Source organism: Vallitalea longa, from assembly GCF_027923465.1.
In the GTDB taxonomy this organism is placed as follows: domain Bacteria; phylum Bacillota; class Clostridia; order Lachnospirales; family Vallitaleaceae; genus Vallitalea; species Vallitalea longa.
Genome location: NZ_BRLB01000012.1, coordinates 115,344 through 167,997, shown reverse-complemented (window position 1 = coordinate 167,997; position 52,654 = coordinate 115,344). Strand labels below are relative to the sequence as shown.

At 29.9% G+C, this 52,654-nt stretch carries 42 protein-coding genes, 5 tRNA genes and 1 riboswitch (1 of these 48 running past the window's edge); of the genes, 15 read left to right on the top strand and 32 right to left on the bottom strand.

Features of this window, described 5'->3' with window-relative positions; genetic code table 11:
- From QMG30_RS17305 to QMG30_RS17280, 6 genes are all read right to left on the bottom strand, one after another.
- A partial coding sequence (locus tag QMG30_RS17305; RefSeq protein WP_281817519.1) for a RecQ family ATP-dependent DNA helicase occupies window positions 1–1,041 on the bottom strand: 1,041 nt, incomplete at its 3' end.
- A 92-nt stretch (window positions 1,042–1,133) separates the two neighbouring features.
- Window positions 1,134–1,751 (bottom strand): TadE/TadG family type IV pilus assembly protein, encoded by a 618-nt coding sequence (locus tag QMG30_RS17300; RefSeq protein WP_281817518.1) that lies wholly within the window; start codon window positions 1,749–1,751, stop codon window positions 1,134–1,136.
- Between the two features lie 38 nt (window positions 1,752–1,789).
- A complete protein-coding gene (locus QMG30_RS17295) occupies window positions 1,790–2,395 on the bottom strand; it encodes an A24 family peptidase (RefSeq protein ID WP_281817517.1) in 606 nt (201 codons plus the stop codon).
- 2 nt (window positions 2,396–2,397) lie between these two features.
- Window positions 2,398–3,561 carry a TadE/TadG family type IV pilus assembly protein gene (locus QMG30_RS17290; protein ID WP_281817516.1) on the bottom strand — a complete coding sequence of 388 codons (1,164 nt, stop codon included), beginning with the start codon at window positions 3,559–3,561 and terminating at the stop codon, window positions 2,398–2,400.
- 20 nt (window positions 3,562–3,581) lie between these two features.
- Window positions 3,582–6,821 carry a DUF5702 domain-containing protein gene (locus tag QMG30_RS17285; RefSeq protein ID WP_281817515.1) on the bottom strand — a complete coding sequence of 1,080 codons (3,240 nt, stop codon included), beginning with the start codon at window positions 6,819–6,821 and terminating at the stop codon, window positions 3,582–3,584.
- 425 nt (window positions 6,822–7,246) lie between these two features.
- Window positions 7,247–7,774 (bottom strand): DUF6512 family protein, encoded by a 528-nt coding sequence (locus QMG30_RS17280; RefSeq protein WP_281817513.1) that lies wholly within the window; start codon window positions 7,772–7,774, stop codon window positions 7,247–7,249.
- Between the two features lie 327 nt (window positions 7,775–8,101).
- On the opposite strand from QMG30_RS17280, the gene QMG30_RS17275 reads away from it, so the two are divergent.
- Window positions 8,102–9,355 (top strand): MFS transporter, encoded by a 1,254-nt coding sequence (locus tag QMG30_RS17275; RefSeq protein WP_281817512.1) that lies wholly within the window; start codon window positions 8,102–8,104, stop codon window positions 9,353–9,355.
- A 42-nt stretch (window positions 9,356–9,397) separates the two neighbouring features.
- On the opposite strand, the gene QMG30_RS17270 is transcribed toward QMG30_RS17275, so the two are convergent.
- Window positions 9,398–10,666 (bottom strand): helix-turn-helix domain-containing protein, encoded by a 1,269-nt coding sequence (locus QMG30_RS17270; RefSeq protein WP_281817511.1) that lies wholly within the window; start codon window positions 10,664–10,666, stop codon window positions 9,398–9,400.
- A gap of 209 nt (window positions 10,667–10,875) precedes the next feature.
- On the opposite strand from QMG30_RS17270, the gene QMG30_RS17265 reads away from it, so the two are divergent.
- Entirely contained in the window at window positions 10,876–12,045 is a 1,170-nt protein-coding gene (locus tag QMG30_RS17265; RefSeq protein ID WP_281817510.1) for an MFS transporter, read from the top strand.
- Window positions 12,046–12,284: 239 nt separating this feature from the next.
- On the opposite strand, the gene QMG30_RS17260 is transcribed toward QMG30_RS17265, so the two are convergent.
- From QMG30_RS17260 to QMG30_RS17205, 11 genes are all read right to left on the bottom strand, one after another.
- Window positions 12,285–12,779 (bottom strand): dihydrofolate reductase, encoded by a 495-nt coding sequence (locus QMG30_RS17260; RefSeq protein ID WP_281817509.1) that lies wholly within the window; start codon window positions 12,777–12,779, stop codon window positions 12,285–12,287.
- 58 nt (window positions 12,780–12,837) lie between these two features.
- Window positions 12,838–13,668: a thymidylate synthase gene (gene thyA / locus QMG30_RS17255; RefSeq protein ID WP_281817508.1), complete on the bottom strand. Its 831-nt coding sequence runs from the start codon at window positions 13,666–13,668 to the stop codon at window positions 12,838–12,840.
- Window positions 13,669–13,825: 157 nt separating this feature from the next.
- Window positions 13,826–16,204: a ribonucleoside triphosphate reductase gene (locus QMG30_RS17250; RefSeq protein ID WP_281817506.1), complete on the bottom strand. Its 2,379-nt coding sequence runs from the start codon at window positions 16,202–16,204 to the stop codon at window positions 13,826–13,828.
- A gap of 279 nt (window positions 16,205–16,483) precedes the next feature.
- Entirely contained in the window at window positions 16,484–17,764 is a 1,281-nt protein-coding gene (hflX, locus tag QMG30_RS17245; RefSeq protein WP_281817504.1) for a GTPase HflX, read from the bottom strand.
- 41 nt (window positions 17,765–17,805) lie between these two features.
- Window positions 17,806–19,065: a tetratricopeptide repeat protein gene (locus tag QMG30_RS17240; protein ID WP_281817503.1), complete on the bottom strand. Its 1,260-nt coding sequence runs from the start codon at window positions 19,063–19,065 to the stop codon at window positions 17,806–17,808.
- 199 nt (window positions 19,066–19,264) lie between these two features.
- Window positions 19,265–22,780: a S8 family peptidase gene (locus QMG30_RS25005; protein ID WP_309298653.1), complete on the bottom strand. Its 3,516-nt coding sequence runs from the start codon at window positions 22,778–22,780 to the stop codon at window positions 19,265–19,267.
- A gap of 424 nt (window positions 22,781–23,204) precedes the next feature.
- Window positions 23,205–23,792, bottom strand: a complete 588-nt coding sequence (locus QMG30_RS17225; RefSeq protein WP_281817502.1) for a hypothetical protein — start codon at window positions 23,790–23,792, stop codon at window positions 23,205–23,207.
- 123 nt (window positions 23,793–23,915) lie between these two features.
- Window positions 23,916–24,689: an ABC transporter ATP-binding protein gene (locus QMG30_RS17220; RefSeq protein WP_281817500.1), complete on the bottom strand. Its 774-nt coding sequence runs from the start codon at window positions 24,687–24,689 to the stop codon at window positions 23,916–23,918.
- A gap of 28 nt (window positions 24,690–24,717) precedes the next feature.
- Entirely contained in the window at window positions 24,718–25,755 is a 1,038-nt protein-coding gene (locus QMG30_RS17215) for a FecCD family ABC transporter permease (protein ID WP_281817498.1), read from the bottom strand.
- Between the two features lie 27 nt (window positions 25,756–25,782).
- Window positions 25,783–26,718 carry an ABC transporter substrate-binding protein gene (locus QMG30_RS17210; RefSeq protein ID WP_281817496.1) on the bottom strand — a complete coding sequence of 312 codons (936 nt, stop codon included), beginning with the start codon at window positions 26,716–26,718 and terminating at the stop codon, window positions 25,783–25,785.
- 134 nt (window positions 26,719–26,852) lie between these two features.
- A riboswitch (cobalamin riboswitch) is annotated at window positions 26,853–27,027 on the bottom strand.
- 83 nt (window positions 27,028–27,110) lie between these two features.
- Complete coding sequence (locus QMG30_RS17205; RefSeq protein WP_281817495.1) at window positions 27,111–28,430, bottom strand: replication-associated recombination protein A; 1,320 nt, start codon at window positions 28,428–28,430, stop codon at window positions 27,111–27,113.
- A 244-nt stretch (window positions 28,431–28,674) separates the two neighbouring features.
- Between QMG30_RS17205 and QMG30_RS17200 the strand changes: the two genes are divergently transcribed.
- The 5 genes from QMG30_RS17200 to lysA all read left to right on the top strand — a co-directional run bounded on the left by QMG30_RS17200 (window position 28,675) and on the right by lysA (window position 33,497).
- On the top strand, window positions 28,675–29,433 hold the full coding sequence (locus tag QMG30_RS17200; protein WP_281817494.1) for a carbohydrate-binding protein: 759 nt from the start codon (window positions 28,675–28,677) through the stop codon (window positions 29,431–29,433).
- A gap of 258 nt (window positions 29,434–29,691) precedes the next feature.
- Window positions 29,692–30,501, top strand: coding sequence for a carbohydrate-binding protein (locus QMG30_RS17195; RefSeq protein WP_281817493.1), 810 nt, complete (start codon window positions 29,692–29,694; stop codon window positions 30,499–30,501).
- Between the two features lie 86 nt (window positions 30,502–30,587).
- Window positions 30,588–31,346 (top strand): carbohydrate-binding protein, encoded by a 759-nt coding sequence (locus QMG30_RS17190; RefSeq protein WP_281817491.1) that lies wholly within the window; start codon window positions 30,588–30,590, stop codon window positions 31,344–31,346.
- A 171-nt stretch (window positions 31,347–31,517) separates the two neighbouring features.
- Window positions 31,518–32,195, top strand: a complete 678-nt coding sequence (locus QMG30_RS17185; RefSeq protein ID WP_281817490.1) for a TrmB family transcriptional regulator — start codon at window positions 31,518–31,520, stop codon at window positions 32,193–32,195.
- Window positions 32,196–32,246: 51 nt separating this feature from the next.
- Window positions 32,247–33,497 (top strand): diaminopimelate decarboxylase, encoded by a 1,251-nt coding sequence (lysA, locus tag QMG30_RS17180; protein WP_281817489.1) that lies wholly within the window; start codon window positions 32,247–32,249, stop codon window positions 33,495–33,497.
- 85 nt (window positions 33,498–33,582) lie between these two features.
- Here lysA and QMG30_RS17175 read toward each other — a convergent pair whose 3' ends face one another.
- Both QMG30_RS17175 and QMG30_RS17170 read right to left on the bottom strand, forming a co-directional pair.
- On the bottom strand, window positions 33,583–34,767 hold the full coding sequence (locus QMG30_RS17175; protein WP_281817487.1) for a hypothetical protein: 1,185 nt from the start codon (window positions 34,765–34,767) through the stop codon (window positions 33,583–33,585).
- Window positions 34,760–35,224, bottom strand: a complete 465-nt coding sequence (locus QMG30_RS17170; protein ID WP_281817485.1) for an RNA polymerase sigma factor — start codon at window positions 35,222–35,224, stop codon at window positions 34,760–34,762. Before QMG30_RS17170 ends, QMG30_RS17175 begins: the two co-directional genes overlap by 8 nt.
- Before the next feature lie 444 nt (window positions 35,225–35,668).
- On the opposite strand from QMG30_RS17170, the gene QMG30_RS17165 reads away from it, so the two are divergent.
- Window positions 35,669–36,937, top strand: coding sequence for an MFS transporter (locus QMG30_RS17165; RefSeq protein ID WP_281817482.1), 1,269 nt, complete (start codon window positions 35,669–35,671; stop codon window positions 36,935–36,937).
- Window positions 36,938–37,098: 161 nt separating this feature from the next.
- Here QMG30_RS17165 and QMG30_RS17160 read toward each other — a convergent pair whose 3' ends face one another.
- Window positions 37,099–38,850, bottom strand: a complete 1,752-nt coding sequence (locus tag QMG30_RS17160; RefSeq protein WP_330680771.1) for an ABC transporter ATP-binding protein — start codon at window positions 38,848–38,850, stop codon at window positions 37,099–37,101.
- Between the two features lie 206 nt (window positions 38,851–39,056).
- Between QMG30_RS17160 and QMG30_RS17155 the strand changes: the two genes are divergently transcribed.
- Entirely contained in the window at window positions 39,057–39,614 is a 558-nt protein-coding gene (locus QMG30_RS17155; protein ID WP_281817524.1) for a manganese efflux pump MntP, read from the top strand.
- 109 nt (window positions 39,615–39,723) lie between these two features.
- On the opposite strand, the gene QMG30_RS17150 is transcribed toward QMG30_RS17155, so the two are convergent.
- Together QMG30_RS17150 and QMG30_RS17145 are read right to left on the bottom strand one after the other, a co-directional pair.
- Complete coding sequence (locus QMG30_RS17150; RefSeq protein WP_281817480.1) at window positions 39,724–41,439, bottom strand: FAD-binding oxidoreductase; 1,716 nt, start codon at window positions 41,437–41,439, stop codon at window positions 39,724–39,726.
- Window positions 41,440–41,494: 55 nt separating this feature from the next.
- On the bottom strand, window positions 41,495–43,039 hold the full coding sequence (locus tag QMG30_RS17145; protein WP_281817478.1) for an FGGY-family carbohydrate kinase: 1,545 nt from the start codon (window positions 43,037–43,039) through the stop codon (window positions 41,495–41,497).
- A 388-nt stretch (window positions 43,040–43,427) separates the two neighbouring features.
- Here QMG30_RS17145 and QMG30_RS17140 point away from each other — a divergent pair.
- The 5 genes from QMG30_RS17140 (at window position 43,428) to QMG30_RS17120 (ending at window position 43,929) form a co-directional block, all read left to right on the top strand.
- Window positions 43,428–43,499, top strand: a tRNA-Asn gene (locus QMG30_RS17140).
- Between the two features lie 52 nt (window positions 43,500–43,551).
- Window positions 43,552–43,626: transfer RNA gene (locus tag QMG30_RS17135), tRNA-Pro, on the top strand.
- 6 nt (window positions 43,627–43,632) lie between these two features.
- Window positions 43,633–43,706, top strand: a tRNA-Arg gene (locus QMG30_RS17130).
- A gap of 46 nt (window positions 43,707–43,752) precedes the next feature.
- Window positions 43,753–43,826: transfer RNA gene (locus QMG30_RS17125), tRNA-Lys, on the top strand.
- 18 nt (window positions 43,827–43,844) lie between these two features.
- Window positions 43,845–43,929 (top strand) — tRNA-Leu (locus QMG30_RS17120).
- A gap of 196 nt (window positions 43,930–44,125) precedes the next feature.
- On the opposite strand, the gene QMG30_RS17115 is transcribed toward QMG30_RS17120, so the two are convergent.
- From QMG30_RS17115 to QMG30_RS17090, 6 genes are all read right to left on the bottom strand, one after another.
- Window positions 44,126–44,953: a DUF2785 domain-containing protein gene (locus QMG30_RS17115; RefSeq protein ID WP_281817476.1), complete on the bottom strand. Its 828-nt coding sequence runs from the start codon at window positions 44,951–44,953 to the stop codon at window positions 44,126–44,128.
- 200 nt (window positions 44,954–45,153) lie between these two features.
- Window positions 45,154–45,705: a 2'-5' RNA ligase family protein gene (locus QMG30_RS17110; RefSeq protein WP_281817473.1), complete on the bottom strand. Its 552-nt coding sequence runs from the start codon at window positions 45,703–45,705 to the stop codon at window positions 45,154–45,156.
- Between the two features lie 26 nt (window positions 45,706–45,731).
- The gene (locus QMG30_RS17105) at window positions 45,732–46,034 is read right to left on the bottom strand and encodes a hypothetical protein (protein WP_281817472.1); all 303 of its coding nucleotides are present in this window, start codon (window positions 46,032–46,034) and stop codon (window positions 45,732–45,734) included.
- Between the two features lie 14 nt (window positions 46,035–46,048).
- Window positions 46,049–46,432 (bottom strand): nucleotidyltransferase domain-containing protein, encoded by a 384-nt coding sequence (locus QMG30_RS17100; protein ID WP_281817470.1) that lies wholly within the window; start codon window positions 46,430–46,432, stop codon window positions 46,049–46,051.
- A gap of 273 nt (window positions 46,433–46,705) precedes the next feature.
- Window positions 46,706–46,867, bottom strand: a complete 162-nt coding sequence (locus QMG30_RS17095) for a hypothetical protein (RefSeq protein ID WP_281817468.1) — start codon at window positions 46,865–46,867, stop codon at window positions 46,706–46,708.
- 434 nt (window positions 46,868–47,301) lie between these two features.
- Complete coding sequence (locus QMG30_RS17090; RefSeq protein WP_281817466.1) at window positions 47,302–48,282, bottom strand: hypothetical protein; 981 nt, start codon at window positions 48,280–48,282, stop codon at window positions 47,302–47,304.
- A gap of 444 nt (window positions 48,283–48,726) precedes the next feature.
- On the opposite strand from QMG30_RS17090, the gene QMG30_RS17085 reads away from it, so the two are divergent.
- A complete protein-coding gene (locus QMG30_RS17085) occupies window positions 48,727–49,080 on the top strand; it encodes a hypothetical protein (protein ID WP_281817464.1) in 354 nt (117 codons plus the stop codon).
- Window positions 49,081–49,412: 332 nt separating this feature from the next.
- Here QMG30_RS17085 and QMG30_RS17080 read toward each other — a convergent pair whose 3' ends face one another.
- The 3 genes from QMG30_RS17080 to QMG30_RS17070 form a co-directional block, all read right to left on the bottom strand.
- Window positions 49,413–50,060: an HAD family hydrolase gene (locus QMG30_RS17080; protein ID WP_281817462.1), complete on the bottom strand. Its 648-nt coding sequence runs from the start codon at window positions 50,058–50,060 to the stop codon at window positions 49,413–49,415.
- A gap of 131 nt (window positions 50,061–50,191) precedes the next feature.
- Window positions 50,192–51,733, bottom strand: coding sequence for an FGGY-family carbohydrate kinase (locus QMG30_RS17075; RefSeq protein WP_281817459.1), 1,542 nt, complete (start codon window positions 51,731–51,733; stop codon window positions 50,192–50,194).
- Between the two features lie 45 nt (window positions 51,734–51,778).
- Window positions 51,779–52,654: the 3' portion of an alcohol dehydrogenase catalytic domain-containing protein gene (locus QMG30_RS17070; protein WP_281817457.1), read on the bottom strand. Its footprint extends 210 nt past the window's final position; the window shows 876 of its 1,086 coding nt (coding positions 211–1,086); the start codon falls outside the window, past its right edge; its stop codon occupies window positions 51,779–51,781.

Below are 52,654 nucleotides of genomic sequence, written 5' to 3'. Positions count from 1 at the left end.
CTTATCAATAAGAAATTTCCTAAGTTGTACATCTCCTGCACTAAAAAGCAAAATGCACTTAGACTGTAATGAATCTCTTCCTGCACGTCCTGCTTCCTGATAATATGCCTCAATATTCTCAGGCATGTTATAGTGTATAACGTACCTGACATTAGATTTATCTATTCCCATTCCAAATGCATTAGTTGCTACCATAACATCAATATCATCATATAGAAATCTGTCTTGGTTTTCTTTTCTCTCATTGGCAGTCATTCCACCATGATATAAACCTGCATTAATATTATTTCTTATCAAGAGCCTACATAAATTTTCGGTATCTTTTCTCGTTCCGACATATATAATTCCTGACTCACCTTTATGTTTATTAGCATAATCTATAACGAAATTATTTTTATTTACACCTTTTAGTACTGTGAAATTGAGGTTCTCTCTATCGTAACCATTTCTATAGATACTAGGCTTGACTAACTCTAATCTTTCTATTATATCCTGCTCCACTTTTCTAGTTGCAGTGGCAGTCAATGCTGCTATTACTGGTCTGTTTTCCAGATTATCTATAAAATTATTGATATTCATATAACTAGGTCTGAAATCATGTCCCCATTGTGAAATACAATGAGCTTCATCAACAGCAATAAAAGATATCTTGTTTCTTCTGGCTAACCGGTTTATAGCATCGGTTTCCAATCTCTCAGGTGCGATATATACTATTTTATATTTTCCTTCTTCTATTGCATGCAACCTATATTGAATATCTTCATACGATAATGTACTATTAATAAAAGTAGCATCAATTCCTGTAGCCTTCAAACTATCTACTTGGTCTTTCATCAATGATATCAGAGGAGATATTACCATAGTTATACCTTCAAATATAAGTGCTGGTATCTGATAACATATCGATTTACCACCACCAGTAGGCATAATGATTACAGTATCCTTTTTATCGAGTATACTGTTTATTGCATCTTCCTGACCCTTCTTATAATTATCATATCCGTATAATTTCTTTAGTATTTCTTTTGCTTTGGTTTTCATGACTTAACTAATCATTCCTTTTATTTGTCTCATCTCAATTTGGACATATCGACTATCTATATTATTCTACAACATATTATAACATACCATCATTAGAGATTATTAAAAAATTCTATTATATCATTTACTTTATCATCATACTTATCTTTTACATTGCTTATTGCAGGAACATAATCTGTCATATCATCTATCATATCTATATTTCTAATTAATTCACAAGGTTCATTAACAAGTACTTTCGAATTCACGCACATATTCAGCCCTGAATCATTGATTCTCAATAAATTATTTATTATGACAAATGGTGTATTGAAATCTTTCTCAACAGTAATAGTAATGTATTTCTTCAATACATAATTCTTTAGCTTTATTGCAGTATAAATATCTTCTTCATTCATTATCAAACGCTCTTTGATTTGTTTTTTTATGTAAGCTTCTGCATTATCGTTAAGGCTTCTATCATATGCCAACCTCCAATATATCCCTTCATCTATTCTACTTTCACTGGACAATGCTTTACCTGTATCGAAATCAATTTTTTTAGTATATGCCAACTGATATCTGCCTGATGTTTCATTAACGATAGCTTCTAAACTAGTTACATCATACAGATAGATACCTATGTATATAATACATATGACCGTAAAGAAAATTATCGGGAAAATAAGTGCAGCTTCTACGGTTAAGCTACCTTCTAACTTATTATTCATACTATTCACCTTATCTCTTTTCATACATTTATAGATTATCATATAATGAGTATTACCATAAAAACAGTGAGTATAAACGGAACCATAGGTAATTGGGTTTTTCTATTGACTTTTCCAATGGTCATTAACACCAAACCTATAAGACCAACCAGAACTAAAGAATAAACAAGTACAGTTAATGCCATTTTATATCCTAAGATTAATCCGATTGTTCCAATGACTATAGCATCCCCCATACCTATAGCTTTTCTTGTTATAATTGAAATCAGTAAAACAAAACCTCCAACTCCAAAAAAACCGATCATTGAATGAATCAATTCCACATTAGGATTAAAAAACAGTAATATGACTCCCAGTACATCTGTAATTATCAATATGTCTACTGGTATCTGTTTATCTTTCCAATCACTTATACTCACACTAATCAGAAACCATGATGTCAATAAAACTGCTATAAAATGATTTGAATAGCCATATTGACAATAGATAAAGAAAGAAACTATAGCCATTGCTATACTTATTATCAAGCACTTGATTTTTAGCCGTTTATTGAATTTGATTAAGGTCTTTAAATTAATATCCAGTACATAGCAAGAAGTGAATGTTCCCAGTAACAATCCTAATATAATAATAGCTACTTCCATATTTATTCCAACCTTTCCATTGTTCTTATACAATTTTTACATAAGTGCCTACCTGATTCTTCAGCCTCTTTTTTAGTCATTTCAATAATATCTGAATGAATCTGTGTACATGAAGAATCAACATGATATACCTCTCCACTAGGTGTATGATAGACAAATTTGATTTTACTCATATCTACATTTTTGGAACAGCGTTCACATAATTTGTGTTTGTGCTTACTTCTATCATATATTTCAGGGATAGTAACATTATTAACACAAGTTAGATATTTATGATACACATTACTATTTTTCACACAATAAACTATAGTCTCATCTGTAAGTTCCTCATAGTTTTGTGATGATACTTTTTGTTCTTCCATACATTCATTATGATCGCCACCATTGCCTGTCCACCCTCTTACTTTTACCCTCTGGGTCATTGGTATGTTTCTGATTCCAGGAAAAGGCATTGGTATGTTTATTCTATATTTAACTACTAAATCAATGTCTTGATTATCCAACATGAATTTTGAATGCCTGAAGTTCATACCTTTTTTGCCTCCAACTATATACCATCGTTCGTATTGCTCATCTGTAATATAGTTATCTAGTATTTTTTCAGCAATCTTAGTTCCTACATAGTTATTGGCTACAGATATACCCTCACATAAAGAACCACTGACCATTGTCTTTTTAACACTATTTAAAACGGAATCCAATGAATCAACCATTTCGTATAGACTTCCATAAGCTGTTTCTGCATTGTCTTTCATTATACCTTTGATCTTAGTGATAATACCTAAAAAATTATCTATGTTACTATTCAAATCACTGGTATTGGATGTATGAACAAAAGTAGTATCAAGTTTTTTTTCTTCATATGTATAAGAATTTCCACCTTCAATTGATTTAAATAAATCCTCTAACCGATTATACATATTTTTACCGCTACTTGAATTCCTACTGGCATTTTGATATATTTCCTGTTGTGCTCCTAATATTTTACTTTTATCCAGTATATAAGAATAGGTTGCTAGTTCATTAGCGGTTTCCGATAGACTTTGCTGAATATTTTCATGTATATATATTATCTTCATAATATACATGATAGATAATATAGCCATCAAGAATATGGGTAAAACCAATGCTGCTTCTACAGTTAAAGATCCTTTTACCTTCTTCATATTAATACCTCTTTTCTTTATTAATATGCCATTAAAGTATTGATATTGAATGTATAACCTTTCTTACCTAATCTTTTGGCTTTATTTGGCATAAATGGCAAATCAAAAAACAAATAATTGACTGTTACTTCTGCCGACACATCATAGCCAGATATATAATTAGTTAGATTTAGATTATTATCATTTCTACTTTTTTGAAGATTAAATTGTATCAGATCCAATACCCTATATAGTTTTTTATCATCATCAACACCTATTAATAACATAAGTCTAAGATAATCATTATAAGAAAATGATGGCATCAAGGATTTTATTTTAGAACCCTTACCTTCTACATTTAATACATCATCTAAAGCTGAATTTATATTGTTAGAGGTTTTGTTTCTTACTTTATATGCAATTTGGTTAATCTGTTTTTTGGTTATTTCTTTGTATCTACGCGATGTCTTATCAACAACCTTTTTTAATTCTGATTCAATCACACTATTGACACCACTTAATTCTCCAGTTACTCCATTAATAATTTTTTGTTTTACATTATCTATCTTATCACCAAATTTTTTGATTATCTCTTTTTTAATATTGATTACTTGTGAATAAGAAGCAGTACTGACTCTGTCTTCATATTGAGTATATATAGTATCTATGACATCATTAATGAGACCACTAAATATAGTATTACTATAATCACTAGATTTTGGTCTTTCACTTATTTTTTCTCTAATATTGTTAAATGCATTATTAATAACTGAATCTATTGTATCATCAACTTCATCTATTGAATATTTTAATGTTCTACTAGCATCATTTAGCACTTGTGATAATTTACCTTCTGCATATTCCCTGACATCTTCATCTAATTTATTGGTCAAGGTAGATATATTATTCTTCAAGCCAGTAGATGCTTTATTAATCAACTGCATAGATATATCACATACTTCATCTGATGCTTTATCGATGATTCCATTACTGATACCTTCTATGCTCGTATACCAATCCCCACTTGTTTTAATAAAAGGTATTTCTTCCCCTTTTAATAGATATCTAACATCGACACATGACTCCGCATAACTCCAAGCTGCCATAATCAGTGCTGCTACAATGTATGTTCCTAATCCAAAAGTCCACCATCCTGCAATAGCAGTTGCTATACCCATTACTAAAGTCCTTTTAGTTGAATTGGTTATAATATGGATATAATTCATTACGAATCTCATGCCCAATATAGTATTTGATACATGTTTCAAATTAGTATTTTCATTTAAACTGCCTCTTAATATATACTCAACTTCATTATTCAGGAAGTGATCTTCTTTAGAATAATTGCTTAGTGTTAAAGGCATAGAATTGGTTAGATTATCTGTAGCTGTACTAAAATCTCCTAATATATATTCATTTATGTAAATTTCATCTCTAAGGTCATATGCTGCATTTTTTAATTTATCACCTATTTCTGCAAACACACTTAATGATTTATCTACATAATTACCACTAGATTTATTATAGAAGTCAGCATTTTCATCTGATATTAGATTTATATAGTCCTTGTTTTTACTAATAACAGAGGGTAAATTAGTTTTGTCTATTTTTTCGCTAACATCAGTAGCTTTGTTGTTAAACTCAATATTTTGAGTGTTTTCCTTTACTTCATCCCGTAAATCAACTCTATCGATTTCATTTTTTGATAAAGTTTTCATATCTCCATAATTAAAAACCATATTCATAGTCGAATATTTATTGTTCAAACTGTTTTTTATATCATTTAATATATCTTCCATATTACTTGTATAGTCATGATTTCTCTTTGTGTAGCTATTTTGATTACGAAGCAGATTGCTTGATGATCTTACTTCACCTAAAAATGAATCTATCATATCTTCTTCATAGCTATCAAATCCGTTATAAATTATATCATTTACTAGATTCTTATTTTCGTTTTTCAGTCTTTTGGTATATGGAATAGTATCGTGCAATACTTCAATATTATTTTCTAACTCATCTTTTATAGCATATAGATTGTTGACAAGATTATATTCTTCACCTTTTTCATTTGATATGGCTAATTTACCCTTTAGATCTTGCAATTCATCTTTTATAGCGATAGTGGTGGATTCTATTACTTCATCTTTGTTTTTCTTAATATCATTTTCTAAATTATCTATGGAATCTTTTACTTTATCTCCCTTATCTTCAATCTCCTCTATTACATCAATCGCTTCATTATTTTTATCTAAATAATACTCTAAATCAATAATATGAGATATACAATCATCAATATTATTCTTGTAATCCTCAATATCTTCCAATTCACCTTCAAAAGAATCTCTTAAATCATCTCTTCTATCTTTCCAGTCATCTAATTTTTCATAATCTGTTTCGCTTAAATATTCATCCTCTAATATATCACTAATATATTCATTAGCATTATAGAGATGTTTATATGTATTGACTAAAGAATATTTATTATCGTCTATCCTATTCATACATTTAATGATATCATCAATATTATCATTAATATCAATTACAGTATCTTGTAGAATGCTTCTGACATTACTATTATTTATTTCATTAAAACACATTGACTTGGAATTGCTACTATCAGCCAATATTCCTTTAACAAAATAATCCTCATAACTAATGTAGCCTTTTTCACTAATGTCAAGTCCATCAATCAGTCTTTCAAGTTCTCTATATTTATTATCTATATCAGAAACCTTTTTAGTAATTTTCATTTTCTCCTTTAGTAGATTAGTTGTTTTTGATGCTTTTGAAACTAATTGCAGTTTCTCCAGAAATGGCTCTATCGACATTAATGGAGCTCTGTACTTCATATATTCCAATATTTGTAATTTAGTGTAATCTGTATTCTTATCTATAATACTATTTGATGGTTTTATATTAGTAACATTCAGCTTGTAATCATATAAATTAAAAAATTTTTTACTATTTTCTGGATATAATATTTGATATATTTTGTTCATTTCAGGTAAATTTTGATTGGGTATTAAAGATGCATTGACATAGTTTTCTATCTTATCTGCATAGTCATCTTTTTCTAACATAAATATTCCATATTCATCTGATACTTGTGAATCGTAATTAGATAGAATTGAATTAGTAGCGTTATTCAACGCCCTAAGCGATTGTAACTTTACTACCCTGATTCGTGTATAATCAATAATTGTACATGAAAATACAATCATTATTAACAATATACAACTTAAAAAGACTGTTACTGCCCCATCTGTTTTTCTTTCCATAATACCAACTCCATATATTATTGTAATGAATCATATCAATGAATATTTTAAAAATATCATATTACATTTAGGCAAAACAAAAGAGGCAATGCCTCATAAAAGATTTCAAATAAAATAGAAAGTAGAACTTTCTTATTCAATAAAAAAATAAGCCTTTTGCAAGCTTATAAGTCAAATTAATATTAAATAATTAATTAAAACAGCATTACAAATATTGATATATCCCCCCCAAAGTTTTGAAAAAATCATTTCATTAATAGTAATATATGTCCTAACAAATCTCATACTTAATACTACTATAAATAATTATAAATTATATTAAAGTATTTGTCCACAAAATTTTATATTTTTTGTAACAATATTGAATATATTGATGATTTGTGTTGAATTTGGTTGTATTAGTATATAATCTTAATACTAATATTTTACCTAAATATACCATAAGCATTAGTGATTATATCTTTAAATAAATCTGATTTGATAGGATAAAATGTAAATACAAAAAATGGTACTATCAATATTACTATTAAAGACATATATATTCTTTCGTAGTTAGAATGATTGACTTCTGATTTTAATATTCTATAACTTATTATTTGCGCTGATACAAATCCCACTATACCAGCTATAATATCAGCTGTAGCAAATGTTAATCCAATGCTTGTCAATACATAAAATAAGATTAATGTTGTAACTATCACTGTTAATAACCCCATCATTTTACCATACCAAAAATTTTTACAATATCTAGCTATGAAAAACGCTTCTACAATATATAATGTAAACAAAGAGAAAAAAACAATCTTAACATGTTCCCATATGCTTTCATTTACTGCTGAAATCAACGATAAACTCATTATCCTAGTATTCTGATAAGAATTATGCAATATAGTCCATAAAATCAGAACACCTATTAATCCTACAAACTCCCAGATAAATATTTTTCTAGTCATTTTTTTAACACCTCTTATAAAAATTATATTCTCTTATATTATTTGTAATTATATTAAATCCATACATATAATAATTTATATTTTCATTAATGTTAAGTAAATAAGTTAGCCTATAAAATATTAATACAAGAAAGCTCCTTTTGACATTATTTAAGTTGTATGTCCACTCTCACATGATATTTACAGTATTGACTTTTTATTATATTGGATTTACAATCAAACTTGTAACGTTATAAAACAAATAATGAAATCAAGCCTTGTAAAAATTTTTAGGTAATTATAGAATAGAATTTTACAAAATATAATTTTACATAAAGGACGTATATTATGTTTCTTAATAGAAGTAAGAAAAAGAGTATTACCGACTATAATATTAAAATTAATATATATAATGGTATTGCATTTTCAGTATCAATCAATCTAGTAAAACCTTATTTTGCAAAGTTCGCTGAAAGATTAGGTGGAAATGATTATCACTTTGCATTAATAAACTCTCTACCTGCTTTATTAAGTGTCTTTGCTTTTTTACCAGGTGCACTTATAATTGAATCAGCTAAAAGTAAAACAAAAATTACAGGTAAGTTTTTACTTGCTCAAAAATTAATATATTTGTTAATTGTTATAGTACCATTTCTAGGCACTGTTAATAAGCCATTATTATTTGTATTACTTATTGGTTTTATGAATTTTCCTGGCTCTATAGCTATAATGGGTTATCAATCTTCAATGGGAGATATATTCACACCTCGTAATAGAGGAAGAGCAATGAGTCTAAGAAACAGGTATTCTGATGCTATAAGATTAATAATATCATTTTTATCAGGTCAAGCACTTACTTTAATACCAAAAACACCTGCTCAAACCATTACCATGTACCAAATATTCTTTTTTATCGCCTTCATCTTTGGAATTCTGGAATTAATTATGTTACGTAGATTTAAGAACAGACAAGATAAAGAAGAAATCGTAAAAGAAAAATATTTTACACTGTTCCTTCAAACATTCAAAGATATACCAAAACATAAAAAACTGATTACTTTTATGATATGTTCCCTTATGTTTCATTTCGGATGGCAGATGGGCTGGCCTTTATTCAGTATTTACCAAATAAAAATATTAGGTGCTAATGAATCATGGCTGAGTATAATGACAATAGTAAGTGGAGCCTGTTCAATCATTACATCGACTATATGGGCAAAATTCGCTGATAAAAAGGGAAATAGCTTTGGTCTGGCTTTAGCTACACTTGGCATGTCCATTACTCCAATATTATATGTATTATCAGATACAATGCTACAATTGGTATTCTTCAACATAATTGCAGGGATTTCTACAGCTGGTACGATACTTATTCTTTTGAATCTCCTATTAGAAGTCACTCCAGATAAAAATAGAACCATATATATTGCGATATATAGTATCTTCATTAATATATCTGCAACTATAGCACCACTTTTTAGCGTTTGGTTAAAAGATATGACATCCATATATTTTACATTAATTCTTGTTGCAATACTAAGGCTCACTGGAAGTATAGCTTTCTTTGTTAGAAATACAAAACTAAAAAAATGCAATACTTAAATCCAGATTTTCCATTAAGCTATGCAAAATCAAATAATATATTTATTCTATAAATGAAACCTTATTATACATTTTTAATAGGTTCTTATATATTTTATTAGCTTCCTTATATTTTCTTCTACTTTCCAGATGATTTATCAATCCTAACTTCAAATCTATAGTTAGATCTATTTTATTAACTTCTTCATAATAATCTAATATCTCTTTTGTCCTTATATAAAATATTTCTTCGTCTATATGATATATTCTGAGTTCTAGAAATTCCAACAGATTATAATAAACATCATCTTTATATTCTTCTGTAAGATATTTATTGAATATTTTCTGTACTTCATCCAATCTATTTAATTTATAACATACTTCTGCATAGTTGTACGCTGGAAGTAACGGATGATTGTTGGTGTTTATTCCTTTTCTGCTATAATACATTGATTTTTCATATTCACCTATATTAGCATATAGATACGATAAATTAGTATATATATTCCAATAGATTTTTTTTATATCAAAATATTTTGCTCCGTTGAGTGCTGAAATAAGATATTTTTCACCTTTTATATAATTTTTTAGAAAACAATGACATACCCCTATATAATTGTGACACCACATAACATTTTTATAGTAGCCATTTCTTTCATAAGTTTCTAATGCTTTCTCAAGTCTATAAATCCCTTCTATCTGTCGATAATTGAAACAATAATTGCGACCTAATATATAATTAATCCAAGAAGTTTCTTTAATCTCAATAGCTTTTTCCAGTATTTTAATACCTTCATCATGTCTTACATAATTGTATACTAGATTTCCTGAAACTAACAAAAAAATATATTTTAATTTACTTGTTAGTGAATTATATATTTTGTCAATATTGCTTATTTCATATTTTAGTACGCTGTATTCTTCTTTTAGAACAAAAACTTTATATAATAATTGATAAATCTTATATTCAATGTTATAGGGAGACATTTTTATGGCACCCTCCATTTGTTGTAATTCATCGTATATATTAGTTGCTTCTTCATAATCAAATGTCTCAATCATCAACATCATGGCATAAAATTTCTGTCTTAGATTTCCTATATTCTCTACTTCAGCTATACTATCAATACCTAATTTCCTAAGTAAATCTTCAATTATTTCTCCTCTTAACGTTTTCTTACCGTTTTCAAAATAGCTCAAATGACTCTTAGAACAAATTCCATATGCCAGAGCTTCTTGAGAATATTCCTTTTGTAATCTATTGTACTTAATCCAACCTGATAAAAAATCATATTCTATCTCTTTACCAAACACCTTAACTGTACCTTCCATATATTAATATCTCCTTAAACAAATGATTTAATAATGTATTCACCAACTATAGTGAAAGTATATAATATTTTCCTTATTAATTCAAGTTATCAAGAAGTATTATTCAACATAATTCCTTTGCTCATAGACCGTATAGAAACTATAATTAATATTACATATATAAATGCTAGAACTTTAGAATCAAAAAAAATAATTTGGAGTGATAACAGATGAAATACAAAAATAATATTCTCTTAGTAAGCGGAAATGCAGTATCCAAAATGGGAAATAACATACAAAGAATAGCTCTAAACAGTTGGTTGATATCCGTTAGCCGAAACGCATCTTTATTAGGCTGGATTAGTGCTGTTACTTATATTCCCTTGCTACTATTTAATTTCGTAGCAGGCTATTTGGCAGATAATAAAAATAAAAAGCGTATTATTGTTATAACTGATTTCATTAGTGCTGTGGTTTGTTTGATATTCGCATTATGTGTAGATGTATCTAAAATATACATACCTTTAATATTAGTAGTCAACATAACATTATCAATATGCAACGCTATGTTTTCTCCTTCATTAAGAGCATTGATTCCTGCTATTATATCAAGAGAAACACTAAAAAAAACAAATGCCGTTTTAACTAATCTCTCAGAATTAATTAAAATCATTGCACCTGCACTAACCGCTTATTTATTAACACTAAACTTCATAACAATAAAAACACTATTCATAATTAATAGTGCAAGCTTCTTGTTATCATCTATAAGTGAGATGTTTATAGATTATACTTATAATAAAGCTGACACAAAATCTTCATTCAAAGATTTATTTGTCAACATAAAAGAAGGGTTTTATTACCTAAAATCACATACAACAATATTCAAACTAATTATATTCGCTATGATAACCAATCTATTCTTATCAGGATACGATGTTTTACTACCATATTATAGCAATGTCGTACTAAATGACCCTAAGTTATATGGTATTGCCCTAAGCTTTGAAGCGGCTGGAGCCATTATTGCTTCACTTGCAGTTTATTTATCTAAAAACAAAGAAGTAGACCCTATTGACATAATAAAAACAACAATACCTCAAGCCCTTAGCCTATTAATAGCAGCCATTAGTCATCCATATGCCTTAATGCTATCAGTATTCTTATTCGGATACTTCTTAGCTAAATTCAATGTATTGTTTTTCACTTACCTTCAATTGTACTGTGACGAAAAATATCTAGGAAGGGTATTCGCTGTAAATTTTACACTTGTAGGAATACTAATACCCGTAGGTAATATTGCCTTCGGATATATCTCAGAAATACTTTCAAACTACACCTTCATAATAATAAGCGCAGGTATACTAATATCCTCAATCCTACTTATAAGAAAGAAATAGTATTACTCAACTACCTCTGTCAAGTAACACTATAACTAACTAAACTTATAAAATATTATTAAATTAATGTAAATCTTTTGTACTGCAAACTAATATCATTTCCACATACCCTATGCTCTTCTAAATCTCTTTTTCATGAAAGAGGTATAAAGTGTTACAATCACGCAGACCGACCGCTTTTTGGGTAAGGCAAATGATTGTAACACTTTATACCGACTTATTACCACACATCAATAATATCACATTTCCCTATTTTCATACAAAGTCCACTGATACTCTATTCCCTCATGTACATTAATATCACTTTTCCAAGTAATACCCCAATTCTCAAGCTCATCCATATTATTAATGTACTTGTCAGCAGGAAGTTCACTATATATTCTAGTTACATAAGCTTTCTTACAGCTATTCATAAACAAATTATAAATTTCTGCTCCACCTATTACTAATACATCCTCAGCTTCAAATTGTCTAATATATTCAATAACTTCATCTTTACTATGACAAATCACTGTATTTTCACAACTAAAATTCTTATCTCTTGTTAATATAACATTCTTTCTTCCTTTTAAAGGTTTACCTTTTGGTAACGACTCCAAAGTCTTTCTACCCATAACAACTACTTTATTCATGGTTTTCTCTTTGAAATAAGGTAAATCACCGGGAAGATATGTAAGTAATCCACCTTTATATCCTACTGCCCAATTATTATCCACAGCAACAATTAAATTCATCCACAATCCCCCTCATATTATAAATTTTATCCACATCCTATTAACTGTTATAAACAATTTACACAGCTACTTGAATATTTTTTATCTGCTCACCTTTTTTATAATTCTCTAATTTGAAATCATCAGTAGTAAAATCATAAAAATCTTTTACATCAGGATTTATAATTAACTTAGGCGCATCGTAGCTTTCTCTAGTGATCAATTCTTCAACTAATGGTATATGTCTATCATAAATATGAGCATCTGCAATGACATGAACCAATTCGCCAACTTCTAGACCTGATACCTGAGCAAACATATGAACTAGAACAGCATACTGAACAACATTCCAGTTATTAGCTACTAATACGTCATTAGAACGTTGATTAAGTATAGCATTAAGTTTATTGCCTGTCACATTAAAAGTTACACTATACGCACAAGGATATAAATTCATTTCATGAAGATCTTGATGATTATATATGTTAGTCATAATTCTTCTACTACTAGGATTATTTTTAAGGTCATATAATACACGGTCAACCTGGTCAAATTCTCCCTCACTATATTTGTGTTTAATACCTAACTGATATCCATAAGCTTTACCAATAGAACCATTCTCATCAGCCCAACTATCCCATATCTTACTTTTCAAATCATGTATATTATTGGATTTTCTCTGCCATATCCATAGAATTTCATCTACAGCTGACTTTAGATATGTAGGTCTTAATGTGATAACAGGAAATTCCTTAGCTAAATTATAACGATTAACTATTCCAAATCTCTTGATTGTATGGGCTGGTGTCCCGTCATTCCACCTAGGTCTTACTTCTTGTCCTTGTGAACTATATCCGTTATCTATTATATCTCTACACATATCAATAAATATCTTATCTGCTATACTCATGCAACTTCACGATCCTTTCTTAACTATACAGTCAATTTAATCTTGTTATATCTTACATTATATATCACTACTTGTCCACCATAACATAACTAAAATCTAAAAAATTGGCAGAATCATTATCCTGCCAATCTTTGACTTTATATAGATCAATATATAATTAAGCCTCTAATTTATCATTCTCAGCATACTTCTTAATATCAGATAACCCCATATATATATTAACATTATCCTCATCAATAACAATAAGTGTTGGTGCTGTTCTTATTTTATATTTCATTGCAAGTTCTGCATGTTCTTCAGCATCAATTATCTTAACACTTTTATTCTCTAAATATTGCTTTGCAATATGACAATTAGGACATGTTTTTGTAGTGAACAATAATTTCTCTGCATCATTATCTGTATCACATGTTACTGCAACCTCTTCATGGGTCTTTGAATCAGTATGAACTACTTTTAGCATTGACTCCTCAGGCTTATATTCTTTTCTATCTTTAAATTCCTGTGCTTTACCATCATTCCAATGTTGTACCGGTCTATAATATCCAGTGATTCTACTATAAACTTCTGTTGTTGCTCCACACTCTGGACATGTGTATTTTTCTCCTGCGATATATCCATGTGATTTACACACAGAATATGTAGGTGAAATTGTGTAATAAGGCAAAGTATAATTCTCAGCAATTGTCTTAACTAATTGAGCTGCTGCCTTCCAATCAGGTAGTTTTTCTCCTAAGAATGCATGGAATACAGTTCCTGATGTATATTTGTTCTGGAATTCATCCTGCATATCAAGAGCATCAAACACATCTGCTGTATAGTTAACAGGTAAATGGGTACTGTTGGTATAATAAGGAGTTTCTCCTTCTTTTCCTGATGTTATTATATCACCATATTTCATTATATCATGTTTCGCTAATCTATAACTTGTTGATTCTGCTGGTGTAGCTTCTAAATTATATAAATCACCATATTGTTCTTGATAATCTGAAAGTCTATTTCTCATATGATCTAGTACGTTAAGAGCAAACTTTCTAGCATCTTCTTTAGTTATATCTCCATTAATCCATTTAGCATTGAGAGTAGCTTCATTCATTCCAACTAAACCTATAGTTGAAAAATGGCTCTCAAAGTTACCAAGATACTTCTTAGTATATGGATATAGTCCTTCAACCAATAACTTAGTTATTACTTGCCTTTTAATCTTAAGTGAGCGTGCTGATATATCCATCATCTTATCCAATCTCTGATAGAATTCTTCTTCATTATTAGATAGATAAGCTATTCTTGGCATATTAATAGTAACAACACCAACTGAACCAGTGCTTTCTCCAGAACCGAAATATCCACCTTGTTTCTTTCTAAGTTCTCTTAGATCAAGTCTTAATCTGCAACACATACTTCTTATATCGCTTGGTTCCATATCACTATTTACATAATTACTGAAATATGGAGTTCCATATTTTGCAGTCATTTCAAATAACAATTTATTGTTTTCTGTTTCATCCCAATTAAAATCTTTTGTTATGGAATATGTTGGAATAGGATATTGGAAACCTCTTCCATTGGCATCTCCTTCTATCATAATCTCAATAAATGCCTTGTTAATCATATCCATTTCTTTTTGACACTCACCATATGTAAATTCTTGTTCTTCACCTGAAACTATAGCAGGTAAACCTCCAAGGTCATTAGGTACTATCCAATCAAGTGTAATATTAGAGAATGGAGATTGAGTTCCCCATCTACTTGGAGTATTTACACCAAAAACAAATGATTGAATACATTGTTTTGTTTCTTTATATGTAAGACTATCAACTTTAACGAAAGGAGCTAAATATGTATCGAAAGAAGAGAATGCCTGTGCACCTGCCCACTCATTTTGCATTATTCCTAGGAAATTAACCATTTGATTGCAAAGAGTAGATAAATGACTTGCTGGAGAAGATGTAATTTTTCCTGGAACACCACCAAGACCATCTTGAATTAATTGTTTTAATGACCACCCTGCACAATATCCTGTTAACATAGATAAGTCATGAATATGTATATCTCCACTTCTGTGAGATTTTGCAATTTCTTCATCATATATTTCAGATAACCAGTAATTAGCTGTTATTGCGCCTGAGTTATGTAATATAAGTCCACCTACAGAATATGTTACTGTCGAGTTTTCTTTTACCCTCCAGTCTTCTTCCTTAACATAACTATTGACTATTTCTTTATAGTCAAGTATTGTGGATTTCATATTTCTTATTTTTTCTCTTTGTTTTCTATATAATATATAAGCTTTTGCTACATCTGTATAACCTGTTTGTTCTAGAACTTTCTCCACACTATCTTGTACATCCTCAACTGTGATTTTTGAATCTTTAATTTTATTTTGGAAATCAGATGTAACTCTTAGCACTAAAATATCAAGTATTTCTTCTGTATAATTCTTATCGGTAGCCTTAAATGCTTTTGTAATAGCTTCCTTAATCTTGATGAAATCAAATTTACTTATTTTACCATCTCTTTTAACAACGTCAAACATTGCTAGTCTCCTCTCTCTTGCGAATTAATAATAATATACCATATATGCCCATAGTAGTCAACACGAAAAACACTACATAATGTATCTACTTAATTCAAAAAACACTATATGTAGTATATGCGAATAGGCTATAAATACTATGATATATGTAGTTTTCTGCTATATTTTACAATACTCATTGATAGAAATAAGTCCTTTTTGCCAATTAAAACCACCAATATTGTAAATCGAATTATATCTTGTCACAATATTTGGTGGTTGATTTTTTAGCAATTAAATTTATATTAGTAATTTAGTCTCATTTTTGTTTATTTCCCCATAAGTTTTTGAATCCACATAAGCTTCTATATAAGTACCTTCATTTTTATATTCTTCATTAATTATTTGTCCTGTAGTACGTATCTGATTTAATAGATTTCCATTATCATATGGAATTATTCCTTTTATGAATTTCTTGTCTTGCTGAATTCTTTTTTCTATTACATCTAATAGTTCATCTAATCCGATTCCTTCTTTTACAGAAACCCTTAGTGTTTTATATGCATTATTATCTTGAAGATATTTATTACTTTCTGGCTTATCTATTTTATTGAAAATCGTTATTACAGTTTTACCAGTAGCACCTAACTCTTCTAAGGTTTCATAAACAACTTTTATATGACTTTCGGCCTGAGGATTAGAACTATCGACAACATGAATTAAAATATCTGCTACAACAGCCTCTTCTAATGTAGAATGAAACGCTTTTATAAGATGATGCGGTAACTTTCTAATGAAACCTACAGTATCTGTTAATAAAACTTCTGTTTTGTTAGGCAATACTAATTGCCTAGTTGTAGGATCAAGTGTAGCAAATAATTTATCTTCTGATAAAACCTCTGCATCTGTTACTTTATTCAATAATGTTGATTTTCCTGCATTAGTATACCCAACAATCGCTATCTTGACTTTTCCTTGTTTCTTTCTTCTTTCTCTAATTAGATCTCTGTGATTCTTGACATCTTGCAATTCTTTTTTTAGCTGGGTTATACTATTTCTTATATGCCGTCTATCAGTTTCTAATTTTTTTTCCCCTGGTCCTCTTGTACCTATACCACCACCAAGTCTTGATAAAGTCGTTCCTATACCAGCTAATCTTGACAATCTGTATTGAAGCTGTGCTAATTCAACTTGAATTATACCCTCTCTCGTCTGAGCTCTTTTAGCAAAAATATCTAGAATTAACATGGTTCTATCCATTATCTTTACTTCTAAAGCATCTTCTAGATTCTTTAATTGAGCAGGGGATAATTCGTCGTCACTTATTATTCCGCTGGCATCCAATTCATGGATTAGGCTTTTTATTTCATCTATTTTTCCTTTTCCCAAGTAAGTTCCTGGATGAACACTTTCTCTGTTTTGTATAACTTTTTCTAGAGTTATCGCTCCAGCAGTTGTAGCTAACTCTTGAAGTTCATCAAGTGATTCAATTATATAAGATTCATTTTCCCTGGTAGCTACACCAACTAGAATTACTCTATCCACATATTCCTTTTCAATTTCAAAGTGCTTCTCTGGCATTACTAATTCCTCCTATAGAAACTAAGGGATAGGTTGTTGATCTACCTTTTTAGTTTCTTATCAATTAATTCAATTTCATTTTTTGCATCTACCTGCTTTTCATCAATTTCTAGAACTTTATTGAACATTTCAAGCGCCTCCTCATATTTTTCTAAGTATTCTAAAGACAAACCTTTCTTGAAATAGCTTTGATATATATCAGGTTTTATCTTTATTGCTTGATCATAATATTCTATAGATTTATCATATTCTTCTAATTTTTGATATAAATCACCTATCTCTATGATGATAGTATAATTATTAGGTTTTGACTCCAAATATTCTTTAAAAGCTTCTACAGCTTCTTCATTTTGGTCTAAGTATTCATGAAGATACCCTTTTTGGGCTAGTGCATCTTTATTTCCATAATCAGCTGCTACAGAATAATTAATTAGAGCTTGACCATATTCTTTTTTGTTGAAATATTCATTACCTCTTCCAATATATGCATCTGCATAATTATTCCACTTACTCAAAAGAAAATCATATATCTGTATAGCAGTATCGCTATCACCTTTTTTACTATAAATAAGTGCTTGTGTATTATATGCCTGTGGTATCAAAGGATTAATATCTATAGCTGTATTTACATCAGCTAATGCTTTATCATATTCTTCCTTAATGAAGAAGACAAATGCTCTATTAGCATATGCATAAGCATAGGATGAATCTATTGATAGAGCTTCATCATAACTTTCTAGGGCCTCTTCATATTTACCCCAATCTTTGTATAATATTCCTTTTGCATTATATATTGTTTTATCATTTTTATTTATTTTCAATGCTTTATCTAAAGACTCTATTCCTTCTTCATAATCTCCAATCAATCCATATGCCGTACCTCTAGTTGTATATGTCAATGCTAGTGATTCTTCATCATCAAAATATTTTTTTAGTTCTATTGCTTTATCCAAATCTTCTATTGCCTTTGTTGTTTCTCCAAGAGCAAGATTAATATATCCTCTATTACTATATGCTACAGCATCCTTATCATTAATACTTATCGCTTTATCTATATCTGCTAAAGATTCTTCATGATCTCCCAATTCAAAATAGAGTATGGCTCTATTAGCATATGATGTGGAAAAATCAGGGTATTTCTCTATAGCTTCATTATATTTTTCAAGAGCTTGTTTATACTCCCCCTGTGAATAATATTTGTATCCCTCCTGATTTATCTTAATAGCATCTTTATTAGAACTACATCCAGAAAATACAACTGTTATAGTTATTATCATTACTATCATAAATAACCTTTTCATTCGTCTACTCCAATCCATGCAATTTACTATAATTTCATTGGATTATAGTAAAAGTCGAGTTGTAAAATTAATGGATTATAATACTTGATATCTATTTGGACATAGAATATAAGCATTATAATCCTTATCACTTACTTGTTAAAAAAATTATATCATTCATATTATACCATAATAATTACAAAATATTAATCATTTTTTATCAACTTCCCCTAATAGCTCGAAAAGCCCCAAGAAGATCAAGCTCTCCATACCCCCATTCGCTATTTGGATATTTGATGGATCTTTTTCTCTTAGCTCCCCTAATCAAATAATTTCTTACCTTACCAGTATCCATAGTAGGATCATTCCCCTTAATTATTCCCCATTCCAGTAATAATGCTGCTGCTCCTCCTGTTATTGCAGCACTTATGCTCGTTCCTACCATTGGTCCGTATGTATTATCTGGTAACGGACCAACAACACCAACACCAGGAGCAACCAAATCTGGTTTTAGAACTTCATCCCTTGTCAATCCTCTTCCTGATGATAGATACAAACTACCAGATCTATGATCATATGCTCCTACTGATAAAAGTCCTATACCTGATGATGGGTCTGTAATTGTTGTAAATGGATCTGGCAGTAAGAATTGTGTTTCTTCTTCTACCCACCCTTTTCTAGGTATCCAAACATCTATTCTTCCATTTACTATCAGGTCTCCATAAACGGTAATAGTCCAAATACCTTCTGTAGGTTCTTGCATTCTTACAAATATGACTTCATCTCCGGTTCTACCTTCTGATAATTGGTATTCTACATATATTACTGTCTTTTCAAGTAGGAATTTAATCTCTTCTGTCTTAGCTAAAGTAGCTGGTATTCTATCTATAAATTCTCCCGTAGGTGAAGTAATTGAGATTGAGATTTTATCAGGAGCATTACTCCATATGTTAAAAGTAAATCCAGGCTCGTTAGGGGGTACTTTTATCTCAACATTCTTATATTCATCTTCCTCTTCAAATTGACCTCTATAATGATGTGCCAAATTACTCTCATTTCCAACAGCTACTGTTACAGTATTTCCTATTCTTCTTGCTATAGATGTTAAATAACCTTCTGTAATAGAACTTCCATCATGAGCTCCTTGGTTACTGCCAAGTCCTATAATGATTGATAAAGGCATTTGAAGTCTTGATGATAATTCCCTGATATATTTAGCTGCTAATATGACATCCGTACTTTGATACACACTTTCTACACTATCTTCAATCAAGTAAAAATCCCTCAGACATTTTTTTGCCTTTTTCAATTTTACTACTATCAATGAAGCATCTGGAGCCGCTCCTACAAAATTATTATCTCTATCTTCTCGTCCTGCTGCCATTCCTGCTAAAAATGTCCCATGTCCTGTATTATCTACAGTAGGTACAATTGAAAAAGGATCATCAACTTGTATAGCATTATTTATATCTTCTTCTGTATATTCTGTACCAAATACAAAGCCCTCTGGTGGCGAACCTTCTATGGTCTGGTCCCATATGCTAAGTATTTTTGTAGTATTATCTTCATATCTAAATATTTTATCAGTATAATCAATACCAGAATCTATAATACCTATAATGACTCCTTTACCTCTTAGAGGTACATAAGGTTGGGTGTGGAATGATAATATTCCTGCATCTTCCAATGCACTTATCGCATATGGTCCAAAACAATGTGGTATCTCACTTAGATTAACCTTATCAATAATACCTCTGCAATCATCTCCGATATAAATATGTACAATTGCATACTGATCATCTAATATTTGAATACACTGAGGGTTATATCTTTCGTAGATGTCTTCTATAGATTCATACTCTATTAATAAATCAAAATATTCTTCAGACATTACTGCCTTTTTACATTCCTCTATACTACTTCTATCATCTATTTCTTTATTTATAATATCAGTTTGTTTTATATATTCATTGATCTCTACTGTTGTTATATCTTTAAAAACATTGGCCAAGCAAAGAGTACCGTATCCCCACATATTATTGGGATAATCAAACAAATCTTCATTTCTATTAGCTGACCTCTGTAAATATGATTTTACCTTTTCCCCATATAAATAAGGATCATTACCTTTCACAATTCCCCATTCCATTAATAAAGCAGCTGCCCCCGTTACAAATGGAGTTGCCATACTAGTTCCACTAAGAGAGTCATAACCTCCACCAGGAAAAGTTGAAACAATATTAACTCCTGGAGCAACTAAATCTGGTTTTACAGTAATTGTATTAGATCTTCTTGTATAACCTCTTCCTGAAAATGGTGCAAGACTTCCAGTTGCAGGGTCATAAGCACCTACCGTTATTACTTTATTTGCTGTAGATGGCATAGTTAATGTGGTATCTACAGTGGGTTGTAAAAACTTCGTATCTTTGCCAACGGAACCAGGCAACCACATATCATAATTACCAGATACAATTGTATCTGCCTGCAGGGTTATTTTCCATATTCCATCAGTTATATATCTACCTGCTTGAGGTATCAATTCTATATATATCTGTTGATCCAGATTAAATGGTGACGGCTCTCCATAATACAATAAAACTTTAGTCCTGTCTAGATTAAATTGTTGTTTACCTAATATTGGCGTTACAAAACCAGATGATACACCATTAGGTGCTGTTATCGAAATATTGATAGCATCAGAATATGCTTTCCAAAGTTGTATAGTAATATTCGGTTCACCTGTAAAAATTGCTATCTCTATTTCCTTCTCTTCCCCTTCATTTAATGAACCACTAGTATGAAGAGCGGTACTTCCTTCATTGCCAGAACCAACAGATATAACATTTTTCCATTCACTGGCCATATTATCTATAAATGTTTCAAATAAAGATTTGCCGTCATGTGGTCCATAATTATTACCGAAACTCAGATTAATGGAAACAGGCCTTCCTAATTCTTCTGCTTTATTAATGACATAAACTATTGCTCTCATGATTTCTGTCGTACTAGGAAAAGATTCTTGACCTCTTCTACCTAATTTAACAATAATAAATTCTGCTTCAGGGGCAACCCCTATATATTGCCTATTACTTGCTCTTCCGTTTCCTCCTGCTATACCTGCTACATGTGTTCCATGTCCTAAAAAATCATCAGAAGGAACTATCTCCAATCTTTCAAATTTGTTTGTTTTTGTCAGAGCTTCATTTATTTGTTCCGAAGTATACTCCGTACCTTCACTAAAACCTTTAGGTGGATTGCCCGCTATAGATTGATCCCATATAGATATTATCCGTGTCGTTCCATCCTCATTTCTGAAATCAGGGTGTGAATAGTCTATTCCTGAATCTATTATTCCCAATAATACTCCTTTACCTTTTAATCTTGGAAAAACATTTTGAACAGAAGTTATGCATGCAGCTCTAAGACTAGTTTCTAAATTAAAAAATAAGCTACTTGGTTTTTCAACATATTCAATCTCTGGAAATGATGCGAACATATCAATGTTCTCTTCTTTTATTGTTACAATAGCATAATCCATTGTAAGCTGTTCAATATCTTCTGTAAGTGCAACAATTTCAGGAATATCTATAATCTGCCCATTATATTTAACAATAAGTTCCCACGTATTAGCTTCTTCATTATAACCAACATTAAGGTCCGTCGTATATAATCTCTCATCACTTGTCAAATCAACAGCTAAATTTAATCTATCATCCACTTTTTGATTATTATCCATTATACTCCCCCTCATAAACTCTCTTATTAAAATTTTATGAGAGTATAATAGATTTATTGTATAAAATTTATTTATTCTTATGTTTTTTAATCAACAACATTTGACATGATAATCTTTTTGAATTATACTAATTTTTATATTATATTGCTTCAATGGGGTGAACATATGACCAAATTAAAAAGAATACTGATATTTATATTTATATTTATTTTGTTGGCACTAAATGGTATGGCTATACATTACGCCTTAAATCCAAAAGAAAACAGTGGTGCAATAATAGTAATTTGTATTGCTTCTACCTGCGTGTTATCAGTTTTTATAGAATTCATATTAAGATATTTAAAGAGAAAGAAAAATTGATACTTATATTTAAAGAACATACTAAAGGGACTGTATCTTTACAGCCCCTTCTAATAATTTCAACTTATATTCTAATAATTACTTCATTCCCAGAATTATAGTTAACATTCTTATCTAAAAACATATCAAATGATTTCTCTACTATATCTGCTATTTCCATTAATTCTTCAACATGATAATATTTAAAATACTCCTCGACGTTACATTCTTTCATACTTTTATTCAATTCTTCATCCATTTTATGCTCTTTTAGGTCATTGGCCAATTTAAAACTATCTAGTGTTATTATTGAACTTATGGTAATAAGTTTTAAATAAGCTTTGTTAGTTGAATAGTGAAAAGCCAATTGAATGAAACTTAATCTATCCAACGTCTTATTAATTGTATTCATACAAAATTCTGATAATAATTCCAATGCTTTATCTTGTTTTACTTTATTCAACAATAAATATTTGTACACTGCATTAACAGCTATAGCAAATTCAAGATACGTCTTATAAATACTCGTATGAAACCTATAGTCTTCTTTTTTTAATTCATTATATAATTCTATTATTTCTCTTACGTATTTATCAGCCAAATCATCATTTAGTACTTTTACAAATAGTGGGTATTCTAGACGTAAAACATTTTCAAATCTACTATCTGACATCTTGCATATATCCTTTCTTTCATAAAAATATTAATAATATTTTCTATCAATTATAAACCAATTGATATTCCATATAAATATATTGCCACAATAAACATACATATGCAAGTATATCTTAAATAATTACTTAATTATTACTTTTTTATTTTTTATAATCGGATGATTAATTAGTTCCACATCAATAGAATAAACATCTTTAATAGTATCCTTAGTTATAACTTCCTCTGGATCGCCATATTTATATATATATCCATCTTTTAACATCAATATTTTATCACTATATCTCATAGCTATGTTAAGGTCATGGACAATATTTATTACAGTGATGCCTTTTTTCTTACATAGCTTATGAACTAACTCACTAATCTCATATTGATATCCAATATCCAGATGCGAAATAGGTTCATCCAACAGCATAATATCTGTTTCTTGTGCAATAGCTCTAGCAAGTATTACTCTCTGTAATTCTCCTCCACTCAATTGTGTTATCTTCTTATCTCTTAGACTGCTAACTCCAGTCTCTCTCATAGCGTCATTGACTAATTTTTTATCTTTATCAGTATTTTTTTGGAACCTTGATGTATAAGGAGTTCGTCCCATCATAACAATATCATGTACAGAAAATTCATATTGCATATCGGTAATCTGAGGTACCACTGACAATCTTCTAGCAATTTCTTTTTGCTTAATTACATTTATATCATCGTTCTTGAGATAAACGGTCTTTCTATCAGAAGGCAATATACCAGCTAATAACTTCAACAACGTAGTTTTACCGGAACCATTAGGACCTATTATGCTATAGAACAATCCTTTGTCGAAATTGATAGATAAATCATTCAATATGCTTTTTTGTCCATAATTGAAACTTAGATTTTTTGTGCTAACTACACTCATAATATTCATTCCTTTTGATTATGTTGGTTTATAGAACTTTCTTTTTATTCTGATATAGCAAAAACAAGAAAAATGGAACTCCAAAAATCGATGTTATAATTCCTACCGATAATTCACCAGGGGATATGATAGTTCTTGCAATAGTATCACATAATATCATAAAAATAGCTCCAACAAGCATAGCAAGTGGTATTAATTTCTTGTGATCCGGACCATTAATTATTCTTATTATATGAGGTATTATTAGTCCAACGAAACCTATAATTCCACTAGCTGATACAACCACTGCTACCATGATTGATGAGACCCCCAATATGATTTTTTTCGTTTTATTAACATTGATTCCTAAACTTCCAGCAGCATCGTCACCTAACAACATTAAATTCAATTCTTTTGAAAACACCATCAGTATAATAGAACATATAATCACACAAGGTGCTATAACTGCAACTTCCGACCAACTTGACGTACTGAAACTTCCTAGTGTCCATAAATACACTTTTTCTAGTTTATCTCTATTTAATAACATAAGTAGAGACATTAGAGCAGACAATAAATAGTTAATAGATATACCCGCCAACAATAATGTTGTAGTAGGAAGTTTTTTACCAATTGCAGATATTTTTAGAACTACTATAACTGTAAGCATAGCTCCAACAAAGGCAAATATACTTACTCCTGTAAAAGCAAATATATGTTTATCAAAATTAAATATCAAACCTATTGTTGCCCCAAGAGCTGCTCCTGATGAAATTCCAAGCACAAAAGGGTCAGCCATAGGGTTCTTGAATACTCCTTGAAATGAACATCCCACAACTGAAAGTGCTCCTCCAGTGAATAAGGCTAATATTATTCTTGGCAATCTTAGATTAGTTATTATTTTAATGTGAGAATCCTTAATACCTTCTAAGGACACTAAATCATCTAAAAACGGTATTTTATTTAATAGAATCTTACTACTTTCAATAAAATTAATTTTTACCGAACCAAAACCGCATGCTATAATAACAACTGCTATAAGTATCAGTAAGCTTATAATTATATTGCTTTTTCTATATATCTTCATAATAATAACCTGCTTTGCTTAGTATGTCTATTCTAGTACTTCCGGATGGAAAATTTTAACTAATTCTTCTAATCCAACAACAAGTCTTGGACCTTGTCTGAAAAAAACATTTTCATCTGTTTCATATAATCTACCTTCTTTTACTGCTGTTAGATCTTTGTATCCTTCTAATTGTTCAATTTTACTCTTGGAATCAAATTTATTAGAACATATTACTATTTCTGGATCTTGGTCGACAAGCTGTTCTATACTATAAGACCAACCAGTAGCATCCTTAGCAATATTTTCTGCTCCAGCGCTTTCTATTAGTTTTCCTAGAAAAGTCTCTCCAGTTGCTGTAGAGTTATGCTCACCATAGCCTACAACAAAATATGCTGTTGGTTTTTCTTTTCCTTCTACAGCTTTTGTTAGTTCAGAAACTTTGTCTTTCATATCATCAATTATTTTATCTGATTTATCTTTTACATTAAGTACTTTGCCAAGTGTAGCTATATATTTATATGTGTCGTCAAATCCTCCCGTTAGTGCTAAAGCCAAAACAGTAATTCCCTGCTGTTGTAACTGAGTAATAGTTTCGTCAGATACATGAGCTGATACAAGAACAATATCTGGACCAATTTCTACTATTCTTTCAATATCGGGTTGTGTTAATTCACCTAAAGATTCTATATCTTCCACTTCACTAGGGTAATCACAATAATCTGTTCTACCAACAAGTTTATCTCCTGCTTCTAGGGCAAATATTGTTTCTGTGAATTCTGGTGATAGTGAAATTACAGTTTCTGGTTCTTTTTCGATTGTTATATTATTACCATACTTATCTTCTACGTCCATAGGATATGTAATCGCTTCATTCTCTTGTTTGTCAATTGAAGTATCCGTTTTATTATTACAAGCACCTAAACTAAATACCAATGTCATAATTAACATTAAGGATAATAATATTTTTGATAATTTTTTCATAAAAATTAACCTCCATAGTTATTTTAATAATCGGCTTTTATGCATATGTAGCAAATTATTTATAAACAACAAAAAACTGTGCTGAGGCACAGTTAGATTACAAATAAAATGTATCTACACTCTCCCACCGAAAGCTGAAACATCATAAAAAGGCAGGTCTCCTGGCTTATGGCTTGACTTACTCTCTAGTCTTCTCGGTCTCCCAATGACAAAATTAGATTTCATACCATTTACAGTAGCGGGGGCTGCAGCGGCATCTGACCGCTTTCCCTTTTTAACTCTATGAGTACCTTTTCATATATAAAATTTTCACAACTCATCATATATAACTAATATATTCATAAGTTATCTATATTATATACTTATCATAAGATATGTCAAGATAAATGATCTTATCTGGTTTTAATTTTCTTAAAATGTTCGATTATATTTTTTTCATAACCCTGCATAGTAGGTTCATAATATTTTTTGTCCATTAATTCATCTGGCAAATACTGTTGGTCAACATAATGATTATCATAATCATGAGCATATTTATAATCAATTCCATGTCCTAATTTTTTGGCACCACTATAATGACTATCTTGCAGATGAGGTGGAATCGCATCAATTTGTATTCTCTTGACATCTGCTAGTGCTTTATCTATGGCGAGATATGCAGCATTACTTTTGGGAGCACAAGCTACATAAGTAGCTGCTTGTGATAGTATTATTCTTCCTTCAGGCATCCCAATAAAGTTAACAGCTTCAGCCGCAGCTACAGCAACCTGTAAAGCCTGTGGATCAGCATTTCCTACATCTTCAGAAGCACATATCACTATTCTTCTAGCTATAAATTTGGGATCTTCTCCTGCATAAATCATTCTAGCCAAATAATATACAGCAGCATCTGGATCCGAACCTCTCATACTCTTGATGAATGCTGATATAGTATCATAGTGATTATCACCATTTTTATCATAATTGATAACCCTTTTCTGAATACATTCAGCAGCAACTTCTATAGTAATATCAATTATACCTTTCTCATCTGGTTCAGTAGTCAATATTCCTAATTCTACTGCATTAAGAGCTGCTCTAGCATCTCCATTGGCTCTGTCAGACAAGAATTCCAAAGCATCTTCTTCTATCACAGCATTAAAGTTTCCTAGTCCTTTCTCTTTATCTGTTATGGCTCTCATAATTAGTTTACTTATATCTTCTTTATCAAGAGGTTTCAATTCAAATACTCTAGATCTTGATACCAGAGCACTATTCACCTCAAAATACGGATTTTCTGTAGTTGCACCTATAAGTGTAATAGTGCCATCTTCAACATATGGAAGAAGTGCATCTTGCTGAGCTTTATTGAATCTATGGATTTCATCAATAAATAATATCGTCTTGCCTAAAGTCATTCCAATCCTATTTTTCGCTTCATTAACTACTTTTTCAATATCCTTCTTACCGGATATTGTAGCATTTAATTGTACGAATTCAGCTTTTGTGGTATTTGCTATTACTTTTGCTAATGTAGTTTTACCTGTTCCAGGTGGTCCGTAAAATATTAGTGAACCTAGTTTGTCTGCTTTTATAGCTCTATATAATAATTTACCTTTACCAATTATATGTTCCTGACCAACAACTTCTTCTATTGATGTTGGACGTAACCTAGCTGCTAAAGGGGATTCTGTCTCTAATGTTTTTTCTCTCATCATATCAAATAAATCCATATCTATCTCCTCTGTCATAATAGTAATTCTAAGTTTTCTAATGATCTTATTATTATTAACTAATTATTTATTAATTATATCATACATAACTATAGTTACGCTATAATTCATTATCCTATTTAATCAAACTAATCAGAAATAATTATCCTTTTGTTTAAATTATGTATATTAAGTATTCAATTTGTTGATTGACTTTAAAATATATTGTAATATACTATATATTATCAGAAAAGGAGGAATTTTCATGAAAAATAAGCATTTCAAAAATTTAGTAACTTTTATTATTTGTTTTATTTTTATGCTTAACATTACTGATTTTAGTATTTCAGCTCAAACACCTAATGTTCAATTATATTCTACCATAATAGGAACAGGGCAACATTATGATCATGGTCGTGCTGTTTACACATATTATACAACTGGGTATATATATGTTAATAATTTAAACAGCAACAAAAAAGTGTCAGTACACTATACTTATGATGGTATTAACTGGTTAGATCAACCTGCTACTTATTTAAAAACTTTAAAAAATGGGTCAGAAGTTTGGAGTTATAGAACACCCGATCACCCTTACGCGGCAATGTCGAGAGATTGTACTTATAATTGTAGATTTGCTATTAAGTATGAGGTTAATGGTAACACATATTGGGATAATAATAATGGACAAGATTATTTTATTCAATATAGCAATAATCGTTACAATGCTCCTTACATATTATCTAAAAGCGTTGTTACGTTACACTATCCTTTAGGTACTTACAGCGGCCGTAATTATCTTTACTTAAAAGATTTAGGTCCCGATAAGTCAGTTAAGGTACGTTATACAGCTGACAATTGGTTGACCTATAAAGAAATCAATGCCTCTCATTTTATAAGCTATGATAATAATGTTGAAGAATGGTATTTTGATTTAGATAAAAAATATGAGTTTGCTATTGGTTACACAGTTAACGGTATTACTTATTGGGACAACAATTTCGAATCGAATTATAAGAAATAAGATACCAATTAATTTATTATATTGTTTTTTATCATATACCATAATTATTATCAAAATCAAATAAATTGTATACTTATTTTTTTAGATTTACATGTATAGTTATACTAATACTGTAAAAATTATCACCCATTTAACATATAATTTATTAACTATTTTTTATAATGTTATAATATTTTATTATTAATTAATATTCTGTTTATTAATTGACATAAATTTATTTAGCTATTATAATATATTTTGAAAAAGGAGGAATTTATTATGGAAAAAAAGTTTTTTAGAAATTTAGTAACTTTTATTATTTGTTTTGTTTTTGTACTTAACATTAGTTGTTTCAGTATTTCAGCTAAAACAACATCAGTTAAATCAACCAATGTACAATTGTATTCTGCAAAAATATTACCAACTTACGGTCATATTGGTAATATGGTAGGTTATTATGCAACAGGCAAGATCTATATTAAGAATTTAGGTACTAACAAAAATGTGACAGTACACTATACTTATAACGGAATCAATTGGTTGGATCAACCTGCTACTTATCAAAAAACGTTAGAAGATGGATCTGAATTATGGACTTTCAAAACACCTGAACAACCTTATGTACCAATACATCAAGTTAAATATAATTGTAAATTCGCTATAAAATATGATGTTAACGGTAATACATATTGGGACAATAATAATGGAGATAATTATTTTCTCCAAGAAACTACTATGATTTACAATGCTCCTTTTGTCTTATCAAAAAGTGTTGTTATGTTAGACAAAGATATACCAACTAAACACTCTTTATGGGGCTACATTTTCTTAAAAGATTTAGCTTATGATAAAAAAGTTATAGTACGTTATACTACTGATGATTGGAAGACTTATCATGATCTTAACGCCCATTATCACTGGAAATACGATAATGATATAGAAATATGGTCATTTGATACTTACCATGATAAAAGTCCTTTCCCTGAGAATTCTAGTGGTGAGTACGCTATAGGATATACAGCCAATGGTGTAACCTACTGGGATAATAACTTCGGTGACAATTACAGTTTCTCACCAATGCCAAACTAATATATCAATATTTGCTATTTAGTTTAACGTTAAACATGCTTATCATTCACATTAATTATCTACATATTAAAAAAGGAGATCTATAAATGAAAAACAATCATTTTAGAAATTTAATAACCTTAACTATTTGTTTTATATTAACATTTAATGTTAATAGTTTTAGTATTCTAGCACAGACACAGACGCCTAATGTAGAACTATACTCTGCGAAAATAGCACAAAAGGGATTTAATAGTGATTATACTTCAAAGGGATATATTTATGTAAAAGACTTAGGCAATGATAAAGACATTACCGTACATTATACAATTGATGGTGATACTTGGGTTGACCAAAAAGCTTCATATCTGAAAAATCTATCAGCTGAAGATGAAATATGGTCTTTCAATATAGATATACCAAAGAATCAATCAAATAATTGTACATTCGCTATAAAATATGAAGTTGATGGTAATACATATTGGGACAACAACAATACGAAAAATTATTATCTTGAATATAGTTACTCCAATAATAATGCCCCTTATGCATTATCAAAAAGCACTGTAATGTTAGATACCGCTAAACACAAATATTATTATGGATTACAAGGTTATATGTTCTTGAAAGATTTAGCTTACGCTAAAGACGTAAAAGTACATTATACCAAAGATAATTGGAAAACTTACAAATCGATTGATGCTACTTACATAAAAGATCTAGACAATATAGAATTATGGACATTCTTCATATCGTGTTATGACTACATTGAAGGAGAATACGCTATCAGCTATACTGTAAATGGTAAAACTTATTGGGATAATAATTTTGGTAATAATTATAGTCTCACTAAAAACTATGAATAGTCTTTTTCAATATTTATATCTTAATAATTTTTTAAACTATATTAACGTAAATTCATATATTACATATTTTTCAGAGCTTTGTTATTAAACAAAGCTCTAGTTTTTTTCTTGACAATTACATACATATGTTTTATAGTAGTTCTATAAAGGAATACTATTGAGGTGAACAATGTGAATCTAATTAATGCGTTAAAAAGCATTGGCTTTACTCAGCAAGAATCTATTATATACATTACTTTGTGTAAACATGGAGAATTATCTGGATATGAAGCGGCAAAACTTTCGGGTATATCTCGTTCTAATGCCTATGCAGCATTATCCAGTTTAGTAGATAAAGGTAATGCACATATTATTGAAGGTACATCAGCAAAATACATTGCTATATCTAAAAAAGAACTTATAATGAATGCTTCAAGAGATTTCAACCAAAACATTAAAATCATAAAGGATGAGTTAGAATTTAACCAAGTCACTAACAATCCATATATTACTATAGTAGATTCAAAAAATATCATCAATAAAATAAAAAATATGATACTTCAATGCGAATTCAGATTATATTTTTGTGCAGATAAAAAAATTCTTGATTTATTTGCCAATGAAATAGAAGATGCTTATAATAAAAATAAAAAAATAGTAATTTTATCACCAGAAGTCCCTACATTCAATCATAATAAATATTATAAATCCTTTAATTATGAATCATTCAAACTTATTATAGATACTGAAGAAGTCATTACAGGCACTTTGAGCCAAGCATTATATTCTCGTAATAGAACTTTGGTCAGATTAATAAGAGAAGCTATTATGAATGAGATTAAATTAATAGATATAAACAATGAAAAATAGTTTTATTTACTAGATCATTACAATTTATTTTCTTAGGAAGGAGCAACAGTTATGCTAACAACACATAACAAAGTTTCAAACAAAAATAATTTTTTTGGTAATACTACCCCCATTGACTTAATAAAAGAATATGGAAGTCCTTTATACGTCTACAACGAAAATATAATGCGAGAAAGATGCAGAGAACTTAAGAATCTCTTAACTTATCCTAATTTCTCGGTTAATTTCTCCGTAAAAGCGAATAGCAATCTTTCTTTACTAAAGATTGCTCTTGAAGAAGGACTTAATGCAGATGCAATGTCTCCAGGTGAAATTTTTGTTGAATTAAAAGCTGGATTCTCATCTGAACAAATTTTATATATCAGCAATAATGTATCAAAAGAAGAAATGCAATATGCAATTGATAGAGACATTCTTGTAAGCGTAGATTCTCTTTCGCAACTAGAATCATACGGTCAAATTAATAATGGCGGTAAAATATGTATAAGATTCAACCCAGGTGTAGGTGCTGGACACCACGAAAAAGTCATTACAGGTGGTAAAAAAACTAAATTCGGAGTTGACCCTAGTTTAATACCTGAAATAAAAGATATCCTATCAAAATACAATCTTAATCTTGTAGGTATCAATCAACATATAGGCTCATTATTTATGGAAGGCGATAAATATATTGAAGGTGTTGAATCATTACTTACTATAGCTGAAAATTTTGATGATCTTGAATTTGTTGACATGGGTGGCGGATTCGGTATACCTTATAAAAAACTTGAAGACGAAAAAAGGCTAGATCTCGAAAGTCTAGGAAAAAAATTAGACAAAGTGTTATTTGATTGGACCGCTAGATATGGAAAGCAAATAACCTTCAAAATAGAACCTGGTCGTTATATTGTTGCTGAATGTGGTAATCTACTTGGCTCTGTTTATTCATTAAAAGAAAACTATGGTATGAAATATGTTGGAACGGATTTGGGATTCAATGTATTGAAAAGACCAGTTATGTATAACTCACATCATGACATAGAAATCTTCAGAGAATCAAACATACCTTCCAATAAAACAGAAACAGTCAATATTGTTGGTAATATCTGTGAAAGTGGAGATATCATTGCAAAAGATCGTACACTTCCTGAAATATTTGAAGGAGATATCATAAATGTATTAGATGCTGGAGCTTATGGATATTGTATGGCTTCCAATTACAATAACAGACTCCGTCCAGCAGAAGTTCTTGTTACTTCAGAAGGTAATGTAAAACTTATAAGACGTAGAGATACTTACGAAGATTTGATACGTAATTTTTAATAGACAACAAAACTAAATTAAAGCGGTAAATCCTGATTCATGGGATTTACCGCTTTTAAAATATTAATTGATTGGCATTATTAAATTAAAGTTCTAGAAACACCATATTTTCATAGATAACATCATTACTTTCTTCTCTATCTACACTATGGGATTTTCTTAACTTACCTTTATTGATTATTTTTACAGAAGCGAATATTGATGAATCTGCATCTATTAAACCATTATTGATTATAGTACTTATTTTTTCTCTAGCTAATTCTGCTTTTACTGTATCATAAAAGACAAGTTTTCCATTATTATTTATAATAACTTTGTGATCAAGTGCTTTCAGATAATCATTGTCAATAAATAATTTTCCATTATTATTTATATCACCATTACTTAAAATTTCCATATCATCATTAATACTAAGTTCTCTAACTGTATTATTCAATTCATCATCACAATATAGTCTTTCACAATAGATAGCTGTGATATTATCTTTTAATTCTGTTGGTGTAACATCTTTTATAGTAATACTATCGTCTGATATAACTGCCTTATCCTTATAAAAATCAAGATTATTCGAATCGATCTTTAATGAATCTTCTTTGTAATAACTGTTATCTGGCACTATCAATAATTCCACTTTGTTAAATTCATCTATGATATTTCTTAATATATCCATATTTTGTCTAGTAGTAATTACATCCTCAAGAACTTGAATATTGGAAATTTGTTTTTTTATCATATCTTCATCAATTTTATCAATAGCAACAAGTTTTTCCACAGATAATTTTGAATCATTATCCTGCCTTGCAATAAAAGCTTCGTCTAGCATAATAGTATCTTCCATATAGGAGTAACCTTTTTTTATAGGTATGATTAATCCGTTTATATTTGATTTTAAGTCAACTATACCTTTCAATTGCTCAGGGCACACAACTTCACCATTTACTGATAATTTGAAGACTTTATCTTTTAACAGTTGTTTTGGAACTTCACCTATATAACATATTCCATTTATCAATAGAAATAATTTCTTATCTGTTTCTTCTAATAATTCTTTATCCAAAGTGAAGCTTCCATTTCTAACAATAAACTCAATGTCATCATCATTAATTTTAACCAAATCAGCTATATTTGACTTTTTAATATCCTTTAACAATTTAGCTGTTTTATCATTATATACCATACATGCTACATTCTCTATTTCTGTAATATCACTAAATGTTTCTTCATTAGCTTTTCTTACGTCTAAAATACAAATATTTGAAATTTTACTCATTCATAAGACCTCCATCTCTTAATTTATTAATAGCTAAACTTAACCTGTTACGTATTGTAGAAGGGGATACATCTTGTATCTTGCCTATCTCCTTACTATTTAGTCCATCAACATATTTTAGTTTTATCAATGTTTTTAAATACTCAGGTAAAATATTTATCATATCATAAAAGTATATATCAGTTTCCATATTTATCTGACTGGTTAAAATCCTTTCATCATCACTAAAAAATATTTTTCTATCTTTTCTTATCCTATCAATAAAAATATTTTTAATGACTCTAAAAAACCAACCTTTTATTTGATAATCATTCATGTTTTCAAATATTTCTTCATGCTCAATCCCTTTAACATATGCATCTTGTACTATATCTTGAGCATCTTGTTTAGTCTTTACTAAACTTTTAGCATATCTAACGAAATCCTTGTTATACTTTTCATATACTTGATAAATCATATAATTCAACTCCTGAGTATGTCTATGTTCAAGTGTGTTAACATCACTTACATCTATACAACGTATAACACAAACAAAATGTCCTCATTAATTTTATATTTTTATTTATTATTTCATTTAAACTATTCCTTGATATATTATAGCATACCACTAAGACTTTGAAGTAATAATTCAAAACAAAATATCATTACATATTAAGAAAGTAATACTAAATTCAACTTGATTTTACAAAAAGCAAGGACACTTATCAATTTATAATCGTTATATATATAACTCAACTTTACCACCTTGCAGGTAATTAAAAATTTATAGGTTTTGTATGAAGATAAAAAGATAGAAGAAATACCTATATTTTTATTTTGCAAAGCCTTTTATTAGCTTACATGCATAGGATAGTGAAGTGGAAATTGAATAGATTATAAAATGAAAGAGGGAATATGTAATATGCATATTAGCAATGATACCATTTTCAAAAATAAGAATTTCATATTATTATGGTTAGGTCAATTAGTTTCTATACTAGGTAGTAATTTTCATTCATTAGCAGTAATGTGGTATGTATTAGAGATTACTGGTTCAGCCGCAAAAGCTGGTATTACAATGGTATTCACCGTAGTACCTCAGATTTTGTTAAGTCCATTGACCGGACCAATTGCAGATAGATTCAATAGAAAAGTGATTATAGTTGTATCAGATTTGATAAATGGTATATTGGTAGGTATCATTGCGATACTATGCTATACTAATAATCTCCAATTGTGGACACTATATCTAATATCAGCTTTTATGTCAGCATCTAGTGCTTTCTTTTCACCTGCTTTACTAGCTTCTATCCCAACTATTGTGAAGAAAGAAAATCTGGTTAAGGCTAATTCTTTATCTCAGATAGTTAGATATAGTTCATCAATACTTGGTCCAGCTTTAGGGGGTATATTAGTTGTTCTAATAGGAATTCCTGGCTTATTTTTATTGAATAGTATCTCATTTTTGTTATCAAGCTTCTCTGAAAGCTTTATAAAGATAACTTATGTTGCTAAGAGTAAAATACAGAAAATGACACTACTAAAAGATTTCCAAGAAGGGATAAGTTATTCTGTTAAAAATAAAGACTTACTTCAAATTATTATAGTAGGTGGCATAATCATAAACTTTTTATATGCTCCATTATCATTAATAATTGCAGTAGTTGCTAAAGATAATCTTAATTCAGGAAGTGAAGGCTACGGTATTTTGTTAGGTGCTCTATCAGTAGGTGGCTTATTAATGTCTTTCATCATTCCAAAAATAAGTAAAAAAACAGGAAATTTCAAGCTTTTATTCATAGGACTAACATTAGAAGGACTATTATTGCTCCCCTTTGCTTTCATCAACAGTTTATCTACAGGAATAATGTCATTACTTATACTTGGATGTTCTTTTGGAATTGTCAATGTGACACTCGGAACAGTAATTCAGACTATAGTTCCCAATGATGTTCTTGGAAGAGTATCAAGTGTAATGAACATTTTATGTACTTTAACAGTTCCATTAGGTTATTATCTAGGAGGTATAGCACTAGAAAATTTCAAAACAAGTGAGATTTGTATCGTGATAGGAATAATTACTGCAATATCAGGATTTAGTACAATTCGTATTATAAAACATGAAACATTGGAAAATATAAATGATGATATAAAAACTGAAAATGATGATATATGCGAAACAATAAGTTAAAAGAGCTATTGCGCTAAGCAATTGATATGCCAACTTATAGTTAACGGTTATATTCTTACCATAACTATAAGTTGATCATATGAGCTAAATGCAATAGTCTCTTTATTATTTACTAGATGGTACCTTGAATATTTTTCACACCATCAAGTCATATTTGATATCTAAATTTCATCTGGTATATATCCTTTGAATTGAGCTTTATATAATTTTTCATATATACCATTCTTTTCAATCAGTTGATCATGTGTACCTTTTTCTTTTATTCCTTCTTCATTGATTACAACTATTTCATCAGCATTTTTTATAGTGGATAATCTATGAGCTATAACAAGTGAAGTTCTACCCTTGGATAATTTCTCAAGAGCTCTTTGAATCTTGATTTCTGTTTCATTGTCTAATGCTGAAGTGGCTTCATCTAATATTAATATAGGTGGATTTTTAAGGAACACTCTTGCTATACTTATTCTTTGTTTCTGTCCTCCAGATAGCCTAATACCTCTTTCACCTACATTAGTTTCATACCCCTCAGGAAGTGACATTATGAAATCATGGATTTCTGCATTTTTAGCTGCTTCTATAAGTTGTTCTTCTGATGCACCTATATCACCATACATGATATTGTCTTTAATGGTTCCAGCAAAGAGAAATATATCTTGTGACACTAATCCAATATTATTCCTTAACGATTTAACTTTAACATTCTTTATATTTTTATTGTCAATTGTTATTTCACCATCATTAACCTCATAGAAACGTGGAATCAGATGACATAAAGTCGTCTTTCCTCCTCCAGATGGTCCTACTAAGGCTAAAGTTTTACCAGATTCTATATGTAAATTAATATTATTAAGTACTTTTTCATGTTCATCATAACAAAATGTTACATTCTTAAAATCTATGTTTCCTTTTACCTTATCTAAATCTTTAGCTAATGGCTTGTCTTTTATTACAGGTTCAATTTCCATTAATTCAGTAAATCTTTCAAATCCTGTCATACCAGACTCAAATTGCTGAACAAAATTAGATAGTCTTCGTATTGGCTGTAAAAATGCATCAACATACATAATAAAAGCCAGTAAGTCTATTATATTCATGTATTTCTTATATATAAGGAAACCTCCAAAACCAATTACTACCAAATTAAGTAGTTTCGTGACAAACCCCATACCTACACTAAAAACTGCCATATTTTTATAAGCAACATTCTTAGAAGATTTAAATTCATTATTACCGAAATCGAATTTTTCCATCTCATGTTCTTCATTAGCAAATGATTTTGATACCCTTATTCCTGAAATACTACTTTCTAATTGTGCATTGACATTAGCTATTTTTTTCTTAACATTTTTGAATCCTCTTGACATTTTTGTTCTTTGCTTGATAGCAAATAAAACAAGGAAAGGTATGAATATGTATACTGCAAGAGCTAATCTCCATTGCATGATCAACATAGCAAAAAAAGCTCCAATCAACATTATTAATGATAAAAATAAATCCTCTGGACCATGATGTGCCAACTCTGTAATTTCATTTAGGTCATTAACCATCCTTGACATTATATGACCTGTCCTGGTTTTATCATAAAATCTAAATGATAGTGATTGAAGATGTCTAAATAGATCTCTCCTCATATCATATTCCATCCTTACACCTAAAATATGTCCCCAAAAGTCAACTATGTATTGAAAAGCTGCTCTTAATAGATATAGACCCAATAAAGCTATAATAAAAATAAAAAACATACGAAATTCATCATTTGGAAGAAGATCATTAAGTGCATATTTTGATAGCATTGGAACAGATAAGTCAATTACGGCAATTAAAAAAGCACATATCATATCAAGTATAAATAATTTTTTATGTGGCTTATAGTAGCTAACAAACCTCTTTAACATTTTTTTGTTTTTCTTCAAAGGTATCACCTCTTATAATAAATTTACATAACTATATGTAGCTAGAATACATGTAGTCTACTATTATAACACATCTATTATTTAGTATCAATTTATATGAAAATTTTATTATACTATTAGCATATAATTATTAATAGGAGATTTTAAATTTTCATTATAAATAACTCTATAATATAATTCTTTGAAAGGGCGTATTTATATTGAGTGTGTATTCTATTATTTTAATAGCAGTAAGTATGGCCATGGATGCTTTTGCTGTATCCATTTCTCTAGGTCTGGCTATCAATCATAATTATAATTTAACTGCTCTTAAAACAGGTTTATCTTTCGGATTATTTCAGAGTATAATGGCATTATTAGGATGGCTATTAGGATGTTCTCTGAAAAGAATCATTGACCCAATTGATCATTGGATAGCTTTTATATTACTTTCTGCCATTGGTATCAATTTTATAAAAGAATCCAAGCATCCTTCCAATACTCTATCTATCAACAGCCTAAGAGTATTGTTTACCTTATCTTTAGCAACTAGTATTGATGCCTTTGCAACTGGAGTCACATTCTCACTTTTAAAAGTCAATATTATAATAGCAGTGTGCTTAATTGGACAAATCACATATTGTGCATCTGTAATAGGTGTTTATATTGGAAAAAGTTTAAGAAAAAATACTAATTTACAGTCATGTGTTAATATTTTAGGTGGAACAATATTAATAATCATAGGAGTAAAAATACTAATAACCCATCTTATTAATGGAATTTAAAAAAGCCATTTGAATGATACCATATATGATAATAGCTTTTATTTTGCTATTCCCATATAATTACCTCTAATGGCTTTTATTATTTTACAATTTAATTTTATAACTACAACTATTTATATTTTAATTTTCTTCTCTCTACATCTAGTCCAAGTGTTCCTCCAGGATTCATTATGTTATCTGGATCAAAATGTTTTTTAAGAGTCCTTATTACATCGTAACAATTTTCTCCTATCGAATGCTCTAGCCATGGACCAAATGATTTACCAATACCATGATGGTGACTTATAGCTGCTCCATATTTAACATAGTTATCTAGAATACCGGCTTGATAATCAACATATTCATTCATATCCATTCTAGCAATAAATATAAAGTATAAATTAGCTCCTTGTGGATATACATGTGACATGTGAGTAAGACATATTGTCTCAGGTCTAGCCTTACAATATTCTCTTAATCCTCTATGTACTTCACTCATAGTATCCCATGTTACAGAACATTCCATAGTATCTATGACTATTCCGAAGTCCATTAGTGCATCTCTCATATAAGGATCTCTAAATCTTCCTTTTTCCCACTGTTTTGTTGGATATCCTGTTAGATACATAGCTCCATATTTTTTACATATCTTGTGAAGTTTTTTCTTCATATTCTTACAGAAACCAATTTCACCGTCGGTAAATCCAAGGTAAAGGCATCGTTCCATCTGCTTGAATCCTTTACGAGTCATAATTGAGTCCAGCTTAGTTCCTTCAACATTATAAAGTTTTAACATTAGGCTGGTCTCTTCTGGATCAGATAATCTAAACACAGAAGGTATACCAAATTCACCTTGAGTTATTTCTCTAGCAGCAGCTTGAGCATTCTCCCAACTTGGGAATATGTAGCTAAATCTTATTCTGTTTTCAGGCATATATTTAAATACCTTTAGAGTTACATGTGTTAGAACTCCAAATGTTCCTTCACTACCAATCATTATCTGGTCTATAGAAGGTCCTGTTGCCATAGCTGGATATTCTTCTGTTTTAATTATTCCAACTGGTGTTGCGTATTCTTGGCAAATAACGATGTCTTCTATTTTTCCATAATAACTTGAGTTTTGCCCTGCTCCTCTAGTTACTACCCAGCCACCTACCCCAGAGTATTCAAAAGATTGAGGAAAATGTCCACAAGTATATTTTCTCTTAGCACCTAGTAGTTCATCTGCTTTATTTAATACATTTTCAAGTTCTGGTCCTTGCATTCCTGATTCTACTGTTATGGTCTGATTCTTTTCATTAAATGATACTACTTTATTGAAATTAACAGCTAAATCAAGGCTTACACCACCTTTGACTGCTTCCATACCTCTTGTAACGGTTGATCCTCCTGCTTTACAATAGATTGGAATTTTTTCTTCAGAACAATATTTCACTATTTCTTCTATTTGAGATTTGTTACTAGGATATAATACTATATCTGGAAGATTTTCAATTATTTCCTTTCTAAGTCTCATTAAATCAATCATCGTGTTACCATATGAAACTCTTAATCTATTGTAGGTATCTGATTTAACGTTATCTTCTCCTACTATCTTTTTAAATCTTTGAATTTGTTCTTGTGATAGATTCACTGGAAATTCCACGTCAACTTTATCTAGGCCTTCACCTTTTTTTGTCTTAAAATATTCATCATCTAATCCGAAAGTTTCTTTTATTACTTTGTACAATCTTTCATTAGGACATTTATATTCAGTAGGACTACCCCATTTTAGTATAGATCTAAAACTTTTTTCTGGTGGAGTTTCATGTTCCCAATCTGGCATAAATCCTTTATAACTTGACATATAATTCCTCCTTTGAATATTAAATTCCTCTATCGGGAATCAATATTTATTTATATTAATTATCAGCATTATCATTTTGCATTTCTTTGTACAAAGGCTTCAATTTATTGTATACTCTGCAATATATATCTTTATATATTCTACTATATGTTTTTACATTTTCGGAATCCGGTAAGAATTCATCTTTCATATGCACCATATTTTTAACCGCTTCGCCAAAAGTTTTATATTCACCTTTTGATACATATCCAACAATAGCAGCCCCTAATCCCGATGTTTCATATGTCTGAACTCTGTAAACAGGTTTATTGAACAAGTCTGCTGTTATTTGACATATGGCATCACTTTGTGAACCACCACCAGAAACCATTATTTTTTCAATGTTCATTTTAGATTTTTTTTGTATATATTGTAAGCCTTCATATAACCCAAATCCTATACCTTCAATTATTGCTCGATAGATATGTATCCTTGTATGATAATCGTCAAATCCTATAATTGCCCCCTTGCCTTCAGGTCTTTTCGCTCCAGCCCCCCAATAAGGTTGAAATACTAAACCATCACAGCCAGGTGGTATATCATTTAATCGTCTATTCAGAAGTTCTTCAGGAGCTATATTCAGTTCTTTTGCTTGTGCAACTTCTTTTTGTGCAAATTCTTTTTTGAACCAAGATATCATCCAATATCCTCTGTAAATCTGAATTTCTGGATTATATGCTTTAGGTATTACAGCTGGAAATGGACAAATGAATCTTAATGCTTCGTAATATTTTTTTGAAGTAGTTTGTATAGATGCATTAGAGCCTAGTGATATGCTTGCAGTATAATTATCAAAACATCCGACTCCCAGTGTTTCACAACCTTTGTCAGAGCCTCCTGCTACAACTGGAATACCCTTTTTTAATCCAGTTTCACTACAAGCTTCATCTACTACATAACCAATAATTCCTGAAGGTGCTACTAAATCGCATAATTTTTCTCTTTCTATATGGAATATCTGGCTTTTCTGCCCATATTTACTTTCCCATCTAAAATGTTTGTAATTAAAAGGAATATGTCCGATCTGAGAAGCAATACTATCTTTAAATTCATGGGTCAATTTATAGTTTAAAAATCCTGATATCTGTAAATATTTATGAGTCTTTTTCCAATTTTCAGGTTCATAATCTTGTATCCAATGGGCATTACAATTCAAACTAAAATTCTTAGCTGTATTCATCATACCCACTGCAGTAATAGTCAACTTATTATATAGATTCATATTTCTTGCTTTTTTTATCTTCCTCTGGTCCATCCATAAGATAGCTGGTCTTATAATTTCTCCATTTTTACCAAGTAAAACACATGAATCTCTTTGTGTTGTCACAACTACTCTGTCTATTTCAGAGAAGATTTCTTCTTCATCTTCTTTGATTTGTCTACAAACCTCACATAAACTATTCCAATATACATTTGGATCTTGTTCAGCCCAACCAGGCTCAACTGAATAATAAGGATTAAATTCTTTTTTTACTTTTACTAACAAGTTTCCGTTCTTATCAAATATTAATCCCCTTAAACTCTGTGTACCACAATCAATTGCAAGTACATATTTTCCCATCCATAATTCCTCCCGTATCAATTACTTATTTTTATTTTAACACAGGAATACCTCCAAAACCACTAATAACAATATATATTTATATGTATCTATAATACTAAATTATATTACACCTCCTAAATTTAATAATAACATCAACGACGTTCTAACGTCATGTCATATAGTTGTCCGTATGTCGTCTTATTAATTTTATCATTTTTTATAAAATTATTCAAGATTATTATATGTAACTATGAATAACTTTTAATTCTGACTAATAATTAATTTCAGATTATTTGATCATTTATCTGTAGGCATTGATTTTTACTAGGTTTATACCAACATTAAAATTTTTATTTAAAAAAGTATTGACATTTATATGATTATACTATATAATTCATTTTGCTGTTCCTCGATAGCTCAATGGTAGAGCATTCGGCTGTTAACCGAAGGGTTGTAGGTTCGAGTCCCACTCGGGGAGTTGTCTTTAATAAAATGGAAACAGCAAAATTATTTTACGTACTAATTACGAACGGGGTGTGGCTCAGCTTGGCTAGAGCGCTTGATTTGGGTTCAAGAGGCCGCAGGTTCGAATCCTGTCACCCCGATTGTATGTGCCTGTAGCTCAGTTGGATAGAGCAGTGGCCTTCTAAGCCACGTGTCCGGGGTTCGAATCCCTGCAGGCACGCTCATTAAAAATTTTAATGGGCAATACAATTTAATCACTACACTATGGGCCACTAGCTCAGTCGGCTAGAGCACTGGACTTTTAATCCAGGTGTCCCGGGTTCGAATCCCGGGTGGCTCATTTTTTTGTTCCAATTAAGCAGTTGTGGCGGAATTGGCATACGCGCTAGACTAAGGATCTAGTGTCCTTTTTGGACTTGGGGGTTCGAGTCCCCCCAACTGCACTAACGTATTTATCGCATTTATAAAAGCTATATCATTATGATATAACCTTTTTTTGATTACTTTTTATTTAGTCTAGTACACTTAAGGGGTTAAATGGCATGTAAATATTTTACATTTTTATGCTTGCTAATAACCAGTCTATTGGCATTTGTTTCAAATACCTTACCTACCCCATTGTAAGAAACTCTTCCCAATTTAATTAAAATTACTTATTATTTCTAGACCCTTTCTTATTCCTTCAACTAAACTTTTCTTATTTTCTAATTTAATTATTCTAAAATACAAGCTTCTTAGAAAGCTCTTCACATTTGTTAATAGATTATCATCTTCTGGATATAATCCTGTTTTTTTATAATTACTAAAACTATTTATCCATTTACAGAGCTCTTTATCTGAGATTAATCCCCTATTCATAATACTAATTACAGCTGTTACTAATCTTTCATCTTCCTCATTGATATATACATAATTACTAATACATACCTTCTCTTTAATTATCTCTAGAATATATAGTAATTCTTTATATTCTATTTCAGAACATAGAGCTAAATCATCTAGTGCATCTGCAGCATGTGCAACGGAATGTGCCCATCCTTTATGTTCTACATATCCTCTTAAGTCTTTTTCCTTTAAGAAGTAATCTACCACTTTTACATATACTACTTTTATTTCTTCTTTTGAAAGGAAGTTGGATTCTCTGTGTTTAATAAGTATCAACGGTATTAATAAAATACTGAATGTGCGAGTAAATACTGAATCAGTACCTTTCTCTCCAATTCCAAAAAATAAATGATTTTTATCTATGCTCATTTTTAATACTTCAATCAACTTTTTATCCGGTATTTTATTTTTCATAATCAAGTGATACATTGTTGAATTTATTAATTTTTCACGTAACTCTATATCCAAACTACCTATATTATCCATCATTCTTAAGATCAACTCATTGACATCTATAGTCGCTGGCACTTCATAATTATCTTCTTTTATTTCTTTTAATATTGCCTTCAAATTATTTTCCATTTTTAATTACTCCTTTCCACAGTTTTTTGCCTTCTTAGAATTCCCCTGAAATATAATATATATATCAATATATCGTATACTCTATATATACGCTATACAATACTCCAATTCTTTATATACAATATATCCGCTAAGTAATGTCCCAAACCCTACTAATGAAGATAATATTAAACCAACAGTTATATAGTTAGCTGTAGTAGTTATTGTAGCTCATCCAACTCAATTACTTCCAAATACTTGATTGGATAAAACTCAATTAATGCAACTCTTTCAACCTGTGCTTTAAATGGTTTAAATACACTTCTTAACAAATCTAGCCCTTTCATTTGATTTCTAACATTAGTCTGAATTGTCATAGTACAATGAGGTATCCAAACATCTGGTTTATAGTAATCATTAAACCATTCATCATATCCATTCTCACATATTTTATTATAAAATCTTTTATGATACTCCAACAATTGTAATGATATTTTTGGTGCGATAAAACTAACACCTTCATCAGTAGTAAATAAACCTAGATAAGAAAAAAGTATCTCAAACGACTTTATACCCTTATAATATTCCCTTATAATCTTTTTAAAATTATTAATGTCTTTAATATCGTCGTCAAATACAGCAAAAGCAATATGTGGATGTCCTCCATTTTCATACATATATGAACTGTAACCATGCTGATGTAATAGCCTCCAATATTCAATTAACTTCTCTTCGCTTGTTTTATCAAAAAATACTTCAATTGCATATCCCATAATATCCTCCTATTTTATAGTCATAGTCATTCTTTACTCCCACATCTCTTACAGAAATAATTATTATCATTAAAGTTTTCAAACAGCTTTTCAAACAGAACTATTATATCAGAATCGACATTATATCTATTACATATCTCCCAGAATGCATATTGGATATCTATCTCAAACTTATTTTCAATTCCTATATTTTTGATTCCCAGCTCATTAAGTTTTTCTTTTATCTCTAATAATAAATCATTTGCAGCAACAGTTTTATTTGATAAATATTTTATTAATCCTCTATGCACTAACCTTAATGTTTTATACCATTCAGGTCTATTCACCATATATTTAGAAGTAATTACCCTTCTATATCTTCATGGTTATTTATGTTAATGTTTCTATCATACCTTAATAATACTCTACTGTTTTTCAATTCATATTCTGATACTGTTTCTCTGATATCTAAATCTACAGATAAAGTATCTTTATAAAGCAAAATTAAAATTCCTTTAGGGTTCTTTGTATAGTTAGTCATAACTGGTTCACCATATAGACTAATTAATTCATCTGCTTGTTGCTCAAAAATTTCTCCTAATATAACTAAATCTATATCTGAAAATTTAGTTGCAGTACCCTTTAATAATGATCCTTTTAAAATCATCGTAAATTCATTTTGTTTACAATAAGCATATACTTTTTCCACAAAATTTTTTATGATTTTGTGATGGAAATTTAATATCATTCACTCTAATCAATCCACCTGTATTTTCATTTCAATTATTTAATTCCCGATTTAATATTAACAAATACTTTAATAATATGCAATAACAAAGAGGCTATGCCTCGTTCCACATAGCGGATTTGTCATTAGGAAAGTTTCCTTAGCGCATATGAAAACACTCCTATTTCATATGCTTAAAAAGTAGGACTTTCCTATAATGGTACAAAAGAGGCTACGCCTCATAAAAGATTTCAAGGAAAATAGAAAGTAGGTTTAATACCCCTCATCTAAATCTTAGCTTTTGAAGATTACATCATAATCATCTAAAATTTCTTCAATTTCAGCTTGAGTTGGATCAATAAAAATTAAGTCAATAATTTCTTGTAAACATTGTGGGTCAATATTAGCTTGATTAGTGTCTATTAATAGTTTAATCTTGTTCCTTTTATTTTTCATAATTCGTGTCTCCTCTAATAATTTAAACTATCTATGTTACATTTTAAGTTACTATATTATGTCTCATTAATACCAATATTCATGTCTCTTAGCTTCTTTATAACCAATCACCCTTATGTTAATCGTTATAATAGCAAGCAAAAACTATATACCTCTATTAAAACCTACTATTGCATATTCCCGAACAGATAATATCTTAGCCAAGAATACTTAACTCTACAGATACCTCCTTATTTTTTGTCTTTATAATCATTATAATATTTTACACTATAAATAATAATTCACCAATCATACATATGTTAATTTTGTCACAAATGTCATTTCTACATCTTCTAACTCTTTTGAAATCCCTATACTTTCATCAATTAATTTATTATCTTAATGGCTCTACACTTTTTCTGTATTTCTACCAAAACAATGCATGATTTATACCATTAATCTTTATTATTATTTTCTAAACATTTTTCTGGATCTAACTTTATAACTTCCCATTCATTATTTTTCTTTTTTCTATACTGAGCTATCTCAACATCTTTTCCATTAGTTAATTGAAAAAATAATATACGATAATCAAAACCATCCGTTCCCTTAAAATATATATTTTTAATATAGTCATCTTGTTGTGTTTCATAGCGCTCTTCAACCAATGAACACCAATTACCATACTTAATATCAACTACAGCCTCTCCAATATAATTCCAACCATGATAAGGGGCACATAAATAATCTTCTCCTTGAAAACTTATATCAGAAATTTTATAAACATCATCAACTTTAATCAAGCAGATATATCCATAATAATATGCAAAATATCCTACACCTTTTTCTGAACCTTCAATTGTCTCGAATTCAATAAAATATCTTAATCCATCAGAACACCTTTCATCTTGGATAACTTCATGTAATTTAATTAAATTGAGATGTAATATATTTTCAAATAAAGCTAAAAATTCTTCGTAACTAAGCTTTTCTTGATAATCGGATGACAAAAATTCATATGCAGTCGGATAAGGCAATTTTGAATAGCCTAGTGTACCACAACCAGTTACCTTACCCTTCACATAATTGGCTGCTTGCCTCAATATGCTAAAAAAATTTATTAGATTATCATATGGATTCTCAAGTAAAGATTGAGGTAGAATTATTTCACTAGATTCTTTCAAATTATATTTATTCATAAAATCTGTTTTGAATTCCTTATCATTGAGAATAGGTAACTTTGATGGTCGAAAATATTCTATATCATTTTTTATTTGATTATCTATCATATATTCACTATAACCCATGAATGCTTGGTATAAATCATTATTGTTCACTGTATATTCATGGATTATATATATGAAAAATAATGATATAGATATAAGAAAGACCAATAGAATTATAACATGTTTTTTCATAAGGATAAAAAATCTCATACTAACTCCATAAAAGATTTACTTAATTAAATATATTATAAAATATTCATTAAAATCACTTACCTTTTCTAGTAGTGAATTAAATCTTATAATTATTTTATTAATAAATATAATCAAGGACAAGATTACTTATAACTGCATATTATATATTGAGATATTCATACTCAAGTAGTAATTGATTAATATATATAAAAGAAAATAAAATGTACTTATATAAAGTAGCTAATTATTATTAAATACAATTACGTTATAATAAAAATTATTTTATAATTAAGTGATCACTTAGTAATTTATAAAAAGGTAATCAAGATTGCTACTATATACTCTTCATCATAAATATTGTCAGTATAGTAGCGTAATGTATCTCATAAATGCTAGATACTAGTTAAGCTAGCTTCATATTATTGACTTTAAACTATCATTATTATGAAAGGAGATGATGAAATGGGATGCAATATAAGTACTTGTTGTGGTATTGGAAACGCAGTAATAGGAGGTTGCAAATGTAGTCAACAATATGGTTACACAGACAGAACTATTACAATAACTACTGCTGGTACATTTAATTTATGGTCTGCATTAGATCTACCAAATATTTCAGGAACTGTTGTTATACAACCTGAAGCACCATTACCTGGTGCAACTTTTGTAGTCATTAATAATGCCATTTTCTTACCTGAATTAGGCAATATATTTACTGCAAGTATTGATCTACTAGAAGACGTTTCAGTTATTACAGTTACAGGAACAACAGAACTTTGTGTGTCTATAATAGCGAATGGTTTTGAATGTTGTTAATGAATACTCTTAAAATATAATACTTGAATTAACATTTATTTACGGTATACTCATATACTTTATAATATCTTAACTGAACTTATTACTTATACTACTTAGAATATCTCATACAATGAATGGAGAAAATCTCTTCATAGTTACTAATATATGTGTTTAATTAATTAAGTGGTATATTATTCAACTTTCCCACCTTTAATTTAATACAGGCAAATAAAGGGTTATAAATTTCGCTAGCAGAATAAAAAGATAGAAAAAGCAACTATATTTTTATTCTGCTAAATCTTTTAATTAGCTTACCTGCATAGAATATTGAACCAAATATATTTTTAATTTCATATATATTCCTGTACTTCATCCAAAGCTGTGATAATATGCTCAGCTAAACCCAAATCTTGTTTACCAGATGTGGGGTTTTGATATCCTATACACGAAATACCCGCTTCTACCGCTGCTTTTATACCCGATGAAGAATCTTCTATAGCAATAACTTGAGAAGGCAAAATATCAGCCATATCTATGATAGCTAAATATACATCTGGCTTAGGTTTCTTATGTGTTACCTCATCACCAGCTATAGTATATTCAAAATAATCTTTTATCTTCAGAAAATGCAGAACATAATCTACAAAATATCGATTAGAGGAAGATGCAAGACCTATCAAAAACTCATTTCTCTTAGCCCAATTCAGTAATTCTTCAATACCATTACTTGCTTTCACATTTTGTTCTTCTAATTGTTCTATTATGTATTCATATTGCTTTTGTTCCAATTCTTCAGGTGTACTTGAAATCTTATATTCTGTAATTATTTTTCTCCATAACACTATATTCGGATTTCCAACAGACCAAAACAAATCAATATTTGGAGAAATATTATAATCTTGAAGAATTCTCTTTTTGGCATATTCATGTAGAGGCTCACTATCTAGGATAACACCATCCATATCAAACACCAACATTTTATATTTATGTCTATTCATTTTTTACACTCTCCATTTATTATCATAATGCAACTTATATTCAGAAATTCAAGTAAACAAATATTACCTGTATATAAAATAATGCCTTACTCCAAACAAAATATGTTTGAAGTTTAGGCATCGTCGTATATTTATTTAGCACTGATTTGATTAAGTATTTTCATGTTTTCCTTTAAATTGTTGTAAATTTCCTTATACTGTTCAAAATACAAATCGTATTTTTTTGTATTTTCCAGATTAGGTTGTATTGTTTCTTTGAATGTTAACCAGTTAGAAAAACTTCCTTCATCTTGAAAAACATTTGTAGCCAATCCAGCTAGTAACGCATCTGCAAGAGGTGCTTCAACGTCATCTTGAATTATTCTTACTGGTCTACCAGTCACATCCGCAAAAATTTGTGGCCATATAAGAGATTTAGAACATCCTCCAACAATAATGATTTCTCTGTTCAGATTGGCTGATGTTGTTTCCACTAGTTCAATATTATGTCTTAGAGCATATGATACCCCTTCCATGAATGCTTTATATAAATGTGCTTTCGTGTGCATTAGACTTAATCCTATAACTGTTCCTCTAGCCTGACTATCCCATATAGGGCTTCTTTCTCCCATGAAATATGGTAGAACTACTAATCCATCAGCACCAGGACCAATTTTTTTGGCTTTTAATTCTAACAAGGTGTAAGCATCAATACCTATCTGTTTCTCTGACTGAAGTTCCAATTCACCAAAAGTATCTCTAAACCATCTCAATACGACTCCTGCAGTTGCCGCTCCACCAAAAGTATATATTTTAGACTTGGAATCAATAGCAAAAGGCATACTTACCAATTTTTCTGATAAGTTGGGTTGCTCTGTAACGAATCCCCAACACATGGAAGTACCCATCATCGCTACATGACTACCTTCAGAAAATACCCCTGCACCGATAGTAGCGACAACAGCATCTACACCTCCACAAATGACACTTGTTCCTTCTTTCAGACCTGTTAGTTCAGCTATACCTGAAGTAACTCCACCAACAACTTCAGTACACTCCACTAGACGTTCTGGAAAAAAACTATTAGGTATATCAAGTTTATCTTGCATAGTTTTGGACCAAGTTCTATTTTTCAAATCAAATACTCCGCCAATATTTCCAGCTGATGAAAGATCTACTGCTACATCACCAGTTAATTTATAAACCACATAGCAAGCAGGTGGTAAGAAATATTTTGTCTTTTTCCAAACATCAGGTAAATTATTTTTGATCCACAACATTTTAGTAAAACCGAAGTAAGAATTAACATGGTTTCCTGTAACTTCAAATAATTCATCCAGGTCTATATTTTTTTCTACCCATGCTACTTCTTCTTCTGCTCTACGATCCATCCATATTAGGCAGGGAGCTAAAGGATTCATGTCATCATCAACTGGTATTCCTGAGCCACCATATAGACTGCTTATAGCTACCCCTTTAATCTCTTCTACAGGTACATTGCTTGAATTGACTACACCCTTAATTGTATAAATCGTTGCCTCAACCCACGGTTCTGGCCACTGTTGAGCCCATGAAGGTTTTGGAGTTTCAACATCATAGCCTTTATAGCAATGAGCTAACACTTTACCTGTTGAATCTACTAACACTGCTTTTGTCCCTTGGGTTCCTATATCTAAACCAATTACATAATTCATCTTTTCACTCCTCATATTTAGCAATGTAATGTTGATTGTATGAAACTAAGGTTGTAATAATACTTTGATTACTTTTCCACTCTTCGCAATCTTAAAAGCTTTTTCAAAATCAGCTAATGGATGTATTTCAGAAACTATAGGATCAGCTTTAATCAATTTACGTTCTAATAAGTCTATGGCTACAGGATATGTATATGGTCCTAAATGAGATCCCCTTATATCTAGCTCTTTGCGATCACCAATAACACTCCAATCAGTTGTAGTCTTAGCACCAAAAACGCTAAATTCAATAAATCTACCTAATTTTCTAATCATTTCAAGACCTTGTGTAACTCCAATAGGTGAACCAGTTGCTTCTATATATACATCACATCCATATCCTTCTGTTAGAGATTTCACTTTCTTTATTGCATCTTCTTCTTTTGGGTTAATTATTATATCGGCACCAAGTTCTTTTGCTGTTCTCAACCTTTTATCGTCTACATCCAATACAATTAATTTCTTAGGTGTTTTTAGAGAAATCAATTGAACCATACATAATCCTAAAGTACCAGCTCCTGCTAGAACAACTACATCTTCAAATTCGATATTAGCTCTCTGAACAGTATGAATAGCACAAGCAAGAGGTTCTATGATACTTGATTCTTTTAGCGAAAGACTTTCTGGTATTTTATATATTTTTGATGTACTTCCAAATTTCATATATTCAGCCATTCCACCTTCTGCAATATCTTTTTGGAAACCATACATATTGTGTACTTCACACATCCAATACTTGCCCGATTGACAGAAACGACACTTGCCACAGGGCTTTATTTGGTCAGTTGTTACTTTATCACCTATTTCAAGTTCATGTTTTTCAGCTGCTCCTTCACCAAGTTCAACCACATAGCCAAAAAATTCATGTCCTGGAATTACTGG

Excerpts from the sequence above, each read along its gene's own strand:
- QMG30_RS17205 (WP_281817495.1), bottom strand. The coding sequence starts at position 28,430 with ATGGATTTATTTGATATGATGAGAGAAAAAACATTAGAGACAGAATCC.
- QMG30_RS17270 (WP_281817511.1), bottom strand. The coding sequence starts at position 10,666 with ATGGAAGGTACAGTTAAGGTGTTTGGTAAAGAGATAGAATATGATTTT.
- QMG30_RS17190 (WP_281817491.1), top strand. The coding sequence starts at position 30,588 with ATGAAAAACAATCATTTTAGAAATTTAATAACCTTAACTATTTGTTTT.
- QMG30_RS17150 (WP_281817480.1), bottom strand. The coding sequence starts at position 41,439 with ATGTCAAGTTATAAAGGATTTATGCCAGATTGGGAACATGAAACTCCA.
- QMG30_RS17300 (WP_281817518.1), bottom strand. The coding sequence starts at position 1,751 with ATGAATAATAAGTTAGAAGGTAGCTTAACCGTAGAAGCTGCACTTATT.
- QMG30_RS17095 (WP_281817468.1), bottom strand. The coding sequence starts at position 46,867 with ATGAAAAATAAAAGGAACAAGATTAAACTATTAATAGACACTAATCAA.
- QMG30_RS17075 (WP_281817459.1), bottom strand. The coding sequence starts at position 51,733 with ATGAATTATGTAATTGGTTTAGATATAGGAACCCAAGGGACAAAAGCA.
- QMG30_RS17165 (WP_281817482.1), top strand. The coding sequence starts at position 35,669 with ATGCATATTAGCAATGATACCATTTTCAAAAATAAGAATTTCATATTA.
- QMG30_RS17285 (WP_281817515.1), bottom strand. The coding sequence starts at position 6,821 with ATGGAAAGAAAAACAGATGGGGCAGTAACAGTCTTTTTAAGTTGTATA.
- QMG30_RS25005 (WP_309298653.1), bottom strand. The coding sequence starts at position 22,780 with ATGGATAATAATCAAAAAGTGGATGATAGATTAAATTTAGCTGTTGAT.
- QMG30_RS17260 (WP_281817509.1), bottom strand. The coding sequence starts at position 12,779 with ATGAATTTAATTGTTGCTGTGGATAATAATTGGGCAGTAGGATATAAA.
- QMG30_RS17145 (WP_281817478.1), bottom strand. The coding sequence starts at position 43,039 with ATGGGAAAATATGTACTTGCAATTGATTGTGGTACACAGAGTTTAAGG.
- QMG30_RS17195 (WP_281817493.1), top strand. The coding sequence starts at position 29,692 with ATGGAAAAAAAGTTTTTTAGAAATTTAGTAACTTTTATTATTTGTTTT.
- QMG30_RS17210 (WP_281817496.1), bottom strand. The coding sequence starts at position 26,718 with ATGAAAAAATTATCAAAAATATTATTATCCTTAATGTTAATTATGACA.
- QMG30_RS17280 (WP_281817513.1), bottom strand. The coding sequence starts at position 7,774 with ATGACTAGAAAAATATTTATCTGGGAGTTTGTAGGATTAATAGGTGTT.
- QMG30_RS17100 (WP_281817470.1), bottom strand. The coding sequence starts at position 46,432 with ATGATATTAAATTTCCATCACAAAATCATAAAAAATTTTGTGGAAAAA.
- hflX (WP_281817504.1), bottom strand. The coding sequence starts at position 17,764 with ATGCCAGAGAAGCACTTTGAAATTGAAAAGGAATATGTGGATAGAGTA.
- QMG30_RS17240 (WP_281817503.1), bottom strand. The coding sequence starts at position 19,065 with ATGAAAAGGTTATTTATGATAGTAATGATAATAACTATAACAGTTGTA.
- thyA (WP_281817508.1), bottom strand. The coding sequence starts at position 13,668 with ATGAGTATAGCAGATAAGATATTTATTGATATGTGTAGAGATATAATA.
- QMG30_RS17200 (WP_281817494.1), top strand. The coding sequence starts at position 28,675 with ATGAAAAATAAGCATTTCAAAAATTTAGTAACTTTTATTATTTGTTTT.
- QMG30_RS17085 (WP_281817464.1), top strand. The coding sequence starts at position 48,727 with ATGGGATGCAATATAAGTACTTGTTGTGGTATTGGAAACGCAGTAATA.
- QMG30_RS17110 (WP_281817473.1), bottom strand. The coding sequence starts at position 45,705 with ATGGGATATGCAATTGAAGTATTTTTTGATAAAACAAGCGAAGAGAAG.
- QMG30_RS17250 (WP_281817506.1), bottom strand. The coding sequence starts at position 16,204 with ATGTTTGACGTTGTTAAAAGAGATGGTAAAATAAGTAAATTTGATTTC.
- QMG30_RS17090 (WP_281817466.1), bottom strand. The coding sequence starts at position 48,282 with ATGAGATTTTTTATCCTTATGAAAAAACATGTTATAATTCTATTGGTC.
- QMG30_RS17225 (WP_281817502.1), bottom strand. The coding sequence starts at position 23,792 with ATGTCAGATAGTAGATTTGAAAATGTTTTACGTCTAGAATACCCACTA.
- QMG30_RS17220 (WP_281817500.1), bottom strand. The coding sequence starts at position 24,689 with ATGAGTGTAGTTAGCACAAAAAATCTAAGTTTCAATTATGGACAAAAA.
- QMG30_RS17080 (WP_281817462.1), bottom strand. The coding sequence starts at position 50,060 with ATGAATAGACATAAATATAAAATGTTGGTGTTTGATATGGATGGTGTT.
- QMG30_RS17265 (WP_281817510.1), top strand. The coding sequence starts at position 10,876 with ATGAAATACAAAAATAATATTCTCTTAGTAAGCGGAAATGCAGTATCC.
- QMG30_RS17295 (WP_281817517.1), bottom strand. The coding sequence starts at position 2,395 with ATGGAAGTAGCTATTATTATATTAGGATTGTTACTGGGAACATTCACT.
- QMG30_RS17170 (WP_281817485.1), bottom strand. The coding sequence starts at position 35,224 with ATGATTTATCAAGTATATGAAAAGTATAACAAGGATTTCGTTAGATAT.
- QMG30_RS17175 (WP_281817487.1), bottom strand. The coding sequence starts at position 34,767 with ATGAGTAAAATTTCAAATATTTGTATTTTAGACGTAAGAAAAGCTAAT.
- QMG30_RS17105 (WP_281817472.1), bottom strand. The coding sequence starts at position 46,034 with ATGGTGAATAGACCTGAATGGTATAAAACATTAAGGTTAGTGCATAGA.
- QMG30_RS17275 (WP_281817512.1), top strand. The coding sequence starts at position 8,102 with ATGTTTCTTAATAGAAGTAAGAAAAAGAGTATTACCGACTATAATATT.
- lysA (WP_281817489.1), top strand. The coding sequence starts at position 32,247 with ATGCTAACAACACATAACAAAGTTTCAAACAAAAATAATTTTTTTGGT.
- QMG30_RS17115 (WP_281817476.1), bottom strand. The coding sequence starts at position 44,953 with ATGGAAAATAATTTGAAGGCAATATTAAAAGAAATAAAAGAAGATAAT.
- QMG30_RS17215 (WP_281817498.1), bottom strand. The coding sequence starts at position 25,755 with ATGAAGATATATAGAAAAAGCAATATAATTATAAGCTTACTGATACTT.
- QMG30_RS17290 (WP_281817516.1), bottom strand. The coding sequence starts at position 3,561 with ATGAAGAAGGTAAAAGGATCTTTAACTGTAGAAGCAGCATTGGTTTTA.